The sequence below is a fragment of the Leisingera sp. S232 genome, assembly GCF_049800895.1.
Classification (GTDB): Bacteria; Pseudomonadota; Alphaproteobacteria; order Rhodobacterales; family Rhodobacteraceae; genus Leisingera.
On the sequence record NZ_JBNAFX010000002.1, the window covers coordinates 1 to 56441 of the forward strand.

Genomic DNA, 56441 nt, shown 5'->3' on the forward strand with positions numbered 1-56441 from the left:
CCGGCGGCCAGCCAGATCTTCGTGCTTGCCGGAACCGGGATCACGAAGCCAGCTTCCGGATCAGTGCGGCGAGCGCAACGGGATCAAAGCCGCCCTGAACCTTCAGGCGGTGGCCGTTGGCAAGCTCCACCTCTATCTGCGCCTCGGCATCCGGCGGGGCTGAAGCAGGCTCAGCATCCAGAACTTCGACCGGCAGGAACCGGGTGACGGGTTCTTCTTCAGTCTCGGCCGCGAACCGTGGTTCCTTCAGCCAGTTGAAGACCTGGTTCGCGTTCACATCGTAGCGCCGTGCAACCTGCGCAACCGATACACCAGTCCCCCGCGTCTGCGCGCAAACCATACGCTTCTCGTCTTCAGACCAAGTCCGCCGCCTGCGCCGCTTCGACATGTTCCACTCCGATAATGTCCATTTGTTCGTTAATGGACATTATCCATCACTAACGACGGTCGTCAGTGCGGGCAGCCCTGACGGTTACAGCACCGCTTACCCTTGAGCACTTTCAGTCGTTTGACTTCAGACACTCCCATGCTGCCACATATCAAGCGCCGCTTGTGGAACGCGTCATCGCTTAGGCCCTGCTCCCGGCAGCACTCCTTGGTCCCTTTGCCAGCTTGGCGCTCCTGTGGGATGCCCAATGATCTGCACTGCGCTGAACTGGCTTAGCGGACCACAAATTCTGCATGCAGGGCTCCGGCCGCCTTCAAGCTCTTGAGAATGTCAATCATGTCCCGCGGCGACACCCCCAAGGCGTTCAACCCTGCGACGACTTCGGAAAGCGACGTGGTTTCTGGGACTTCCGCTAGTTGAATGCCTTCCTCTTCCTCTATGGCAGCACCTGTGCGGGGCACGACTACGGATTCTCCGTCAGAGAACGGGTTGGGCTGAACAACCAGCGGCATTTCCTCGATCCGCAAAGTCAAATTGCCCTGAGCAACAGCTACGCGGGAGATCCGCACATCACTGCCCATGACAATCGTGCCGGACCGCTGATCCACAACAACACGTGCCTTTCTCTGAGGCTCGACAAGGATGTTTTCAATCCGCCCCACCGCATGGGCAGTCGAGCGAGTATTGGTACGGCGGATGTCTACTTCAACCGTGCCGGAATCACGCATCAGCGCTACGTTGCCGCCGAATTCGTCGTTGATCGCACGCTCGATCCGCCCAGCAGTTGTGAAGTCAGGTTCCCGCAGCGCCAACCGCATCGAGTTGAGTGACGAAAGGTCAAAATCAATTTCCCGCTCAACCCGCGCACCGGAAGGAATCACCCCAGCTGTTGGCACCCCTTGGGTAACGACCGCGGCTTCGCCTTCGGCTACCGCACCGCCGGCTAAGATTGTACCCTGAGACACTGCATAGATCTGTCCGTCTGCTGCATTCAGTGGGGTCATGATCAGCGTGCCTCCTAAAAGGCTTTTGGAATCGCCGATCGCAGACACGGTCACATCAATCGTGCTGCCAACCCGGGCGAACGGCGGCAATGTCGCAGTCACAAAGACCGCTGCGACATTCTTCGGCCGGAACTGCTCTCCCGTCACGTTGACGCCGAGACGCTCCAAGATGTTGGTCATGATTTCTTCGGTAAAGGGCGAGTTTCGCAACCCGTCACCGGTACCATCAAGACCGACAACCAGACCATATCCGACAAGGTCATTGCCGCGAACCCCGTCAAATTCTACCAAATCCTTCAGGCGGATGGTATTTGCCTGCACAATTGCAGGCGTCAAAGACAGGCATACGATGAGGAAACGAAGAATTCTGATCATTAGATGTACTGCAGCAAGGAAAGCTGCGAACTCCGCGAGGTGATTGTATAGATGCCTTCAAGCTGTGTCTGTGCTTCCTGAAGCCGGGTGTAAGTCTCATAAGGATCGGCGGAAACCAGGTTGTTCTTGACGATGCTCAGGCTGGTTTTCGAAGCTTCGTTGCGGGTGCTGATTGCATCCAGGCGCCCTTCGATAAAGCCGACATCGGCCTGCACTTTGATCAAACGGTCTTCACTGACGGACAGCTCGTTGCTGGCCTCTGCAACCAATTCGATCTTTACATCTTCAGCCAGACCCAAGCTGGGTTCATCAGCCAGCGCCGTAATGACATAGCTTTGCAGCGTGTGTTTGAGACTGGGGTCATCGGCTTGAATACCCAAAGAGACTTGTTCGCCCTCACCCACTGTCACCGGCTGCAAGGCTGTGGCCGAGCCCTGGTACATCACCGTGTCAAAGCCTGTCGGATCATCGAACCAGTCTTTCACCGCCTGGACGATGTCGCCACTTGTTGTCAGTCCAGACACTTCGGTGAGGATCGCGGTCATGAGTGTACCGGAATCATTTAGCGGTTTTGTGTCCGTAGCGGTGCCAGCAAAAATCGTCCTCCCGCCTACCGAAGTGTTCAACAAATTGATGGCGCTCGCCATTCTTTGTTTGGCTTGGCTGCCAAACTGTTCAGCATTGTCTTCGTCGATTGCTGGCGACAATTTTAGAATATCATTGCGCAATGCCTGCACCTGGTCCTGAACCTTTTCAAGACTGCCCTGCATTGTGGTTGCGAACAGCTGCACTTCGCTGTTGGTCACCATGTAACTGTCAAGCCGGTTCAAATTGCTTTCCAGATCAGCCAGGTAGGTAAAGTCTCCGCCCAACCTATCAGTCAGGTTGGAGGATTTTCCTGTAGCAAATTCTTCGGACAGTGTGGTGACGTTCTCCTTCAAGTCTGCATTGCGGCTGCGGAGAAAGAGGTGCTGCGCCATATCACCATAAGAATTAACAATCATACGTCAGATCCCCAAAAGTGTTTCCATAAGCTCATCGACAACGGAGATAACCCGAGCGTTGGCGGCATAGTATTTCTCCACCAGCATCAGGTTCTGAAGTTCGGCGTCGGTATCCACTCCAAGCGCCAGTTCAGCCTGGCTCAGTTCATTGAAACTGGTGGCCGCAAAGGCAGAGCCGCGTGCAGCAGTTTCGTTGTCTTGGGCAAAGCGTGACAGCAAATTTGCACTTAGAGTGCTTGCCGTAAGGTCCGAAGTGCCAAGACCAACGGACGTCACTGTACGCGTCGTATTCAGTGCATCCGAGTAGGCCTGCAGCAAGCTTGAGTCGCCTGGATCACCCGGCGCAGCGACATAAAGACCGTCGCGGAACCGCCACGTTTCCGCGCTGCCGGTTAAGGACACAAGACTGTTCAGTTCAATCCGGTTGGAGATACCGACCGTGTTGGCAGCATCAAAAAAGCCACCGTCGTCGGTAAATATGCCGGCATCGGTCACACCGATCGAGGCATCCAGCGCGGGGTCCTGAAACCGTTCGATAAGATCGCGGGCCATTGCGTCCAGATCTTCCTGAGCTTCCACAGCAGTAACGTCGCGGATCTCAAACTGCGCAGTCAGCGCGCCGCCGCGCAAGGGGCCATCCGGTCCCGTGTCAATCACCCTGCCGTCGACCTCCAAGCCGGAAATCATGCCGTTTCCAAGCGTCATATGCGGCATGATATCCCGTGACGGGCTGAAGCTCAGCTCGGCGGCCTTACCGTCAAGCAGCATCACGCCGCCAACAGAATACAATGTCACTTGCCCATTGTCGCGCCGGACTACATTGACCGGAATGATTTCGTTCACTTGGTCAATCAGCTGGTCCCGCTGATCCTGCATCGAGACAGCATCCATGCCGCCAGCTTCAACCACCATGATGCGTGCATTCAGCTTCTCAATTTCTTTCAAAGCCTGGTTCACGGTGTCAACATGGCTGTTGATCGCGCTGTCAGCGCTTACCCTCAGGTCGCGCAGCCCTTCCGCTGTACGTGAAATCGTGTCCGCCAATGTTTCCGCTCTGACCGATAAGTCATTCAGCCGAGGCTGTGAATCCGGCCGCGAAACAACTTCGATCAGTGAAGATTCAAACTCCGAAAGCTGCGATGCCAGGGACATATCATCATCCACGGTACCAACTAAATCCGACATCCGGTTAAAGAAGTCAGCTTTAACCTTGGCTGCACCAAATTCAGCTTCGGCAACCCTGCGATTGGAAATCACCACCGGATCGTTCAGGCGCTGGACACTCCCGACCCGGACGCCAGGAACACCGGCACCCGGACTGTTCAGATCCAGAACCCTGCGCGAATAGCCTGGTGTCAGGGCGTTAGCGAGGTTTTCGGAAACGATTTGCGAAGACCGGCTAGCCGCGGTCAGACCGCTCATCGCACTGTTGAGGGCGGAATAGAGGGACATTTTCAGCCTGCTTTCATGAAGCCAAGGTCAGGGAGTCATCAAGCGCTTTAGCGCTTGATGTTGGTGGTTTCCTGCAACATTTCGTCAACCGTCTGGATGACTTTGGCATTGGAAGAATAGGCTCTCTGTGTCTGGATCATATCCGTCAACTCGGTGGCCACATCCACGGCAGATTCTTCCTGTGCATACCCCAGAATCTCCCCTGTTGGCCCGTCTCCGGCATCCCACAAGTAGACGTCACCGGACTCATCCGTTGGCAGATATGTCTGTGAATCCAAAGCCCGCATGCCGTTCACATTGGACACATCCGCAAGCGGCACCCTGTAAATCACACGCTGATCGCCTGAGTCATATTCTGCAATGACTTCACCGGTTTCATTCACCTCAACAGACACAAACGATCCCACAGCATTGCCGTCCTTGACCGTAGTGCCCGGAACAAAGTCATCGCCAAGCTGGCTCATGCCGGATTGCTCGCCTATGACGCCGACGTTGATTTCGATCGGTCCGCCAGCCACATTGATAGTCACCGAACCCGCGGTAGGATCATAGGCGCCACCGGTGGTTGTCGCCACGCTTTGCAGGGTGCCTGCGGTGGAAGCCGCGTCATCAAAAGTCAGAGTGTAGTCACCAATAACCGTAGTTCCGGTGGCGGAATCTACAATCTCCATCTGCCACTCATTCGTGCCGGAGGTTGCAGGCAAAACTGCAACGGTAGGCGTGTAGGTAATGGTCAACTGTTCAGACCGGCCCATGTTGTCGTAATACTGGACAACCTGCTCAACCGGTGTGCCAGTTGCCCCAACATCCGTCGCAGATGCCGGAAGGTTTGCCGTCAGGCTGATATCAGTCGTCGGGGCTGCCGACAAACGATTCAAATCGATCCGGATCGGCTCAAGTGAACTACTGGTATCGCGTGCGACATCCGGGAAAGTGCCATCAGCATTTGCCGGCCAGCCCATCAGGACCAGACCGGATTCCGTGGACAAATACCCGTTTGAATCTGTGCGGAACGACCCCGTCGTCGTCAGCATCATCGAAGGGCTACCGCCTGCTTCGACTTCAGTCCGGGAAGCAACCGGAAGCATACCGCGGCCGCGCACAGCGAGGTCAGTAGCATTGTTGGTTGAAACCAGCGGGCCACGTTCATCAATCAAGCGGACATTTGTGGCGCGCACACCACCCGCCGAATAGGTACCGCCGGAGCCGGACAATACCATGGAATGGAAATCCGTCTGTACCCGCTTATACCCGCGGGTTGAGGAATTAGCGATATTGTCGGAAATGGAAGCCAACCGGCTAGCGTTGGCGCTCAATCCTGAAACGCCCGCGTTCAGCGACGAAGAAATGGTCATAGCACGCCTTTCTGCTGCATCTAATCATTCTGGATGCAACAGCTAGCGCAGGAGCGATTAACGGGCGGCTAACAGATAAAATATGACTTATCTGCCAGACGCCGGATTGCTTGTTTTCAGCATGTTACTCGCGCAAAAAGATGATTTCGATCCGGTCATTGCGGGCTGCCATCGGATTTCCGGCGACCAGCTTGCGGTCTGCATGGCCAGTTACCCGGTCGACACGGGCCGCCGCCAAGCCCCCCGATTCGAGCAGCTGCCGAGTTTCATCGGCACGGTCATGGGAGAGTTCCCAAACCGGGTTCTTTGCAAGCACCACGGGATGCGACCTGATATGGCCACCGACAGCAATGTTATTGGTGACGCCTTGGGACACGCGCGCAATCATTCTGACCAGATCCCGGAACAAAGCTGTCGGTTCTGCCAGCCCTTCTTCGAACAAAGGTGCATCATCGCTTGCAAACAGCTCAATGATCAGGCCTTCGTCCGTGACACGGGTCACGATGTGGCGCGCCATCACGGTAGAGACCATGCTCTCCCCTCCGCGCCCCGACAGTTCTTCCTCGATGGCGCGGAATTTGTCGTCTTCCTGCTCGCGTTTTTCGTCGGATTCCACACCGGTATCACCCTGCGCCTTTTGTGCGTCTGCCGGATTTACATCCGTTGCACCGGTGCCGGATTGTGGCTGGATGTCTTCAGTAAACATACTGTCTCCCTGAAACGCACCATTGCCGCCACCGGAAACCCGGCTCAACGGAATCGACGGCGAGAAATAATCCGCCAGCCCTTTACGTTGCTTTTCCGTCGTCGCGTTCAGAAGCCACATCAGCATAAAGAAGGCCATCATCGCGGTCACGAAGTCAGCATAAGCCACCTTCCATGCACCACCGTGATGGCCATCGCCACCACCTGATTTTTTCTTCTTGATGATAATGGGCGCCACATTGCTTTGTGCGCTCATATCCACCACCATAATTTTCACCCACCTCTGGAATAGCAGGTGGCGCGTTAAACTAAGTTTAACAGTTAAACTTGCCGGCAGTTCCCGTGAGCTGCCGCAAGACCGGCCTACGGCTGAAAACCATGCATGTCCGACCCTCCCCTGCCTCAGCTGCAGGGAAATCAGCGCAGGTTGTTCAAGAGCAACCTGTCGCTGCTGTGTCCCAGTTAAAATTGGGCCAACAAAACAGATGGGCCACTAAAAGGAGAACATCATGCTAACCCGCAGAGCCGCACTGATGGGGGCAGCCGGCGTAGCAGCGCTGCCAGTACTTGCCAAAGCCGCCAAAGCTGAGAGCACAACGGTTCACGAAACCGCCGCGCCGGTGGATCTGTCCAGCCTGCAGCGCATCAAACGCGATCTGGTCGCCCCGCCCTTTGTACATGCGCACGAACAGGTAGCGCCGGGTGCCCCCAAGATCATCGAATTCGAAATGAAAATCGTCGAAAAGGAAATCGAAGTCGACCAGGACGCCTATCTGCAGGGCATGACATTTGACGGCTCCATACCTGGCCCAATGATGGTGGTCCATGAGGGCGACTATGTCGAGCTGACACTGATAAACCCCCCGGAAAACATGCTGCAGCACAACATCGACTTCCATGCTGCAACCGGCGCCTTGGGGGGCGGCGCCCTGACCTTGGTGAACCCCGGTGAAAAAACCGTGCTTCGTTTCAAGGCCACCCGCCCCGGCACCTTCGTTTATCACTGTGCACCGGGGGGGCCCATGATCCCCTGGCACGTGGCCTCAGGTATGGCTGGCACCATCATGGTTCTGCCGCGCGATGGGCTTAAGGATCACAACGGCGAACAGGTTCTTTATGACCGTGTCTACTATATCGGTGAAAATGAGTTCTACATTCCGAAAGACGAAAACGGAGACTATATCCGTTATGAGGACGTCGGCGAAAGCTATCCTGATACGCTGGAAATCATGAATGGCCTGATCCCCACCCATGTCGTGTTTAACGGCGCGGTCGGCGCGCTGACCGGCGAAAACGCCCTGACAGCAAAACAGGGCGAGAAAGTGCTGTTTGTGCACAGTCAGGCCAACCGCGACAGTCGTCCGCATCTGATTGGAGGCCATGGTGACCTGGTCTGGGAAGCCGGAAAGTTCAACAATGTACCTGACCGCGATCTGGAAACCTGGTTCATCCGGGGCGGCTCTGCCGGAGCCGCACTGTACGAATTCCTGCAGCCAGGTGTTTATGCGTATGTGAACCACAACCTGATCGAAGCCGTGAACCTTGGCGCAACCGCGCATGTGGTGGTCGAAGGCGAATGGAACAACGACCTGATGGAACAAGTCGTCGCCCCGACCGAGTACTCCGGATCCTGACTTGCGGCCGGAGGCCAAGCTGAACTGGGCGGCTGCAGGATACGCGGCCGTCCCCTTTTTGCAGTGAAGGGGTGCTGACATGAAAACGGAGCTGATTGTCGCCGGTCTGGTCGCCATCCTTGGCATCCCTGGCCTCTGGCTCTCAACTGTCAGGGACCCGGCGCCACTGGCCGAAACTGTTTTCATCGCCGCAGACACCATCGCCTACCGTCCGATTGGAAACTTCCACCAAAACGGCAAAAGCGCGGTGCCACCGGAACAGCAACGCGATGTAGCCGCCTTTGAGATTATGAAACACCAGGTCTCCGGTGCAGAATACGCTGCCTGCGTCACAGCAGGAGCCTGCAAAAAGGCAAGCCGTACCCCGGCTGAAGACAGCCAAGCACAAACCCATGTCAGCTGGCATGATGCAACTGCCTATGCTCAGTGGTACTCCAAAGTAACAAAAGCCAGTTGGCGGCTGCCGGACGAGGCAGAATGGCAGCTGGCTGCAGCGGAAGTCTTTGGCGACGAGGCCGTGGAAACGGAAAATGGCGACCCCGCACAACGCTGGCTGCAACAATACGCCCGTGGTGTTACGTTGCGCGGCCTGCCGGGGCCCACGCAAGCCCCCAGAAGCGACCCCGGCACGAACAGCAACGGGCTGACCGGCCTTGGCGGCAATATCTGGGAATGGACCAGCGGCTGCATGCAGAGCGGAGAGGTCAAAGAGACCGGCGACCTGATACTTGGCGACCCATATTGCAGCGCCCGAATTGCTGGCGGTCGCCATCGGGCAGTGGTTATTGACTTCATCCGCGACGCCAGCGTTGGTGGCTGCGCCGCTGGACTGCCGCCCGACTATCTGGGCTTCCGATTGGTGAAGGGCAGCTGACATTTCCGCCTGCCAAGCATTGCCTTGCCTAAGCCCTGGCTCGAAAAATTACAAACGGTGGATCGCTTGGGCTTTGTTGATGTGACCGCCCCGATGGCATTGAAGTGCCAAGGTGCGTTGGCAACGATCCACCAAGGTGAGCAGTCACATCATCAAGGCTATGGTCTGGTAAAAACTAGGGGAGCAGAGCATTGTGGTCTGTATTACCCATCACAAAATTGCCACTCCGCTCACCGCCCAAACCCATGACCAATCTTTCGGCAGGATACCCGGTGCCAACTGGAGAAACGCTAGAGCGCGGGCCCGCCAAGTTCCGCCACAGCATTTTCTGGGGCAGGGTGCGGATCCGGGCTTGTGGTGTCGCGGTGCAGGCGCGAACACAGGAAAATCAAGAGTGCCAGAATTGCTGCAATGGCAAGGTACACACCTGTGAACGAACCGGTCACCGATTTCCCCCAACCCGCCAGAAAGTTCCCCAGCATACTGCCCAGCCCGAGAAAGATGTTGCAGCCTGAGAATATCCCCACTCTGAGATTTTCCTTATAGGTCTTTGTCACATATGCGGGTACCAGCCCGAAGACGCCGTTGAAGGCGATACCGAACAGGAATGCGGCACAATGGACAAAGGCCAGGCCAGTCCCAAACAGCAGGCACAAGGCAGCTGTGAGGATCAGGATATACATCAGTGCCAGGGTTGCTCTGACCCCAATATGGTCGCCAATTGCGCCAACAGTGACGCCGCCAATCATACCCAGCAGCCCGATCAGCATCCAGGCCTGGCCTGCCACCTCAACTGAAAGACCCAACTCCGACTGCAAGAACAATGAGAAGTAGTTGAGAAACGGGATGCTCGAACAGCCAGACAGGAACATGATCGCCCAGACCAGCATCGGCCTCGCAGCAAGAACTTCTTTCAGAGAACCGCTCTGCACCAGCTGATCAGCGGTATCCGGGGCAGGGCTTGACGGCTGGCGTCGCAGCAGTCCGCTCCAAGCCATCAGTATCAGGCAGGCAATAGAGATCAAAAATGTCAGCGCAGCCGTGATTTCCCACAGGTCTCTCCAATGATGGCGGGTCAGAAAATAGGGAACCAGGAGTCCGTTCAGGAAGACGCCATAGTTGGTGCCGCTAGCAATCAAACCCAGCGCCTTGGCCCGATGGGCAAAGGGAATGGTTCTGCTAATCACGCTGACCATTGGCGTCCACGCGGAAGCGGTGCAGGCGCCCAGAACCACAAATATCATTGCGATGACTGCCAGGCTGTCGGCAAATGACAGCGCAAACAGTCCCGCCGCACAGAGAAACGCGGAAACGACAATGACAACTGCTGCACTCAAACGGGGAGCAAGCACGCCGCTCAGAAGAGCGGCGGCAAGGAACCCGATCTGCGAGACTGCGGTTATGGTTCCAACCGCGGTATAGTCAAAGCCGATTTCCGCCTTCATTTCGGCAACAACTGCGGGTAGCAGATACAGTCCGAAACCATAGGTGGCGCCGATCACGCAAGTGAACACGATCACGATCAGGACGGCCAAGACCCGGCCTGGGCCATGGTCTTCGGTTTTCTCAGCAGCCAGTGTCATTCTTTTGCGAACCTCAGGCGTGGGTCAGGCGGAACACCATGCGCGATGATCCAGCCTCGTAAGGGGTGAATTTGTAGTCGCGGTATACCGCAATGGCCCGTAGCCCTGCGGTGGCCGCCATCTGCTCAAACTCATCAAACGCGTATAGGGAAAGCGTGATCTTGGAGTTCCAGTTCCTGCTCAACCCGCCATTGTTCCAGCGTTCATAGTGGTAGTGGATATTGGCGGCGGCTTCGTCCACTGTCTGCACCCGCGCGCGCTTCAGCTTGCTGCCATCAGGCAGGCCCCGCGTCCATTCCGCTATCATCTCGCCCATCGGCAGCTCAGGATCAAAGTAATCCGGATGCACCGCCGGGTCTTCTGACGGATCCTTGGCAAACAGGCTGAGATCAATGATCAAAGTGCCGCCAGGGCTGAGGTGCGCCTTCATCGAGTGCAGCGCCTCGATCGCGCCCTCCTTATCCGGTATCAGCTGGAAAGCCTCCCGGGGCGAGAAAATGAGGTCGAACTGTCTGTTCAATCCGATACGGCGCATGTCAGCAACGCAAGCTTCGATATTGATGATGCCGTGTTCGGCCGCGCGACCACGCAGTCTTTCAACCATGCAGGGCTCAATATCGGCGGCCGTGTACGGCTTGCCTTCACCAGCCAGCACCAACGCATTCCGCCCGGTGCCGCAGGGTATTTCCAGCACGCTTTCCGCGCCCTCCGCGATCAGCGCTCTGTAAAAATCATGGTCCACCGCTTCGTCGTATTCGACCTCGTAATATATTGCCCGGTCGGAGTAATCGACGGAAAGAGTATCTGCTGTAATCATCTGTTTCAGTTCCGGTATTGATAGGTCTGTCAGCGGTTCTCGAGCGTGATATGCCTGAGAACTTCGGGGTGGACGCATTGATGGTTCCGCACGACACAGCCGGCGCGTGCTACCGGATCTTCCTCTCCGCCATAGATACCTTGGGCAAAGGCAAGCAAATTTCGCCACACATTATAGCTGGTGGCATGGGCAGCGGTGCGCGGCACCGATGCAGGCATCGCGTCAATCTTGCAATGCAGGACGCCATGCCGCTTATAGAATGGAGCTTCATAAGTCGTGAGCTTGTCAAAGCTCGGCATATAGCCCGACCCGTAACCGCAAGTCACATCGACAATGACCGAGCCCGGCTTCATTTCCTTGACAAGTTCCTCGGTCAGCATCGGCGGCGTGTCGTGGGTGGAAATCAGGATCGCGCCAACCACCACGTCGGCCGTCAGAACCTCGGCCCTGAGCGCCTCAGGGGTGTTGATCCGGCAATTGACATTGCCGGGCACACTGGCCTGAAACTGCCGGAGCCCTTCCCACCGGGTGCCGAACACCGTCACGTCAGCGCCCATGGCTGCTGCAAGCCGGGCCGCCGCCCCGCCGGCATTGCCGTAGCCGATCACCACAACCTTTGGTTTGGGCGCTCCCGGCGCACCACTCAGCAGTACGCCGCTACCGCCCATGTGGCTCTGCAGATGGTAGGCCGCAAGCTGGATGGCCAGTTTGCCGGAAATTTCATTGTCCGAGACAGGTACTGGAAAGGCGCCGTCCTGGGTCTGGAAGAACTCAAGAGCATAGGCCGCCATGCCGCTGGCCCTCATGGCTTCGGTCATGTCCAGGTTGCCTTCGGCATGCATGAAGCAGGCAAGGTGCATCCCTGGGCGGAAAAACCGGTACTCATCCGGACCTGGGGCTTTGTACTTCAGCACGACATCGGAGGAATGCCAGGCATCTTTGGTGCTCACGATTTCCGCACCAATATCCCGGTAAGCGTCATCCGGGTAGCCAGACAGCTGCCCAGCCCCGGTTTCGACAAAGATCTGATAACCGGCCTCTGTAAATTCGCATGCTTCCTTTGGCAGGAGAATGACACGCTTTTCGCCATTGCGGGTTTCTTTTAGAATCGAAACAGACTTACCCAGCATTTTTAAACGTTCCCCTGCGGTGTTCGGTGACTTCAACAGCTGCAGGGGTGAAGTCCTCCTTTAGGCTCTCGATGGCCAAATAGGGATCGACGTGGTTCCCACAGACGAAGATGTCCAGCGCGGCATAGCCGAGCTCCGGCCAGGAATGGATGGAGATGTGAGATTCGGACAACAGCACCACCCCGGTTACCCCCATGCCTTCTCCAAAATCATGGGTGTTCGACCCCAGTACCGTTGCACCGGTTTTTTTTGCGGCCAAAACCATTGCTTCCCGGACGGTTTCGGGGTCGGAAATGTTGTCTGCCCCCCAGAATTCGGCAATCAGATGTCGGCCCAAATAGCTAGGGGTCGTATGCGGCTCAAACTTGTTCAGTGCGTAATTCACGTAACTCAACCTCCCGTTAAGCGGGTAGTATGTGCAATAAAATCTCCTCTTATGTGGCATTTCCGACAGCAAAACACCCCTGCAGCGACAGGGGCGCGTATTCTGCAACCTAAAAGAGGTTTCGCCGTGCAAGTCAGGGCAAGAGAGCCGTCTTGTGAATTCGGTAGTTTAGCCGAGGGACATGAGCAGACCTGTCCTGCTGACTTACAAGACTGCGAACCGTCCCAACTGTTACCCTGCGTTGACGCTGCACGGCTCTCTGACAAGCTGGTTCGCCCCTTCGATACTCTGGAAGGCAAAGCCGTGGAAAACCGCAGCCGCGTGGCGACCATAATGCACTGCGCTTGGCATGCCCTGGACGGTGATCATAGGGTAAGCCCGCCTGCAAAAAGGGGACTCTGGGCTCAGATCGATTTGTGCAACTTGTATACTTACCGATCAATCCAACTCAATAATCTACGTAGTACGTTTGCTTTGACTGGTCGGCGCTCTTGGCTTGCGGACGCTTTCAACCTGCTGTCTCTTGTCGTTTAGGAAACCACAGTACGGGAGGCTCTAAACCCCCGGCGGCTCGGCGGGTGGCACAAAGCTCTCCATATCCTCTGCTTCCAGCACAGCCCGCAGGCCCTCTCGATAGGTCGGATAGAGCAGTTCCACGCCCAGCTCTTCCTTGATGCGGCGGTTGCGGACGCGTTTGTTCTCGCCGTAAAAACTGCGTGCCATCGGCGTCATGCCGGCCTCGTCAAAGGGTACCTCGGCCGGCACCGGCAGGCCTAGTAGTTCCGCCGCATGACCCAGCACATCCTGCGGCGGCGCCGGGTCGTCATCGCAGACGTTGTAAATCGCACCCGGTCGCGGCTGCGCGATGGAGGCCGCCAGCACCTGGGCAATGTCGTCCACATGAATACGCGAAAACACCTGCCCCGGCTTCACAATCCGCCGTGCCTTGCCCGCCATCAGCTTGGCAAAAGGGCCGCGACCGGGGCCATAGATGCCAGCCAGACGGAAAATATGCAGCGGCAGGCCGGCAACTGCCTGCCATTGCGCCTCTGCCAAGGCGCGCCAGTCGCCGCGTTCGCTGGAAGGGGCGACTGTGTCCGCCTCATCCACCCAGCCACCATCACGATGGCCATAGACCGCTGTAGTCGACAGGTAGCCGACCCATTCCAGACCTTGTGCTGAGCTGATTGCCCCCCCTATGGCAGACAATACAGGGTCTCCCTGCGCATTTGGTCCGATGGAATTCAGGATATGCGTCACACCTTCAAGCGGCACCTGCTGCCCCGGCCAGGTGATCATCTCCACACCTTCGGCTGTAACCGGCTCACGCGAGGTGCCGATGACGCGCCAGCCCTCAGCCAGCAGCTGCGGCGCAAGCGCCCGGGCGGTATAGCCAAATCCAAGACAAAGCAGCGTTTTCCTCATGGCCCCTAGATGCGTTGGCGGCGCCTGCGGTGCAAGGGTTGATTCGAATCCTCTTCCGCCTTTTCATGGCGCCCATGCACACACAGAAACCGGGACTTTCAGACGCCTACGCCCTGCAGACGCCCTCGGATTCGAAACGGCTCTATGCAGGCTGGGCCAGCTCATATGATCAGAATTTTGCCGCCGAGCAGGACTACCTTCTGCCCGGTTTGACAGCCAAGGCTTTTGCCGCCGCCGGAGGCATTGGACCCGTGCTCGACGTCGGCGCCGGGACCGGTTTATGTGGCTCTGCACTGCGAGAACTGGGCATCAGCCCTATTGATGCCACCGACATCAGCCCCGAGATGCTGGCCGAGGCCCTGCGCAAAGATGCCTATCGCGATGTGATCGAGGCGGATCTTCTGGAAGGTATTCCTGTGCCTCGCGGCACCTACCGCGGCGTGATTTCTTCCGGCACGTTCACCCATGGCCATGTAGGCCCCGGGGTTTTGCCCGCTCTTTTGCAGGCGGCAGCGCCGGAAGCCCAGTTTGCCGTCTCGGTAAATGCAAGACACTACGAAGAAGCAGGCTTTGCTGAAGCCTTCGACCGGCTGTTGCGCGGGCAGTGGATCAAGGATTTCACCTTGCCGGAGCTGCGTATTTACGGGCCGCGCGCCACAGGGCGTCACAAGAACGACACGGCCCTGATTGCCTTGTTCCGGAAGGTTTGAGAGCACATTCGCCGTGCGCAGCACGGCGCCTGGCCCAACTGTGCGGGGACATCTTCAGATGTTCCCGAAACAGGCGGGAGCTCCCGCGTCTTTGGGCGGCATCTGCGATGCCACCCGCAGCCTTGGGCCCGGCAGCGCGCCTGAAGGCGCGCTGCCTCAGCGCCCTTTCCAGACCGGGTCGCGCTTTTCAGCAAAGGCGCGGGCGCCTTCCAGATTATCCTCGGAACCATAGAGCACATCCACCGTCTTCAGCTGGCGCCGGGTGATGCGGTTCATGGCATCCTGAAACTTCGCGTCTTCAGCATCACGCACGATCTCTTTTATCGCCGCGTAAACCAGCGGCGGGCCAGAGGCCAAAAGGCGCGCCAGTTCCCAGGCGCGGTCCATAAGCTTGCCCGCTGCCACGATCTCATTGACCAGCCCCCAGCGGTTGGCCTCTTCGGCATCGAACCAGCGGCCGGTGAGCAACAGCTCCATGGCGATGTGATAGGGGATGCGTTTGGGCAGCTTCACACTGGCCGCATCGGCAACGGTGCCGGACCGGATTTCCGGCAGCGCAAATGTCGCATGGTCTGCCGCAATGATCATATCCGCCGACAAGGCCAATTCCAGCCCGCCGCCGCAGGCAATGCCGTTCACCGCGGCAATCACCGGCTTGTTCATGCCGCGCAGCTCCTGCAGCCCGCCAAACCCGCCAACGCCATAGTAGCCGTCCACGGCATCGCCATCCGCTGCCGCCTTCAGATCCCATCCGGGGCAGAAAAACTTCTCTCCACCGCCAGTCAGGATCGCCACCCGCAGTTCCGGATCGTCCCGGAATTCGCGGAAAACCTCCCCCATCACCCTGCTGGTCGCAAGATCGATCGCATTGGCCTTGGGCCGGTCCAACGTGACTTCCAGAATGGCACCATCGCGGCGGGTTTTTACGGGGCTTTCACTCATGTCGTCTCCTCCTGGCATGTGGCATGCCGTTTCGTTTCAGGGCCGAAGCCTCAGTATCTCCGGCGCATCAGCGCATCTGCTGCCACCGCATCAGACGGAGTGCACAGAAGCGGGTTGATCTCGATCTCCTCCAACCCCGCTGCATTCTCTATCACATAGGCCTCAACCGCGCGGATTGCGCGCAGGATCGCCTCGCGATCAGCAGCAGGCGCACCGCGATAGCCGTCCAGCAGTTTGGCCACACGCAACGATTTCAGTGCTGTTTCAACCTCAGCATCCGAAGCCGGCAACAGGAAGGACGCGCTGTCCTCCATCAGTTCGGTCAAAGTACCGCCCGCGGCCAGAGTCATGACAAAGCCATGCGCCGGGTCCTTGACCACACCGATCAGCAGCTCGGCCACGGCGCCGGTCACCATTTCCTCCACCAAAAACCGCGAGGCAGGCATATTGAAAGCGGCGTCGCTGACCTCCTGGCCGGACTTCAAGTTCAGCACAACGGCCCCCGCTTCGGTCTTATGGGCCACGCCCTCGCCCTTCAGCACCACCGGAAAACCGACATCTACAGCCACCGCACGGGCATTGGTGGCCGAAGCCGCGCGTTTGAAGCGCGGCACGCGCAGGCCGAATTCTGACAACTGGAATTTGGCCTCCGCTTCCGGCACCAGATCCGGTTCCACAATTGGGGTTGGCAGCAACAAGGATGCCGGTGCATCCGGCAGCGGCATGCTGGCGGCCTCACAAGCGGCAATTGCCTCGCTGAGACCCGCAAAGGGCACCACACCTGCCGCCATCAGCCGCGCGGCAACATCTTCCGGCAGCAATTCCGGCAGGGTTGCCACCAGTCCGACATTGGCGCCGGTGCTCTGATGCGAGCAGATGGCGGCCTGAATGGCGCATTCCCAGTCCGAGGCATCACAGCGATCATCACGTGGAAAATCAGCAATCAGCATTGTCATTGCCAGCTGCGGATCCATCATCGCCGAAAACGCCCTGGTCATCGCCTCGCTGTCGCGCCAGATATAGGTGTGATAGTCGAGCGGATTTGCCAGCGCCACCATCGGTCCCAATGCATCCCGCAGATCACTTTTCTGCCGCTCGTTCAGCGGGGGGAATTCAACGTTGTGCGCATGACCGGTATCTGCGGCCAAGCTTGCCTCTCCTCCTGAACAGCTGATGGTGGCAATACGGTTCGACGGAAGCCGTCCCGTCACATGCAGCAGTTTCAGCGTCTCCAGAAAGGACGGCAAATCATCCAGGCGCGGAATGCCAAAGCGTGAGAGCAATGCCCCGGCGCCCGCGTCGCCACCTGCAAGCGAAGCGGTATGAGACACAGTTGCAGCTTGAGCTTCGGCTGATTTGCCGACTTTCAGCGCAATGATCGGCTTGCCCAGTTCACGCGCCCGCGCTGCCAGTGCTTCAAAGGCGCGCAGATCGCCGAAGCCCTCGATATGCAGGCCCAGCGCCGTGACGCGCTCGTCTTCCAGCAGCGCCTCGCCAATGGCGGCAATGCCCGACTGCGCCTGATTGCCGGCAGTTACCACATAAGCCACTGGCAGGCCGCGCTTCTGCATTGTCAGGTTGATCGCGATATTGGAGCTTTGAGTGACCAGCGCCACGCCTTTTTCCGCCCGGGCGCCACCATGCTGGTCTGGCCACAGCAGCGCGCCATCCAGATAGTTGATGAAGCCATAACAGTTGGGGCCAAGGAAGGGCATTTCACCTGCCGCCTCCAGCAGCTGCGCCTGCAGGTCTGCGCCCTCGGCATCCTCAGCGGCGGCTTCCAGAAAACCAGAAGCAAAGCACACAGCACCGCCAGCACCACGCGCCGACAGCTGCCGCACCACCTCGATGGTGACAAAACGATTCACCCCGATAAAGGCAGCATCCGGTGCGTCTGGCAAGCTGTCCACATCCGTGAAGGCGGACAAGCCTGCGACCTCAACTGCTTTGGGGTGGACGGGCCAGATTGTGCCCTCGAACCCCATTTTCCGGCATTGCTCGATCACCAGGCGGCACCATGTGCCGCCGCCGATCACAGCAATGTTCTTCGGGCGGAAGAGACGGGATAGGTCGCGTGTCATTCTTTAGCGGTTCCGCTGTTTGAGAGTTCGGGAGCCTCCGGCGGGGATATTTTCAGCCAGAAGAAGGGTAAGAGTTCATTAACCAGAATCGGCAACTTTGTTTGCGCGGTACAGGCGGGGACGCCGATGACCGCGCCAGGAGAAGGCCCCCGGTTGCGGCGCTGCCCTCCGGGGGCTGGATCTGATCTCAATCTTCTTCTGGCCTTAAAATATCCTCGCCGAAGGCGAAACATGGCGTTCGGTTTCAAGATGTCGGCCGGTCGAGATGGCCTAGATTCAAGTCCGGGTCAATCCGGTCACGCACGCGGGTTTTCAGCTCTTTCACGTCAGGAAAGCCGCCGTCCCGTTTGCGTTCCCAAATCAGCTCCTTGTCTACATGGATCTCAAAGACCCCGCCCAGATCTCCGGGAACCAGTGTCACCCCGCCCAAGGCGCCCTGGAAAGTCTGCAGCAGTTCCTGCGCCATCCAGCCTGCCCTCAGCAGCCAGTTGCAGCCGGTGCAGTAGGTAATGGTAACGGTGGGTTTCTCTGGGGCGGTCCCGGAGTGGGTCATGGATCAGCCTCCGACGGCGCGCAGCATCTCGCGGCTGATGATGTGCCGCTGGATTTCACTGGTGCCTTCCCAGATACGTTCGACCCGCGCGTCGCGCCAGATGCGTTCAAGCGGCAGCTCGTCCATCAGGCCCATGCCGCCGTGGATCTGGATCGCCTCATCAGCCACCATCGCCAGCATCTCTGTGGCCTTCAGCTTGGCCATCGACATATCGGCCTCGGTGACGGTGCCCTGGTCGAATTTCCAGCCCGCCTCCCAGGTCAAGAGGTTCGCTGCCTTCAGCTCCAGCGCCATATCGGCCAGTTTGAAGGAGATGCCCTGGAACTTGCCGATCTGCTGACCGAACTGCTTGCGCTCTGCCGCGTAGCTGAGTGAGTGTTCCAGCGCCCGTTCCGCGCGGCCCAGACAGGTGGCTGCGACCTGTAGGCGGGTGGCGCCCAGCCAGGTATTGGCAACCTCAAAGCCCTTGTCGACCTCACCCAGAATAGCCGAGGATGGCAGGCGGCAGTCGTCGAACTCCAGCACCGCGTTGGTATAGCCACGGTGGCTGACGTTGCCGTAACCGTCGCGGACCTCGAAACCCGGCGTCCCCTTGTCGACAAAAAAGGCGGTGATCTTTTTCTTTGGCCCACGCGGGGTGTCCTCAACGCCGGTGGCCATGAAGCAGATGGCAAAATCGGCGATGTCGGCGTGGCTGATGAAATGCTTGGTACCATTCAGGATCCAGTCATCGCCGTCCTGACGCGCGGTGGCCTTCATGCCGCGCAGGTCCGAGCCCGCATCCGGCTCGGTCATCGCCAGACAATCCCATTTCTCGCCCTTCATGCAAGGGAACAGGTATTTTTCCTTCTGCTCCTCGGTGCCTGCCAGCAGAATGTTCGAAGGCCGTGCAACGCCGGTCCAGTGCAGCGCGTAATTGGCGCGGCCCAGCTCCTTTTCATACATCAGCCAGGTCAGGGTATCGAGACCGGCACCGCCCACCTCCTCGGGCATGTTGGCGGCATAAAGGCCAGCCTCCATCGCCTTCTTCTGCACATCGCGGATCACATCCATGTCCAGATGGCCGGTGCGCTCAATCTCCGCCTCATGCGGATACAGCTCCTTCTCCACAAAGGCACGGGTGGTCTCAACGATCATCGACTGTTCTTCGGTCATACCGAACTGCATGGCGGTCTTCCTTCGGCAAATCTGTTGCCAATCAGAATAGGCGCCTTGTGCCCCCTCATCATGCAAAGATAGAAGAAATCATGCACAATTGGGAAAAAGATAACGCTGCAGCGCGGCAAACAGATGTGCTGCTGTTTGATGCCTTCTCGGCCCATTGCCTGGCCAACACTGTCGAGCCGCTGCGGGCTGCCAACACATTCGCCGGGCGGCAGGTCTATGCCTGGCGGTTCCTGACGCTGGACGGCGAACCGGCTGTATCGTCGTCTGGCATGGAAGTGCGGGCGCATGGGCGGCTGGCGGACTGCAGCGGGGATCTGCTGATTGCGATGCCGTCTTATGACTTTTTGCGCCACACCACAGTGGCCACCGCGCGGGCGCTGAAATCAGCCTCCCGCCGCTATAATGTGCTGGCAGGCTTTGACACCGGTGCCTGGCTGCTGGCGCAGGCCGGGTTGCTGGACGGGCGACAGGCGACGATCCACTGGGAGGAACTCAACCGATTTACCGAGACCTTCCCGCAGGTGCAGGCCGAACGCGCGCGGCAGGTCTGGGACGGCGACCGTATCACCTGCACCGGTGCGCTGGCGGCCTTTGACACCATGATGAAACTGATTGGTGAACAACACGGCGCCGCTCTGCGGCTGGAGGTCGCCACCCTGTTCATGGCGCCTGACGCGACCGAAACCCAGGACCCGATACTGGTGCATGGCAAATCCGTCGCCCGCGCGGTTGCGGTGATGCAGGCCAACCTGGAGACCCCTCTGCCCATTGCTGCGGTGGCACGTCAGGCGGGCCGCAGCCAAAAGGATCTGGAGGTCCGGATGAAGGCGGAACTCAGTGCCACGCCACAAGCCGTTTACCGGCGGTTGCGGCTGATACAGGCCAGAAAGCTCGTGTTAGAGACAGTTCTGAGTGTATCTGAAATTGCCCTGCGCTGCGGCTATGACGACCCCAGCGCCCTCACCCGCGCCTTCAAAGCAGAGTTTGGAGCCACACCGCGTGCCTTGCGCAGCAGCTAGCCCTGCTTGGCCGTCATCCATTGGTTCAGCCGCCACAGCCCCCAGGCCAGCGGGATCGCTGCCAGCCCGCCGATTACATAGGCCAGCGGTTCAGCCGCGAAGGTTTCGAACATCTGCGTGTAGCCGTGGATCGCAGCAAAAGTCAGCGCCGCATTGAATAGACCGCGCTGATGCCGCTGCGCAGCCCAGAAGATCACCACTGCCAGTATGGCGGCCCAAAGCACGGAATAGACACCTTCGGAGATGAACAGCGCGCTGTCGCGGAAGGCATCGCGCGCCGCGGAATACGTCTCCCAGTCCTTATACCCGTCTCTGTAACGGCCCGGCCCCCAGACGGTTTCTCCCACCACATCGCCCCACAGCGACCCAACAAGCGCGCAGAGATTGGCCACCACAAAGCCCAGGGTTGCCAAGATACGCAGGTGCCGGGCGTCACGTTCAACCAGGCGGGAGGCGCCCCAGACACAGAGCACGATCAGCAGCACCATCTGCAGGATCGTCAGCGTCGATTCCGGCGAATAGAACACATAGGCCGCGTGGAAATAGCTGGTGCCGGTCTCCATCATCTGCGCAAAGGGGGCAATCGCCAGGGCAGTGACAAAGCGCACGTCCACCAGCCAGCCGACTGCTGCCAGCGCGGCGGCATAATACAGCAGCGCAAGGTTCCGCAGCGGCGAGCCGATTTCATACTGCTGCAACAGCAGTTCCATCCCCGCCAGATGCATCGCAAGCCCCATCAGCAGGATCGCCCCCAGCACAAATCCCGCGGACCAGGCGCCGTGCCGCCAGCGCCAGGCGCAGATCAGCGCCACCAGCGCGCCGACGGGCAGCATCACCCAGCCGGCAATGTCTTCATATTTGTCCGCCAGTTCGATCGAGGCACCGCCCATCAGCATGCCAGCCCCGATCAGCGTGGCTGAATTGCCGAACATCCGCAGCGTCTCGCTACCGCGCGCCAGAACGGCCAGCCCGCCGCCCAGCATCAGGATACCGGTCACCGCCACCGCCAGCGGATCCGCCAGCCAAAAAATGAACCCGGCAGTGGCCGCGATGATCCCGAAACACAGGATCGCATTCACCGCCAGCGAAACCATCACTTCGCGTGAACGCGCCTCTATCCTGCGGGCCTGATCCGCAGTCAGCACCCCCTCCTCAACCAAAGCAGTTGTGTCGGCAATGGCGTGCATCAGCGGTCCCTCTCGGCATCAAAGTTGTCGGCCAGCATGGACTGGCCATCAAACAGAGGAAAGGGGAGGAATTCCCTGCCCTTACCCCTTGGGTTGGCTCGGCACCCAGGCATATCCGTTTTCACACAAGATATAGGCCTCGCGCAGGCCATGCGGCTTGTCGGTGGGGGCTGAAGGATCGTGAAGCCTGCGGCCTCTGCCCGTGCTACGGCGTCATCTGGATCGGCGTCATAGAGCCGGATTTCAATCCCTGCGCCGCGTGGCGGGTTCTCCGGCAACAGCCCCAGCAACAGATTTTCCACATAAGTACCGTCCCTGTGCAGCTGAAACAGCTGACTACCGTAGGAGACGATAGCAAAGTCCCACGTGGCCTGATGACCCTTCATGGCGAAAACAGTCTCTAAAAAGGTGATTTCAGCAAGAACATCGCGCACCAGCAAGTTGATTCCGATCCCGCGCAGAGAACGACCAAAGCTGTCTGCGTCCACAGTCTGGTAGTCCATGCCAATTCCTCCGCAAAAGAAACTCTTGCAACCTGTCGCTGAAACCCACGCGGCCACAAAACAAAATGCGTCAACCTTCGGCGCATTTCCACCGCCTACATACAGCTTTGATGGCAAAGCCGGCAATCCGCTTGCCTTCCCGCCCGCAATCGGAACAATTGGATTATGTCAGAAAACATTTTTCCGAGCTGGCCCGACTCCGCCCCGAAACTTATTGATGTTGCTGCCGGCCGCGCCCCTGCGGACGTGGTGATCCGGCAGGGGATCTGGGTCAATGTTCACACCCGCGAGCAGCTGCCCGCCCATGATATTGCCATTGTGGCCGGGCGCATCGCCTACGTCGGGCCTGATGCCTCTTATTGCACCGGCCCAGACACGCAGATCATCGAGGCCAAGGGCCGCTACATGATCCCCGGCCTGTGCGACGCACATATGCATATTGAGAGCGGCATGCTGACGCCCGCGGAATTTGCCCGCGCGGTGATCCCGCATGGCACCACTTCGATGTTCACAGACCCGCATGAGATCGCCAATGTGCTGGGTCTGGACGGCGTGCGCTATATGCATGATGAGGCGCTGATGCAGCCGGTCAATATATTCACCCAGATGCCCAGCTGCGCGCCGTCGGCGCCGGGTCTGGAAACCACCGGCCATGAAATCACCCCCGAAGATGTGGCGGAGGCGATGGAATGGCCCGGCATCATCGGGCTGGGCGAGATGATGAACTTCCCCGGTGTTGCAGGTGCCGACCCCAAGATGCTGGCCGAAATTGCCGCGACCCAACGGGCGGGAAAAACCGTAGGTGGCCATTACGCCTCCCCTGATTTGGGTCCGGATTTCGCTGCCTATGTGGCCGGCGGCCCGGCAGACGATCACGAGGGCACCTGCGAAGCCGACGCCATCGCCCGGGTGCGCCAGGGGATGCGCTCGATGATGCGGCTGGGCTCTGCCTGGTACGATATCGAAAGCCAGATCACTGCCGTCACTGAAAAAGGTCTGGACCCACGCAGTTTCATTCTGTGCACCGATGATTGCCACTCTGGCACACTGGTCAATGACGGCCATATGAACCGGGTGGTGCGCCATGCCATCGCCTGCGGCTGTGATCCGGTGGTTGCCTTGCAGATGGCGACCATCAACACCGCCACCCATTTCGGGCTGGAGCGCGAGATCGGCTCGATCACCCCCGGACGGCGCGCTGATGTGATCCTGACCTCCGACCTGCGTGAACTGCCAATCGAGGTGGTTATTGCCCGTGGCCGGATCGTGGCAGAATCAGGCTCTATCAAGGTGGATTGCCCGCATTTTGACTGGCCCGCCAGTGCCCGTGGCACGGTGCATCTGGGGAAAGAACTGACAGCCAAGAACTTTGAGCTGGCCGCGCCCGAGGGCGCCAATGTGGTCACCGCAAATGTGATTGGCGTGGTCGAAAATCAGGCACCGACCAAGGCACTGCAGGCTGAACTGCCGGTGCAGGACGGACTGGTCGAGGGTACAAGTGAGGTCTGCCAAATTGCCCTGGTCGAACGCCACCGCGGCACTGGCGGCGTCACCAATGCCTTTGTCTCAGGCTTTGGCTATACCGGTAAAATGGCCATGGCCTCCACCGTGGCACATGACAGCCACCATATGATCGTGGTCGGCACCGACCGCGAACAGATGGCGCTGGCAGCCAACCGCCTGGCCGAAGTCGGCGGCGGCGTCACCCTGTTCTGCGAGGGCGCGGAGCAGGCGCTGGTCGAACTGCCAATTGCTGGCCTGATGTCCGACAGCCCCGCCACAGATGTCGCCGCCAAAGCCGAACAGCTGGGCGGGGCAATGCAGGCCAGCGGCTGCAGTCTGAACAACGCTTATATGCAGCATTCGCTTTTGGCACTGGTCGTGATCCCGGAACTCAGGATTTCCGACCTGGGCCTTGTCGATGTCCGTACCTTTCAGAAAATTCCGGTGATTGAGGCCGCGCAATGATAACAACAAAACACCCGGGGCACCCGGCCGACGAAGTTTTCAATGATGCCACCAAGGCAGTGGAGCGGCTGGAACTGCTTTATAATCAGGCGACTGGTTTTCTCTGTGATGAATTTGTTCGGGCAATGGCGGACGGCGCCCCGGGCAACCAGCGCATCCGGGCCTATTACCCGGAAATCCGCTTCTCCACCTCCAGTTTTGCGCAGGTGGACAGCCGTCTCAGCTTTGGCCATGTGTCATCGCCCGGCACCTATGCCACCACGGTGACGCGGCCCGATCTGTTCCGGAATTACCTGATTCAGCAAATCTCCCTGTTGATACGCAACCACGGCCAGCCAGTGACCATTGCGGTCTCGGACACGCCGATACCGGTTCATTTTGCGGTGGCCTCTCGGCCCGACCTGAGCGTGCCTCAGGATGGTGCTGCAGGCTTCACTCTGCGCGATGTTTTCGACGTTCCGGACCTGTCCACAACCAACGACGACATCGTCAATGGCACCTACCAATCCGCCAACGGCACCGGCCCGCTCGCGTTGTTCACAGCCCAGCGCATCGACTATTCTCTGGCCCGGCTCAACCATTACACCGCAACCAGTGCCGAACATTTCCAGAACCACGTTCTGTTCACGAACTACCAGTTTTACGTGGCAGAGTTCGAAGCCTATGCCCGTGCGCAGCTGGCTGATCCGACGAGCGGCTACACCGGTTTTGTCAGCACCGGCGACCACGTGATCACCGATCCGGCGGCTGAGATCCCGGACGTCAGCAAGCTGCCGCAAATGCCCACCTATCACCTGAAGCGGGCAGACGGGAGCGGCATCACCCTGGTCAACATCGGTGTCGGCCCGTCCAACGCCAAAACTGCCACCGACCACATCGCAGTTCTGCGTCCGCACGCCTGGCTGATGGTCGGCCATTGCGCCGGTCTGCGCAACACCCAGGCGCTTGGGGATTTCGTGCTAGCGCATGGCTATCTGCGGGACGATCATGTGCTGGATGATGACCTGCCGGTCTGGACCCCGATCCCGGCGCTGGCGGAAATCCAGGTCGCACTGGAGGAAGCCGTCGCAGAGATCACCGAATATGAAGGCTTCGACCTCAAGCGGATCATGCGCACCGGCACCGTCGCCACCATCGACAACCGCAACTGGGAGCTGCGCGACCAGTCCGGCCCGGTGCAACGCCTAAGCCAGTCCCGCGCTGTGGCGCTAGATATGGAAAGCGCCACCATCGCTGCCAATGGCTACCGCTTCCGGGTCCCCTACGGCACGCTGCTGTGTGTTTCGGACAAGCCACTGCACGGAGAATTAAAGCTGCCGGGCATGGCATCAGACTTCTACCGGACACAGGTTGCGCGGCATCTGCAAATCGGCATAAGAGCCATGGAACGCCTGCGTGGCATGCCATTGGAGCGCCTGCACAGCCGGAAATTGCGCTCATTCGACGAAACAGCCTTCCTCTAAGGCCGGTTTTCGCGAATTTCCTAGAAAAAATGCCCCTTTTTGCCTGCTCTGCGCACTCAAGAAGTTGTGTTATGCCACAACATAACGATAATGTCCCGCAATGAGGCCCCACAGTTCGGGCAGTTTAAGGAGACGAAGAATGTCCAAACCGATGACCAAAACCCAGCTTGTTGCCGCTCTGGCCGAAGAAATGGGCAGCGACAAGAAAGTCGCAGGCTCCGCTCTGGAAGCGGTCTGTTCGCTGATCACCCGCGAAGTGTCGGGTGGCGGTGCTGTGACTTTGCCGGGCGTCGGCAAGATCTACTGCCGCGAGCGCCCCGAGCGCGAAGTGCGCAACCCGGCCACCGGTGAGAAGTTCACCAAAGAAGCCGACAAGGTGGTGAAAATGACCATCGCCAAAGCGCTGAAAGACAGCGTGAACGGTTGATCCCGGACATATTCCGGATGGTTTCAGGGCTGCCCTCTGCGGGCGGCCCTTTTCTTTTGCCCCGCAAGCCCGGCCAACAGTTCGCCCGCCAGCGCAACGAACCAGATTGCTTGCACTCATCCAGCAATTCCCCGAAGCTCTGCCGCGGGAGAAAGGATTTCACGATGGATGCGCGCGCAATCGCCATGGGGCTTGCCTTTGCCCTGATGTGGTCTTCTGCCTTTACCTCAGCCCGGATCATCGTCCAGGACGCCTCGCCGCTGTTCTCGCTGGCGGTCCGGTTCCTGATCTCCGGCCTGATCGGCGTCGCTATTGCGCGCGCCATGGGTCAGACTTGGCGACTGACACCGGGGCAATGGCGTGCCACGGTGATTTTCGGCCTCTGCCAGAATGCGCTCTATCTCGGCCTCAACTTCGTTGCCATGCAATGGATCGAGGCCTCTCTCGCCGCCATCATCGCCTCCACCATGCCGCTCCTGGTGGCGCTGGTCGGCTGGATGCTGTTTGGCGAACGGTTGCGGCCCCTGGGCTACGCTGGGCTGGCAGCGGGCGTTCTGGGTGTCGGGATGATCATGGGCACACGCCTCAGCGCCGGGGTGGACATGCTTGGCGTCGGTCTTTGCGTGATCGGCGTGCTTGCTCTGACCACTGCAACGCTTGCCCTGCGCGGTGCAACGTCAGGCGGCAACTTCATGATGGTCGTCGGCCTTCAGATGCTGGTAGGCTCTGCCATTCTGTTTGCCGCCGCACCGCTGACAGAGGAGATATTCGTCATCCCCACCTGGCGTCTGGCTGCGGCGTTCGCCTACACCACCATCGTGCCGGGACTGATGGCCACCTTCATCTGGGTGCTGCTCCTGAACCGCATCGGTGCGGTGCGCGCCGCCACCTTTCACTTCCTGAACCCGGTGTTCGGCGTAGCGGTTGCCAGTGTCCTGCTGGGCGAAAAGCTGGGGCCGCTCGATCTTTTGGGCGTGGCCATCGTCACTGGCGGCATTCTCGCCGTGCAGCTGGCCCGCCAGACCGGAAACCCGCAGACCAAGCCCTCCCGCGCGGCAAGTCCGGGCTAACGCCCGCCCCTGCCCCTTGGGCCCGGCGCCGCTGCCGCGGCGCGGCCCCGTTGCAACCCGTCGCGTTAAGAGCGTAACCTGCGTTTCAACGACTTAGCAGGAGGACGCGGCATGAGCGCGCAACTGACCCAAGTGCTGGCAGCCATTGACGCCGCCAATGCCAAGGACCCCGCACAGGAAGACGGCCAGCCCGCCGCGCTGATCTACGGGCAGCGGATGAGCGCGGAACAGGAACGCCTGTACCCGGACGCATCGGAGCCACTGCAGATCGCTGCCCGTGGTCAGCATGTGGAACGCTGGAAGCTGGAGCGCAGCACCTACCCCGAAGGCCGCACCGGCTATCTTGCCTGGCGCAAGGCCGAGGCGGAGCACCATGCCGAAGTCGTCACCCAGCTGATGCAGAAAGCAGGTTACAGCGCTGCAGACACTGACGCCGCCGCCCGCATGCTGCGCAAGGAAGGCATCAAACGGGATGACCAGGTGCAGGCGCTGGAAGACATCATCTGCTTTGTCTTCCTGAAATGGTACTTTGCCCCCTTCGCCGCCAAACACCCAGGCGACAAGGTCCAGCGCATCGTCGAAAAGACCGCCCGCAAAATGTCCGCTGACGCCCGCGCCCGGGTGCTGCGAGAATTCGATCTGCCCGGCGATCTGGCCAGCGCCTTTACCGCCTGACCGGCCCCCGTTACACGGCTTTGCGAGCCGCCTGTAACAAGATTTGCATTTTCACACCCAGACCCCATGTTCTGCAGCACATACGAACAGGCGGGAGGACATCATGACCAAATACTTCAAAAACCCGGACGCCATTGCCGCCCTTTCAGAAGAAGAATTCTACGTCACTCAGAATTCCGGCACCGAACGCCCCGGCACCGGCAAGCTGCTCTCCAACAAGGAACCGGGCATCTACGTCGACATCGTTTCGGACGAGCCGCTGTTTGCCTCCTCCGACAAATATGAATCCGGCTGCGGCTGGCCCAGTTTCACCAAGCCAATTGAGCCCGCGCATATCCAGGAACTGGAAGATCGCGCCCTCGGCATGATCCGCACCGAGGTCCGTTCGACCCATGGCGACAGCCATCTGGGCCATGTGTTCCCGGACGGACCGACGGACCGCGGCGGCCTGCGCTACTGCATCAACTCCGCCTCCCTGCGCTTTGTGCATCTGGACGACATGGAGGCCGAAGGCTATGGCGCCTACATCAACCAAGTGGAGGTCGTGAAATGAGCAGCACCGAACGCGCCGTCCTGGCAGGCGGCTGTTTCTGGGGCATGCAGGAGCTGATCCGCAAACGCCCCGGCATCATCAGCACCCGCGTCGGCTACACCGGCGGCGATGTGCCCAATGCCACCTACAAGAATCACGGCACCCATGCCGAAGGGATCGAGATCATTTTTGACCCTGCCACCACGACCTTTCGGGAACAGCTGGAGTTCTTCTTCCAGATCCACGATCCGACCACGCCGAACCGTCAGGGCAACGACCTCGGCGCCAGCTACCGATCGGCGATCTACTACGCAGACGAGACCCAGAAACAGGTGGCCCTCGACACCATCGCCGATGTCGACGCCTCTGGGCTCTGGCCCGGCAAGGTGATCACCGAACTGGAGCCGGTTGGCGATTTCTGGGAAGCCGAGCCCGAGCATCAGGATTATCTGCAACGCCTTCCCAATGGCTACACCTGCCATTTCGCGCGCCCCGATTGGGTGCTGCCAAAACGCGACGCCGCCACAGAATAGGCTCTAACCAAGCTGTTTTCAGCCCCGCCCTCAGACGGGGCTTTACATTTCCAGCGCAATTCAAACCCCGGCGCTTCTTTCTGGTCAGAAATACCCCCGCCGGAGGCCGCGGGTTCTCGTAGAGAACCCGCTTGCCTGAAACACGGTCAATCGTGCGCCACTCGTGGCCGCCCGCTGGCTTCCACCGTCAGCGTGCCTTCCACAAAGACCTCCCGCGATTCCACCTGCGCTGTGCGGATATCCCTCTCCACATGCACGTGGATATCCTCGGCACCGGCGTCTTCCGCCGCGCCGCGCGCCCCATCCGTCAGCGCTACCTCCAGCGCCGCCAGAGCCTCGTCTGGGTCCTGGTAATCCTTCGGCCCACTCTCCAGATGCACTCGGTATTTGCCCTCAGACGGAGAGGTCACAGTGCCGCTGCGCCGCATGGTCACACGCCCCACCACCGCGCCGATGGCATTGGCAACACCTGCATGCTCCGGCAGGATCATGTTGCAATGCAGCCGCGCACCCACCGCAGGGTAGTAACTGGGGGCGGAGGCACCCAATCCCACCACATCCACATTCAACGATGCATCCAGCGACAGCAGTCCACGGTGCTTGACCAGCCCCCTCTGCAGCAGCACATGCCGTGCCAGCTGATCGGCCGGCAAACCGAAATCCTCGACCTCTTCCGCAAAAACAGACTCTAACAGGGTCAAAGCGGTCTGCTCCGTCAGCTGATCAATGATCATCTGCGCCAGTATTTCTGCATCTCTGGCCGCCATATCGCCGCTGCCCACCCGGCGACGAGCAAACAGCGTCAGCGCCTTTTCTGCCGCCTCCCGGTCCCAGGCATCAACCCGGCCCAACACGTGGCTGGCGTCCGACGGCGTCACCCCCGAAACCTGTACCAGCCCGCGGTCCACCAGCCGGTTCAGCGAACCATGCTCCATCCGGGTACGCAGGATCTGCCCCAAGGGATGCACCTGCATTCCGATCCGCGCCAGCAGCCCGGCGTCGCGCTCGCTCAGGCCCGCCACCGGCACACCCGGCACAGCCCGTACAAAGCGCCCGTCAAATTCGCCTACCGTCGAATTGCGTAGCTGTTCATCCAGTGCCGCATGCACCAACTCTGGCGAGTCGGCGGCAATCAGCGACACTGGCACCACCCGTCGCGGCCCCAATGTCAGCCCGCCAGAAAGCCCGCTGGTGTTCAGATGCACCTGACTATCACCGCCCAAACCGGTGGTGCGCATTGCCACCGCCTCAACCATGGTGCGAAATGCACCGACCCGCGCGCCCGCGGGATCAATCGCTGGCTTGCCGTCCTTGATCAGCGCCACATCCGTCGTGGTGCCGCCAATGTCGCTGACCAGCGCATGATCTGCCCCGGTCATCCAGCGCGCGCCCACGATCGAAGCCGCAGGCCCTGAAAGAATCGTCTCAATCGGCCGCTCCCGCGCCTGCTCACCGCTCATCAGCGCACCGTCGCCGCGCACCACCATCATCGGCGCCTCGATCCCCAGGTCGCGCAGAGTGTCCTGCGCCCGGCCGATCAATCGGTCGATCATGCCGATCAACCGCGCATTCAGCACCGCTGTCACCGCCCGCTTGGGTCCATTCAGCTTGGCTGACAGCTGGTGCGAGCAGGTGGCCGGCGCGCCGGTCATCTCGTGAATGATCCGGGCGGCCTCCACCTCATGCGCCGGATTGCGGGTGGCAAAAACACTGGCCACCGCAAAACCCGTTACCCCCTGCCCTTCGGTGCGCAGGAACATCTCCAGCGCTTCCGTGTCCAAGGGCGTGGCTTCACTGCCGGCATGGGTGTGGCCACCGGCAATCACCAGTGCAGGATCGCCCTTCAGCGCATCCTGCAGCCCGTGCCGGTCCAGATCCGCCTCATTGAAACCGATATAGATCAGTGCCACTCGGCCGCCTTGCCCCTCGACCAGCGCATTAGTGGCCAAAGTGGTGGAAAGTGCCGCCAGCGAAACCTGCTGTGGCTGCACCCCGGACTGATCCAGCACCGCCCGGATTGCCCCACCAACGCCAATCGCCAGATCCTGACGTGTGGTCAGCGACTTGGCAGAGGCAATCACCTCCTTCTCGTCGCGGATCAGCACCGCATCCGTATAGGTTCCGCCCGTGTCCACACCCAGCAGCAACGCCATGCCCATCCCCTTCAAAGTCTGTTCGCCGGACCGGGTGTAACGCCTATTTGCGGCCCGTCCATCCTGTTTGCGTCACCAAAGCCGTTGAACCGCCCATCGCGCCGCATCCGCCACCGCCGGATCGGGATCTTCCGTCAGCCCCTGCGCCACTTCCCGCAGGTCCGGCAGGCCAGAATTGCCAATGGCGTACAGCACATTGCGCACAAGGCGGGCGCGCCCGATGCGCTTGATCGGCGAGCCGGAAAACTTCTCCCGGAATGCCCCATCATCCAGCACCGCAAGCTCCGCCAGCTTCGGCGCCTTCAACTCCTCCCGCGCGGCATAACGCATGTCGCTGGCCGCCACCGCAAACTTGTTCCAGGGGCAGGCAGCCAGACAGTCGTCGCAGCCGTAGATCCGGTTTCCCAGCTTGCTACGCAGCTTCTCTTCCACAGGTCCCTTGTGCTCAATCGTTAGGTAGGAAATGCAACGCCGCGCATCAACCTGATAAGGCGCCGGAAAAGCATCGGTCGGGCAGCTGTCCAGACAGGCCCGACAAGAGCCGCAACGGTCCCTCTCTGACTTATCCGCTGGCAACTCCAACGTGGTAAAAACCGACCCTAAAAAGGCCCAATTCCCCCAATCCCTGCTCACCAGATTGCTATGCTTGCCCTGCCAGCCCAGTCCAGCTGCCTGGCCCAAAGCCTTCTCTGGCACCGGCGCGGTATCGACAAAGACCTTCACCTCACAATCCTCACCGGCCGCGGCAATCAGCCAGCGCGCCAGCCGCTTCAGCCGCTTCTTGACCAGATCATGGTAATCCTTGTTGCGGGCATAGACCGACACAGCGCCGCGGTCCGCCTGCCCCACCACCGTCATCGGATCCTCGTCCGGCGTGTAGCTCTCGGCCAGCATGATCACCGAGCGCGCCTCGGGCCACAACAGCGCCGGATCACCCCGCCAATGGCTGCGCTCCTCCATCCAGCTCATCTGCCCGTGATAACCCGCCTCCAGAAATGCCTGCAGCCGTCCAGGCACCTGCGGCACATCCCACGGCCGACAGACCCGGCAAGAGACAAACCCCTCCGCCAGCGCCTGCGCCACCAGTTTCTCCTTGATGCCGGACCCGTCTTTCATCTTTGCCTAAATACTCCGGGGGAGCGGCCTGCAGGGCCGCGGGGGCAGCGCCCCATTGCCCGGTTGATATCAGAAATCCAGATCAGTGTAATGCGGCGGTGGACGGAACCCCGGCACCTGATCAGCCAGAATCGAGCGGAAGGCAGGCCGCGACTTGATCTTGGCGTACCAGTCCTTGACCACCGCCGAACGGTTCCAATCCACATCCGAGATATAATCCAGCGCCGACAGATGCGCTGCGGCGGCGAAATCTGCCAGTGTCATCATGTCCCCAGCCAGCCAGCGCCGGTGGTCCAAAAGCCAGGCCATATAGTCCAGATGGTACTTGATCGCCTTTGCCCCGGCCTTGACGTTGCGGCTGTCGGGATAGCCCTCGCCGGTGATCTTCTTGTTCACCCGTTCGTAAAGCAGCTTGGAAGTCACCTCATGGTGGAATTTGTCGTCAAACCAGCTGACCAGCCGGCGCACCTCGAATCGGGCCGCGGCATCCTTGGGCATCAGGGGCGGCTCAGGCCGGGTTTCCTCCAGATATTCGCAAATCGCAGCGCTTTCGGCCATCATCTGCCCGTCCAGCCGGATCACCGGCACCTTGGCGGCCGGGTTGCGGCGCAGGAAATCCGGATCCTGCTCCCAATAGCGCTCCTCGACCAGCTCAACCTCGATTTTCTTTTCCGCCAGCGACAGCCGCACCTTGCGGCAGTAGGGGGACAGAGGAACGTGGTATAGGCGCGCCATGGCTACAGAAAGTCTCCAGAAAACTTACAATGGTTGCCCCAGCAATGCCTTGACGGAAGCAAAGATTCAATCCTCGAAACAGGCCGCCCGCCCGTCTGCGCGGATGGTGGCCGCCCCATCTGCGATCTGGGCTGCCCGGCGCTGCAGAAATTTGCTGGGTCTGCGCGCCGAACGCTCCTTGGGGTTGGGCAGCACAGCTGCAATCAGTGCCGCCTGCCGCCCAGTCAGCTCATCCGGACCGACCCCGAAATACTTGCGCGCCGCAGCCTCGGCGCCGAAAACGCCCTCATCCATTTCAGCCACGTTCAAGTAGACCTCCAGAATGCGCCGCTTGCTCCAGGTAATCTCCACCAACGGGGTCAGCAGGGTTTCCAGCAGCTTGCGCGGCCAGCTGCGGCCCTGCCACAGGAACACATTCTTTACCACCTGCTGCGAAATGGTTGACCCGCCACGAGCGCCCCCGGCAGCAATCGCGGCCTGAATGGCACGGGCATCGAACCCCCAATGGCGGCAGAATTGCGCATCCTCCGCCGCCACTACTGAGCGCGCCACCACTGGGGCCATCTCGTCCAGCGGCACCCACATCCGGTCCACTTCACCCAATCGGCGCTGTTCGGCCCAGATGGTGTGGGTGATGGGCGGGTTCACCACCGAATACAAAAGAACAAGAAACAGGAACAGCGCCGCAACCGTCAGCACTGCCCGCAGCACCCAGCGCCGCAGCCAGCGCAGCGGCTGAAATCTCAGCGTCGCTGTCTTCTTGCTGCTCTTGGTTTTCTTCTTTTTTGCAACTGCCTTTGCCATGCCCCTCTATAGGACAGCAGCCCCCCGGGAACCAACCGCCAAAAGAAAAACCCCGCAAGCATTTGCCTGCGGGGCGTGTTCACAAGTCTCTAGGCTGGCTTATTCTGCCGGAACAGCTTCCTGTTCCTGCAGCACCGGATGCGGCAGTTTGCCAAGCATCTCCTTTGGGCAGACCTGCAGGAAGTTCGCCTTCTCAACATCCCAGTTCTGCAGGATATCCGCAGCTTTGCGGCTGCCGGTCTCGTTCAGATGGCGAGCAATCAGACCTTTCAGCTCCGCTTCCCAATGGGCCACGGTGACCGGACAGGTCACCAGTGATTCCATGTTCATCACGGTTTCAGCCTTGCGTTCTGGATCATAAAGATAGGCCATGCCGCCGGTCATACCGGCGCCAAAGTTGGCGCCAATCGACCCCAGGATCACCGCAACACCACCGGTCATATACTCGCAGCCATTGGAACCGCAGCCCTCGATCACCACCGATGCACCCGAGTTGCGGACCGCAAAACGTTCGCCCGCACGGCCGGCCGCAAACAGGTAGCCGTCGGTCGCACCATACAGGACCGTATTGCCGATAATGGTGTTCTCGGATGCCATCAACGGGCTGACCTGCGGCGGCCGCACCACGATGGTGCCGCCCGACAGGCCTTTGCCGACATAATCGTTGGCATCGCCTGACACTTCCAGTTTCAAACCCGGTGCGGCAAAGGCGCCCAGCGCCTGACCGGCTGAGCCCTGCAGCTTCACCGTCAGGTGATCCGACTGGAAGGAATTCCGCATGCCAAAGTTGCGCACAATATGGCTCGAGGTGCGAGTGCCAACCGTGCGGTGGGTGTTCTGGACCGCATAGGACAGCTGCATTTTCTCGCCATCCTGCAGGAAGCGGGCCGCGTCGCGCACGATCTCTGCATCCAGCGTGTCCGGCACCTCATTGCGGCCCTTTTCGCGATCATAGACAATATCCGCTGCGCCATCGACGGTGATCAGCAACGGGTTGAGATCCAGATCATCCAGATGCGCAGAGCCGCGCGACACCTGCGCCAGAAGATCGGCGCGCCCAATAACCTCGTCCAGCGACCGCGCACCAATGGAGGCAAGGATTTCCCGCACCTCCTGGGCATAGAAAGTGATCAGGTTCACCACCTTGTCAGCATTGCCGGTGAACTTGCCGCGCAGCGCTTCGTCCTGGGTGCAAACGCCAACCGGGCAGGTGTTGGACTGGCACTGGCGCACCATGATGCAGCCCATGGCGATCAGCGCCGCGGTGCCAATGCCGTATTCCTCGGCACCCAGCATCGCAGCCATGACAATATCGCGCCCAGTGCGCAGACCACCATCGGTCCGCAGCGTCACCCGGTCGCGCAGGTTGTTCATCGCCAGCACCTGATGCGCCTCGGTCAGGCCCATCTCCCACGGCAGGCCCGCATATTTGATCGATGTCGCAGGCGAAGCCCCGGTACCGCCATTGTGGCCTGAGATCAGGATGATGTCGGCCTTTGCTTTGGCCACGCCCGCGGCAATGGTACCAACGCCGGAGGACGCCACCAGCTTCACCGTCACCTTGCAGCGCGGGTTGATCTGTTTCAGGTCATAGATCAACTGCGCCAGATCTTCGATCGAGTAGATATCGTGGTGCGGCGGCGGCGAGATCAGGGTCACACCCTTGGTCGAGTGGCGCAGACGGGCAATCAGGTCGGTGACCTTCATCCCCGGCAGCTGGCCCCCCTCTCCGGGCTTGGCGCCCTGGGCCACCTTGATTTCCAGCTCTTCACACTGGTTCAGGTATTCCGCGGTCACACCGAAACGGCCCGATGCCACTTGCTTGATCTTCGCAGAGGGGTTGTCGCCGTTGGGTTCCGGCACGAAATGCGCCGGGTCTTCACCGCCCTCGCCCGAGTCCGACTTGGCGCCGATCCGGTTCATTGCCACGTTCAGGGTCTTGTGCGCCTCGGGGCTCAGGGCGCCCAGCGACATGCCCGGGGTCACAAACCGCTTGCGGATCGAGGTGATCGATTCCACTTCCTCAATTGGCACGGCATCACCCAGCGGCTTGATATGCAGCAGATCGCGCAGATGGATCGGCGGGTTCGATTGCATCTTGGCAGAATATTGCTTCCACAGCTCAAATGAGGCTCTGTTGCAGGCCATTTGCATCATATGCATGCTGGTGGCCTCCCAGGCGTGGGTCTCACCCGACTTGCGCGCCTTGTAGAAACCACCGATCGGCAGCACGTTTTCCGCGGTGTTCCAAGCCTTGGCGTGGATTTCCTCCGCCTTGGTCTGAATCCCGGTCACACCGATCCCGGAAATACGAGAGGTCATGCCAGGGAAATATTCCGCACACATGGCGCGGGACAGCCCCACCGCCTCAAAATTCAACCCGCCGCGATAGGAAGACACCACCGAAATTCCCATCTTGGCCATGATCTTGAGCAGACCCTGATCAATGGCTTCACGGTAGCGCGCGACGTTTTCGGTCAAAGTTCCGTCCAGCAGGCCGCGCTCAATGCGGTCAGCCAGCGAATCCTCGGCCAGATAGGCGTTCACCACAGTGGCGCCGCAGCCGATCAGCACGGCAAAGTAATGCGGGTCGATACATTCAGCGGAGCGGACATTCAGCGAGCAGAAGGTGCGCAGCCCCTTACGGGTCAAATGCGAATGCACGGCAGAGGTCGCCAGAATCATCGGCATCGCCACTTTGCCTGCCCCAGAGCGCTGGTCGGTCAGCGCGATATGGCCGGCACCGGAGCGCACGGCTTCCTCGGCTTCGGCCCGCACCCGCGCCAGCGCCGCGCTCAGGCTGCCCTGACCAGGTTCAAAGGTACAGTCGATCTCGGCCAATGGCGCATTCATCTGCCCCATCAGCATGTCCCATTGGGTGTTGCCGACAAAGGGGCTTTCCAGCACCAGGATCTCGGTCTGGCTGCTGTCTTCGTCCAGCACGTTCTTCAGGTTGCCGAACCGGGTCTTCAGCGACATCACCCGGAATTCGCGCAGGCTGTCGATTGGCGGGTTGGTCACCTGAGAAAAGTTCTGGCGGAAGAAATGGCTCAGCGGGCGGTACATTTTGGACAGGACCGCCGACGGGGTGTCGTCCCCCATCGAGGCCAGCGATTCCTTGCCGTCCTCAGCCATCGGCGCCAGAATCTGCTCCAGTTCCTCGACGGTATAACCTGCGGCCACCTGGCGACGACGCAGTTCCTCGCCGCTGAACAAGGACTGTTCGGTGGCACTGGCCAGAGTGGTATCCAGATCGTTGATCCGCTTGACCCAGTCACCAAAAGGCAGCGCCTTGGCCAGCTTGTTCTTGATTTTGGTGTCGTTGTACAGTTTGCCCTTCTTCATATCGACAGCCAGCATCTGACCCGGGCCCAGCGCTCCCTTTTCGACCACGGTGGCCTCGTCGATCGGCACCATGCCGGCCTCGGATCCGGCAATCACCAGCCCGTCGCCAGTCACCACATAACGCATCGGGCGCAGACCGTTGCGGTCCAGCCCCGCGCAGACCCAGCGGCCGTCGGTCATGGCCAGCGCCGCAGGACCATCCCAGGGTTCCATCACCGAGTTGCAGTAGGAATACATGTCGCGCCAGGCCTGCGGCAGCTCTACCGCCTGCTTGGACCAGCTTTCCGGCACCAGCATGGTTTTTGCCATCGGGGCCGAACGGCCCGCGCGCACCAGAACTTCGAACACACCGTCCAGCGCAGCCGAGTCCGACGCACCCCCTGGCACGATCGGCTTGATATCCTCGGCATGGTCGCCAAAGGTCGCGCTCGCCATGCGGATTTCATGGCTTTTCATCCAGTTCAGGTTGCCCTTCAGCGTGTTGATCTCGCCGTTATGGGCCAGCATTCGGAACGGCTGCGCCAGCCACCACTGCGGGAAAGTGTTGGTGGAGTAACGCTGGTGATAGATCGCAAAGGCGGACTCAAAGCGATCATCCATCAGGTCCGGGTAGAACACAGCCACCTGTTCTGCCAGCATCATCCCTTTGTAGATGATCGAGCGGCAGGACAGAGATGCGATATACAGGCCTGAAATGGCGGCTGCATTGGCCGCCTTTTCAACCCGGCGGCGGATCACATAAAGTTCCCGCTCAAAGGTTTCCTCGTCCACGCCTTTGGCGTTGGAAATCAGGATCTGCTCGATCTCAGGCCGGGTCGCATTGGCCTTTTCACCCAGACAGGTCACATCCACCGGCACATGGCGCCAGCCATAGATGGAATAGCCCATGCGCAGCACTTCGGTTTCGACTATGGTCCGGCAGCTTTCCTGGGCGCCGAAATCCGTGCGCGGCAGGAACACCTGACCCACTGCCATCAGCTCATCCTGACGCGGTTCGTGGCCGGTACGGCGGATCTGATCATAAAAGAACGGAACCGGGATCTGCACATGGATGCCTGCGCCGTCGCCGGTCATGCCGTCGGCATCCACCGCGCCGCGGTGCCAGATCGCCTTCAGCGCGTCAATGCCGGCCTCAACCACCTTGCGGCTGGCATTGCCGTCAATTGAGACCACAAGACCCACACCACAGGAAGAGTGCTCTTCCGCCTCGGAGTACAGGCCGTTCTCAGCCATCCATTTGCGCTTGGCTTCCTCGGCCCGCACCCAATCGGCATCATATTTGGTCATTGGCTGGTTCCTTCTACGGAGGGGGCAAACATCTCGATCACGTCAGCGCCGGTCAGTTTTCGGCTGTCGCAGTCGAACGCATAGCCCGCTGGCTTTTTGTCGATGTAAAGTTCCAGGCGCAACTCGTTGCCGCCTGCGTTTTCAAACAGGCCCGCCGACATCTGCGTCTGGCCCTTATGTTCTCCTGCGGTCATCCGGTACCACAGCGCCGATCCGCATTTTCCGCAAAACGCGCGCTCCGCCCAGCCCGAGGACTCATAGGTCTGCACTGGCCCAAGTGCCGCATAACCGCTGGCAGCCTGAAAGCTGAGGTATGGGCCACTGGCCCACCGCTGGCACATTTCGCAATGGCAGGCGGAAATAGACGCGCGCGCAGGCGTGGCGGTGACCGTCACCGCGCCGCATATGCATTGTCCCTGCAATTCGCTCATATCCATTGTCCTTCTGCTGGCTGGGTCAGCAATGCTGACCTTGCTGCGGAGTTTTTCGCTGCTCCGCCGGCGCACAGAGGCTGCACAGGCGGCGTACGGACGGTACTGCCTTATTCTGCGGCCACCGCGGCCTTGGCGTTGAATTTCTCCAGGATCGCCTCGGCACAGTCGCGGCCGTCCTTGATCGCCCAGACCACCAGCGAGGCGCCGCGCACGATGTCGCCCACCGCATAGACACCGTCCAACTCAGTGGCGCCAGTTTTGAACGCAGTCTTGACGGTTCCCCAGCGGGTCACCGGCAGCTCCGGCTGGTTCCACAGGGTCGGCAGCTCCTCCGGCTCAAAGCCCAGCGCCTTGATCACCAGATCCGCCTCTTCCACATAATCCGCGCCTTCAATCACTTCCGGCGCCTGACGGCCCGAGGCATCCGGCTGGCCCAGGCGCATCTTCTGCACCATCACGCCGGACACTTTGCCGCCCTCGTCCGTAAAGCCCTTGGGCGCCGACAGCCATTCAAAGATCACGCCTTCTTCCTCGGCGTTCTGTGTCTCGCGCTGGGAACCCGGCATGTTGGCGCGGTCGCGGCGGTACAGGCATTTCACGCTGGTCGCGCCCTGTCGGATCGAAGTGCGCACACAGTCCATCGCCGTATCACCGCCGCCAATCACCACAACCTTCTTGCCTTCGGCATTCAGATCACCGCTGTCGAATTCGGCAACATCATCGCCAAAGCTTTTCTTGTTAGAGGCACACAGGAAGTCGATTGCCTTGACGATACCTTCGGACCCGCTGCCCGGCATGGCCAGATCACGCGATTTGTAAACGCCGGTGGCAATGATCACCGCGTCATGCTTGCCGCGGATTTCTTCGAACGAGATGTCCTCGCCAACGTTGCAGTTCAGCACAAAGCTGACGCCACCGTCAGCCAGCAGCTTGTTGCGGCGCTCAACCACGTCCTTTTCCAGCTTGAAGCTGGGGATGCCGTACATCAGCAACCCACCGGCGCGGTCGTAACGGTCATAAACGGTGACCTGCACGCCGGCCTTGCGCAGCATGTCCGCCGCCGCCAGACCGCCGGGGCCTGCGCCGATAACGCCAACACTCTCGCTGCGTTCGGTCAGCGGAGCTGCCGGTTTCACCCAGCCGTTTTCCCAGGCGGTGTCGGTGATGTATTTTTCAACCGAACCAATGGTCACTGTGCCGTGGCCAGACTGTTCAATCACGCAGTTGCCTTCGCACAGGCGATCCTGCGGGCAGATACGGCCACAGATTTCCGGGAAAGTATTGGTGGCCTGACTGGTGGCATAAGCCTCTTCCAGACGACCGGTTGCAGTCAGACGCAGCCAATCAGGAATGTTGTTGTGCAGCGGGCAGTGGCTCTGGCAGTAGGGCACACCGCACTGGCTGCAGCGGCTGGCTTGCTCTGCGGCCTTGGCGGCAGCGTACTCTGCGTAGATCTCATTGAAGTCTTCTTTGCGTACACTCGCGTCACGCTTTTGGGGCATGTCGCGTTCGATCTGCACGAATTTCAGCATCGGTTGCTTGGCCACGGGCTGGACTCCATCGTTTGTCTGGCTGCGCTGGCACCTCTTCAGGCGCTGGTACGCTTTACGTCAATATTGCTGACCCATTTTGCCAGCACTTGATTTCTGATACCGTGTTTCGTGGAAATGTACAGGATTTTTAGGTCCATGTCGGACCTTAATAACCGCTTCCCAAACGAGAGACGGGATTTATACAGAGTCGCGACAGTTTACGGCCCATCCGCGGCCAGCAAAGGATGATTTCAGCATGCCGATTTTCCAGCTGATCCTGATTGCATTGATCCAAGGCATCACCGAATTTTTGCCTGTTTCCTCCTCTGGCCACCTGATTCTGTTGCCAGGACTCACAGGGCTGGAGGACCAGGGCCAGGTCATTGATGTGGCGGTGCATGTGGGCACATTGGCAGCGGTGATGATCTACTTCTGGGGCGATGTCCGCGATGGCCTTGCCGGTCTCCCCCGCGCCTTGACCGGGCGCATGGACACGCCGGGTTCGCGGCTCGCCATGGGTCTGATTGTGGCGACCATCCCCACAGTTCTGTTTGGCGCAGTGCTGCATTTCACTGGGCTCAGCCATGCGCTGCGCTCGATAACCGTCATCGGCTGGACCATGCTGGGATTCGGATTGGTGCTATACTGGGCCGATCAGAAAGGTGCAGAGGCCAAAAAGGCAGAGGACTGGGGCCTGCGCGACGCGCTGGTCATGGGGCTGTGGCAGATGCTGGCGCTGATCCCCGGCACCTCACGCTCTGGCATCACCATCACCGGCGCCCGGCAACTGGGCTACACCCGCGCGGATGGCGCCCGTATTGCCATGCTGATGTCTATCCCGACCATCATCGCCTCTGGCGTGCTGCTGGGGGCGGAAGTTGCACTGGAGGCCAACACCGCCCTGCTGCGCGACGCAGGTATTGCAGCGGTTCTGGCAATGCTGTCCGCCCTGGCGGCCCTCAGCCTGATGATGAGGCTGCTGCGTTCCGTCAGCTTCACGCCTTATGTGGTCTACAGAGTGTTCCTGGGCGTGATCCTGCTTACCATTGCCTACAGCAGTTGATCCCGAAAAGACAAAGCGCGGTGGCAACCACCGCGCTTTCGACCATCGGAAAAGCGATCCCGATCAGACACCATTCTTACGGAGATTGCGCGCCGAACTGGTCATTTCGTCGTACTGGCCCGACGGACGGAACTTCCACAAGTAATCCGGCAGCACAGAGCCAACCGTCACCGGCTCGATGCCGAGATCCGCAAAGCCCTTGGCGCCCTCAGACGCCACGTTGTCCGACTTCAGGCTTTTCAGCTGATCGCGGGTCAGCATCTTATTCTCAATCAGCTGGAAGCTGGCGAATTGCAGCACGTCGAAACCAAAGGCCACCAGCTTGGCGATAAACCCCGGCAGCGACAGGATGACACGGCGGCGGTGGATCACCTCAAGCATCTGCGCCATCAGCGCGCGGAAGGTTTTGACCTCCGGACCGCCCAGCTCATAAATGCCAGCCTCTGCCTCACTCACGGCCGCTTTGACCGCAGCCTTGGCAACATCATCGGCAAACACCGGCTGGAACTTCGTGCTGCCTGCCGCAATCGGCAGGACCGGTGACAGGCGGGTCATGCCGGCAAAACGGTTGAAGAAACCGTCCTCTGCTCCGAAAATCACTGACGGGCGCAGGATCACCGCAGCAGGGAAATGCTGCTGCACGGAGGCCTCACCCGCGGCCTTGGTGCGAGAATACTCACTGTCTGCCTCTGGATCAGCGCCAATGGCCGAGACATGCACCAGGCTGGCCACACCCAGATCAGCGGCGATGCGGGCGATCCGGCCTGCACCCTCTGCATGGATGGCGCCAAACGTGTTTTTGCCCAGCTCATTCAGAACACCAACGCAGTTGACCACCGCATCCGCCCCCTGCATCACCGATGCGACCGACACGTCGTCGCGGATGTTGCAGAAAACCGGCTCCACCTGGCCCGGCACGCCGTAAGGCTTCACATGCATGGCTTCGTTGGGACGGCGTACGGCAACCCGTACCCGCCAGCCTTCCTTGGCCATGCGCCGCGCGATGTAGCGGCCCACAAAACCGGATCCGCCATAGATCGTGACCAGTTTGGACATCTTTTGGCTCCTGAATTTAGCTGCATCTAGCTGTATCGTCGCAACGGGTGTCGGACAAGGCGCAATTGGCCGCTGCAACGGTCCAAGCGGCCTGCCCGCATCAGTTTTTCACCCTGAAGTCCGCCGCGACGCAATCTTGCCCCAAAAAACCTGAAGAATCCGTTTGACGCCCCAAAAGAAGCTGCTTATACGCCGGTCCCACGACACCTGCCCAGGTGGCGGAATTGGTAGACGCGCTAGCTTCAGGTGCTAGTGTCCGTATGGACGTGGAGGTTCGAGTCCTCTCCTGGGCACCATCCCCCTTTTTTTATTCAAGACAATGCCGTGGAAATATGGCTGCGGATCTGTGCCTGCAGGTATTTCCCAACGCTGTCAGAAATGAAAACGGCAGGCGATGCCTGCCGTTCCCAAAATGTCTATCGCTAAGCCTGCAGCAGAACGCCGTCAGTTGGCAGCTTTGAGCTGATCCTGCGGTTCCTCTGCTGCATCTTCTGCAGCTTCCACGATCTCAGCATCTTCAACCGGATCCGAGGTCCTGTCCTCCATTGCGCCGGTGATCAGCGGCAGCATATGGGCGGCAGCGGTACTGGCGACTTCCGGAGTTTCCGGCCGCGTCCAAGACAACGTGTCAAAGCTGGCGCAATGTTCGCAGACCGGCGCCCAATCCGCATGGATGTGGTTGCAGTTGCCGCAGACCCACTGCGGCCCGCGCGGTGCCGTAATCGCCTTGGCCAGCCAGCCCTGCACCACTTTGTCATCAGCTCCTTCGCCACGTTCAATCGCCGCCATCAGCGTCAGCGCACGGGCATCCGGTGCCCGTTCCGCCAGGTCATTCAGCCAGCGGCGGGCTTCGGGAAAATCCTCGGCGACGATGTTCAGTTCAGCCATCACCAGACGGGTTTCATCATCCAGCGGCTTAAGGCGGGCCAGCTGCTCAAACCGTTTGACGCGTCCAGCTGCGGTTTCCTCCGGTTCAATTTCGGCGAACGCATGGGCCAGATCGGGATGTGGCTGGCTTTCCCAGGTTTTCTTCAGCAGCCGCGCCGCCGGGCGTTTCTTGCCCTGGGCGATATAGGCACGGGCCGCCATGGCAGCGGCAGGCACCAGATCCGGTGACAGGCGGTTGGCCTCGATCGCCTGCTCGCGCTGCTCAACCGTTGCACCCTCATCCAGAATACCTTTGGAGGCCGATAGTGCCAACACCGCGTCACGCCGCTTGAACACATCACGCGGCAGGGTTCCAGTTTTGAGCTTGGTCGACAGGGTTTTTCGGGCGCCTGCCCAATCCTCTGCCTGAGCCTGCAGGCGCAGCAGCGTATCCTGCACCTCTTGGTGCTTGGGCCGCAGCGCCAGAGCCTTTTCCGCCAGCTGACGGGCAGTGTCGGTGTCCCCCTCGGACAGCTTCTGTTTCATGATCCCGCGCACGCCGACAAAACGGGTCGGCTGGTTCGCTAGAAGACGCTTATACGCCTCTGCTGCCTTGTGGGTGTCGCCGCTCATCTCAGCTGCCTGAGCCACCAAAAGGTCAGTCAGCTCCGGCTTTTGCAGGTATTTCTCCGCCCGCGCCGCCTTGGCCAGCGCCAGGCGCCCCTCGCCCGAGGCCAGCGCCATCAGCCCGTCAGACAGGGCCTGAAAGCCCTTACGCTCGCGCCCCTTGTCCCAGTAGCGCGACAGGGCTGTCTCATCGCCGTTCAGGAAATGTAGTGTGGCAACCAGCAGCGACAGAAGCTTAAGGAACAGCCAGACACCCACGACCAGCACAGTCAGCGCAAGAACCGATTGCAGCGCACCAAGCGTGTATTCCGTGCCGGCAACGGTGATCTGCACTCCGCCCGCGGTTTCCATCAGGAGACCGGCGCCAAATGCAAGAAGTGCAATGATTGCGACGAATACGAGAATCTTCAACAACGACCAGAGCATGGCGGCTTCCTTATTTGGCTTGCAGGCTGTGAGCCAGTTCAGCGGCAGCCGTCACAGCAGCCACCCGCGCATTTGCCGCAGCTTCCCAATCGGAAAGAGCAGCACGGGCCGCTTCAGGCAAAACAGACAATTCGTTCAAGGCGTCCTGCAGCTTGCCGACGGACACTGCGGCCTCGGCCCGAGACAATACCGCATCCGGGCTATCGCCCTCTTGTGGTGTCACCGAGCGCGCGCCCAGATGCCGGTTCACATAGTCCAGCAGGCCGCCGCTTCCCTTGGATTCTTCGCGGGCAGCAGCCAGCGCGTCCCGCGCGGCCGGGGCAAAGCCATCACGCAGAGCTGAAATACTGGCGACACCGCCATCGGCCAGACCGGACAGGGCTGCGGGCACTTCCACGCCCAGGCGCAACAGCGTCTGAATATTGGCTGCATAGCTGTTGCCGCTGTCCAAGGCGGACCGCAGTTGCGCCAGCTGGGTCTGCGCACTGGCAACCCGGGCCGCCTCAGCACTGGCAGCATCCATCGCCTGAGCCTCAGTCAGCATCTGTTCGACTTCCAAACGCTGCACCGCAAGACTGTCCTGCAATTTGGCCAGTTCCGCTTCAAACGCCGCCACCACCTCGGGAGAGGCCCCCTCCAGCGGCCGGGTTTCCAATGCGGACATGCGGGCCGCCAGCGCATCCAGATCCGCACGCAAAGCTGCGTCCGGGGCCTGGGCGGACTTCAACGGTTCAATTTCGGCGGTCAATGCATCAATACGGGTGGTCAGCTGCGCAAGATCAGATGCCTGATTGGCCTCAATCTGCTGTTGGAGCCCCTTTAGGTCCGACTGGCCAGATTCCAAAGCTGCCAATTTCGCGCTGTTCTCCTGCACTGACGGCGGCAGACTGCTGCTAAGCCAACCGCTCTGGCCCGCCACAAAGCCGACGGCGGCGGCAACAAAACCGCCCAGAACTGCAGCGCCGAAGCCGCCGCGTTTTTCCACAACGCGCTCAATTTCCTGAGGAGCATCCGCCAGGGCATCCGGTTCGCCGGAATATGTTTCGAAGGACGTTCCCTCGGTCTCGGTCTCGGTCTCGGTCTCGGTCTCGGTCTCGGAAACCGAGGATTCTACCGTCTCAGAGTCGTCAACAGAATCAACGCCGGTTTCATCCGCCAAATCCTGTTCAGCAGTCTCGGTCGTGTCCTCAACCGGCATGGGATCGCCGGGGCCGGGTTCAATCACGTCTTCCGGATTTTTCTTGTCAGCCACGCTGGCCTCCCCCTCGATTCCTAAAATACATTCCTGCGAACACGCTGGACACTACTCTGCGCGCCAGTCACCCTCAAGCCGGGACAGCTGCGCTGCGGCATCAAGGACAGCCTCTGTCATTGCTGCTGCATCCGGCGCCTTACTTACGCGCAACGCCTTGCAATTCAATCCTGACAGCGGCTCTGCCACTGCCGGGCTCAGCGCAATCAGATGCAAATGCGAAGCATCCCCGCACAGATTGGCAAAATGGCGCGCGGTTCTGGGTGAGAACAGTGGCACAATCACATCATTTTGCGCAGAAAGCACGGCCTGCGCCTCCTCCGTTAGCGGCAGAAGCACCTGATCATACACGATTTGCGCGCGGCAAGGGATACCTGCGCTGCTCAGCCGCGCTGCTATTTCGCCGCGGGTAAAGGCACCGCGCAAATGTAAAAGCTGTCCCTGTGGCGGCTGTTTCTGCAGTGCTACGATCAGCGTCTCTGCTGTTTCTCCAAGACACTTCGCCTGCCAGCCCGCCTTTGCGGCAGCCTGCGACGTGCGCTGCCCAACACAAAAGGCAGGCAGCCGTGTTACAGTTTCACGTGAAGCGGCATCAACACCATTGAGCGAAGTAAAAATCACGCCCTTCACGCCTTGCAATTCGATAGGCCCCGTCACTGGCCGGATCTCCATCAAAGGCGCATAGATGATTTGCAGCCCGGCGCGCGCAGCCGCAGGAAGGCCGTCGGCAAACCGTTCTGCCCCCGCCAGCGGGCGTGTCATCAGCAAAGGCACCATGGACCGGCTCCTGGGATTGTTTGCACCCCGCTTCGGTGGTAGCCCCGGCAGCAGTTTGATGCAACGGTAAGGCCATGACAAAGACCCTGACCATTCTGGGGCTGGAGAGCAGCTGCGACGACACCGCCGCCGCCGTAGTGCGGCAGACCGAAGGCGTACAGCCCGAGGTCTTGTCTTCGGTTGTGTTCGGCCAGACTGAGCTGCACAGCGCCTTTGGCGGCGTGGTGCCGGAAATCGCTGCCCGCGCTCATGCTGAAAAACTGGATATCTGCGTGCGTGATGCGCTGGCCGAGGCCGGGCTGGCGCTGAAGGACATGGATGCGGTTGCCGTAACGGCCGGTCCCGGCCTGATCGGCGGTGTGATGTCTGGCGTTATGTGTGCCAAAGGGATTGCAGCTGCCACCGGCCTGCCGCTGGTCGGTGTCAACCATCTGGCGGGCCATGCGCTGACCCCGCGGCTGACCGACAGCATAGCCTATCCCTATCTGATGCTGCTGGTGTCTGGCGGCCACTGCCAGTATTTGCTGGTGCGCGGCCCTGAAGATTTCACCCGGCTGGGCGGCACCATTGACGACGCCCCCGGCGAAGCCTTTGACAAAACCGCCCGTCTGCTGGGCCTGCCGCAGCCCGGGGGGCCATCTGTGCAGGCCGAGGCAGAACTCGGCGACCCCAAGCACTTTCGCTTTCCACGCCCCTTGCTGGACCGACCGGATTGCAACCTGTCGTTTTCCGGGCTGAAAACCGCATTGATGCGGATGCGGGATCAAATCGCTGCGGAAAAAGGCGGGCTGACCCGTCAGGACCGCGCCAATCTCTGTGCCGGATTTCAGGCTGCCATTGTGGACACGCTGGCCGAAAAGACCCGCCGCGCAATCCGCCTTTACCTGGCAGAGCAGCCTGCGCAACCAACTGTCGCCGTGGCAGGCGGTGTTGCAGCAAATACCGCTATTCGAGCCGCATTAGAGACGGTCTGCGCCGAGGCGGGCGCCGCTTTTACCGCGCCGCCGCTGCGGCTGTGCACCGACAACGCCGCGATGATCGCCTATGCAGGGCTTGAGCGGTTCAAGGCCGGTGCGCGCGACGGGCTGGACCTGACTGCCCGCCCGCGCTGGCCGCTGGACCAGAGCAGCCCGGCATTGATCGGATCCGGCCGCAAGGGAGCCAAGGCATGAGCATTTCAGTACTGGGATCGGGTGCCTTTGGCACCGCTTTGGCGATATCCCTGGCCGGTAACGGGCCGGTCACCCTATGGGCGCGCAATGCGATAAAGGCCCAGTCGATGCAGGACAGCCGTCGCAACGGCACCCGACTGCCTGGTGTGGTGCTGCCGGAGACTCTGACGATCTCTGCAGATATTGCGCAAGCCTGCACATCTGACGTGCTGCTGCTGGCCGTGCCGATGCAGACTTTGCGCGGGGTGCTGGAAGACCATCAGGCGCATCTGACCGGCAAAACCCTTGTTGCCTGCTGCAAGGGAATTGAGCTGGACTCTGGGCTTGGCCCTGTCACTGTCATCCGCGAAGTCATACCCGAAGCGTCGGCTGCATTGCTGACCGGACCAAGCTTTGCTGCCGATATCGCCCGTGGCCTGCCCACTGCGCTGACGCTGGCCTGCAGCGATGCGGGACATTGCGAACAGCTTCAGGAACAGCTGACCACCGCCAACTTGCGGCTCTACCGCACAACCGACACCATTGGCGCGGAAGTTGGCGGGGCATTGAAGAATGTGATGGCAATTGCTTGCGGCGCAGTGATTGGTGCCGGGCTGGGTGACAGTGCCCGCGCTGCATTGATGACCCGCGGCTATGCCGAGATGCAGCGCATGGCGCTGGCAAGCGGCGCTAAGGCGGAAACCCTGGCCGGGCTTTCTGGGTTCGGCGATCTGGCATTGACTTGTACCTCGGATCTGTCCCGCAACTACCGGCTGGGCCTGTCCGTCGGCCGGGGAGAGACGTTTGACCCAAGCATCACGGTGGAAGGCGCCGCCACCGCACGGGCCGTCGCAGAACAGGCGCAGAGGATGGGTCTGGATATGCCAGTCACGCTCACAGTAACCAATTTGATAGATCAGCGCTTGACGATCAGTGAAGCAGTGGCACATTTGCTTAAAAGACCACTAAAAGAGGAATAAAATGCTGATCGCATTGATAGCTCGCGACAAAGCCGGCGCCCTGCAGACCCGTCTCGACAACCGCGACGCGCATCTGGCCTATATTAACGACACCGGTGTTGTGGCACAGGCCGGCCCGCTGTTGGACCAGAATGGCAATATGGTCGGCTCTTTGGTTATTCTGGACGTTGAAGACATGGCAGCGGGCCAAGCCTGGGCGGACAACGACCCCTATAACAAGGCTGGCCTATTTGAAGCTGTCGAACTGATCACCTGGAAGAAGGTCATCGGCTGATGCGCTACTGGCTGTTCAAATCCGAACCCTCCACCTGGAGCTGGAATAACCAGGTCTCCAAAGGCGAGACGGGTGAGGAATGGGACGGCGTGCGCAACTACCAGGCGCGCAACTTCATGCGCGACATGAAAATCGGCGACCGCGGATTTTTCTATCACTCTCAAAAAGAAAAATCCGTGGTCGGCATCATCGAGATCTGCGCCGAGGCGCATCCTGACAGCACCACCGAGGACACACGCTGGGAATGCGTGGATATCAAGGCGGTGCGCCCATTTGCCAAAGCCGTGAGCCTGGATCAGATCAAAACTGATCCGCGGCTGGAGGATATGGTGCTGGTCAAGAACTCCCGCCTGTCGGTACAGCCGGTGAGCGACGCCGAATGGGCCGCCATCTGCGCGCTGGGAGAGACAGATCCGGGCTGACCTGGCAATCTCCGCCCAAGTGGCCGAAATTGTTGAGGAGAGCGTCATGGAATTTTTGAGTGTATTTGCAGCAGCTGCGACGGCTTTTGTTTTGGGCGCTGTGTATTATGGCGCTCTGGCAAAGCCCTGGGTTAAGGCTTCGGGTATCGAATGCGACGAGACCGGCAAGCCGAAAGGCGGTCAAAGCCCGGCGATCTTTGCCATGGCCTTTGTCTTGCAGCTGATTGTGGTCGGTATGATGCGCCACGTGTTCACCCTGTCCGGAATTGAAACGCTGATGGCCGGGCTGGTCGGCGGCGCGGGTATTGGCCTGTTTTTCATCAGCCCCTGGATCGCCCTGAACAACATGTACGGAATGCGACCGGTCAAACTGACACTGATTGACGGTGGATACGCCACTGTGGCCTGCGCTGCTGCGGGCCTGGTTATGGCTCTGTTTTGAGGAAGCAGGCCGCTGAATTGAAAAAGGGAAGGACCTGAGGACATTCAGGACCTTCCCTTCCACCCCGCGTGCTCCACTATCCACCACACGCGTTTGAAAATCTGGTACCTGGCCGTCCTGGCCGGTTTCTTATGTGTAGCCCTTTTGGACACGATTCCGCAAATCAATAACCCTGACAATGCGAGCTAAATCAGCGACGCTGAAAACCGATGCTCACGGCAACCGGTTTCACTGCGGGAACAGTAAGGCCTCTTGACAGATTGCGACTCTATTTAGCGTAATTGTTAATTATAGATATCACCGGTCAGGAAAGGCACGTCATGCCCGATGTGCGCCGCCTTTCTGGATGGCTGGCGCGGGCAGGTGTCCCATCTTCAGGCCCGCATGGCGATTGCCGTTGTCGCGCAATCCTCGCCGGAACGGCTGGCGGCGCTGCAGGCGGAAAAGAACTGGCAGGAGCTGCCGCTCTACTCTGCCGAAGGCACCCGCTACCAGCAGGACTATCTGGGTGAAAACGACGAGGGGGCGCAATTGCCGATGCTGCATGTCTTTACCCAGTCAGATGACGGCATCCGGCATTTCTGGGGATCAGAGATGCTGTTTGAGCCCAGCCCCTGGCAGCCGCGTCATGTCGATGCGCTGTGGCCGATGTGGAACCTGTTCGACCTTACTCCCGATGGGCGTGGTGATCACATGCCCGGTCAGCGCTGACCCGCTCAACCACATAAAAAAGCGCCGCCGGATTGCTCCAGCGGCGCTGATCTTTGGCAAGTACTGCCGCTTAGTAGCGGTAGTGTTCCGGCTTGAACGGGCCTTCCGGCTTGACGCCGATGTAGGCGGCCTGTTCGGCGCTCAGCTCAGTCAGTTTAACGCCGATGCGGCCCAGGTGCAGGCGAGCGACTTTTTCGTCCAGATGCTTGGGCAGGATGTAGACGTCGTTTTCATAGTGATCGCCGCGGGTCCACAGTTCGATCTGTGCCAGCACCTGGTTGGTGAAAGAGGCCGACATCACAAACGACGGGTGGCCAGTGGCGTTGCCAAGGTTCAAGAGGCGGCCTTCGGACAACAGGATCAGACGGCTGCCCGAGGGCATCTCGATCATGTCCACCTGATCTTTGATGTTGGTCCACTTGTGGTTCTTCAGCGCGGCGACTTGGATTTCGTTGTCGAAATGGCCGATGTTGCCGACGATGGCCATGTCCTTCATCTCGCGCATATGCTCGATGCGGATCACGTCCTTGTTGCCGGTGGTGGTGATGAAGACGTCGGCGGTGGCGACTTCATCTTCCAGCAGGGTGACCTCAAAGCCGTCCATGGCGGCCTGCAGGGCGCAGATCGGGTCGGCCTCAGTCACTTTGACACGGGCGCCGGCGCCGCGCAGCGAAGCTGCTGAGCCTTTGCCCACATCGCCGTAACCGCAGACCACGGCAACCTTGCCGGCCAGCATGGTGTCAGTGGCGCGGCGGATGCCGTCGACCAGCGATTCCTTACAGCCGTATTTGTTGTCGAACTTGGACTTGGTGACCGAGTCGTTCACGTTGATTGCCGGGAACGGCAGCTGGCCGTTTTTCTGCAGCTCATACAGGCGGTGAACGCCGGTGGTGGTCTCCTCGGACACGCCCAGGATCGCATCGCGGGTCTTGGTGAACCAGCCAGGGGAGGCTTCCATGCGCTTGAGGATCTGCGCCTTGATAACGGCTTCTTCCTCGGACTGCGGCACCGGAATGATATCCTCGCCTGCTTCGGCGCGGGCGCCCAGCAGCACATAGAGGGTGGCGTCGCCGCCATCGTCCAAGATCAGGTTGGCGCCCTCAGGGAACATGAAGGATTTATCGAGGTAATCCCAATGCTCCTCCAGGGTCTGGCCCTTGATCGCAAAGACCGGAATGCCGGCCTCGGCAATTGCCGCTGCGGCATGGTCCTGGGTCGAGAAGATGTTGCAGGATGCCCAGCGCACATCTGCGCCCAGCGCCACCAGCGTTTCGATCAGAACCGCAGTCTGAATAGTCATGTGCAGCGAGCCGACGATGCGCGCGCCTTTCAGCGGTTTGCTGTCGCCGTATTCCTTGCGCAATGCCATCAGGCCCGGCATTTCTGTTTCAGCGATATCCAGCTCTTTGCGGCCAAAGCCTGCCAGCGCGATGTCCTTGACGATATAATCCCCGGCCATAGTCTGCTCCATTCCGGTTACGAGTACACTTGATGCAGGGCCTAGCATTGCAATAGTTTATATTCAACGAAGATACCCGAGACCGGAGCCGAGGGCTCAGGCATTTCATCACTCGCCAGGTAGAAGAAAGAGCCTGCAATGCAGGCAAAGTCAGCTTGGCGTGCCTGGTTCCGGCGCTTTATCTGCTATCTGGAAAAAGGACGATCCGGTTGCAACAACGCAACTGATCCCGTTTGCATGAGTGACCAAAACCGTAAAAGTACCGGTTTCGTCAGATGACCAAACTTCTATCATTGTCGCTTCAGCCCGGCTTTTCTGCAGACCGCCGGCCGTAAGCCGTTCGGAGTAGCCGCTTTCCAGTCTTTGCGTCATAACCTCGCGGTTACCGCAGCTGGCTGCCAAGGCTGGCGGCGCTGTCGCAGCCATGCCGAACAACAGGGAAAGACCTAGTAAACGCTTGAACATGACAAACTCCTTTCTGTTGCGTGTCTGTTCGCAAAAGGGGTTTGCCGCAGGGAGGGGGCGGTGCCCCTTGTGTACCTATGATATTGGGGCTGACGGCAGGGTTTTCAAACGCACGCGGTATAAACTGCCCGTTTTAATCTGTGTTCGCGCAAACAGGTTTTGATCCGGGGAACATTGCTCTGCTCACCTTCAGAGGGTAGTCAAATACCCGAGTACAGCGACAGGACACCCCCATGCCCGCGAAACCTGCCCGGGCCTGGCAGCGTATGCTGTCCGGCCGCCGCCTGGATCTTCTGGACCCAACGCCAATGGACATAGAGATTGAGGATATTGCCCATGGGCTGGCATTTGTGGCGCGGTGGAACGGGCAGACACGCGGGGATTTCGCCTATTCGGTGGCAGAGCATTCACTGCTGGTCGAGGACATCTTTAGCCGGATGCAGCCCAGAGCACCCGTCAAATGGCGGCTGGCGGCGCTGCTGCATGATGCGCCGGAATATGTGATCGGCGATATGATTTCACCAGTGAAGGCTGCGGTCGGGCCGGGATACGAGGATCTGGATCAGCGGCTGACTGCGGCCATTCATCTGCGGTTCGGTCTGCCTGCCGCCCTGCCCAAGACCGTCAAGGCGCAGATCAAGCGCGCCGACAAGGTCAGCGCCTGGATGGAAGCGGTGCAGATCGCCGGGTTCTCAAAAGCAGAAGCCAGCAAATTCTTTGGCCGTCTGAATGCGGAGATTGCCGAAGGCCTGCAGATCCGCCTGCGCCCGCCGGTAGACGTGCGGCAGGATTTCATTGCCCGGCACCAGGCGCTGTTGCAGCAGATGTAGCCGACAACGGGTTCCTTCCGGCCGGGGGCTGCCCTGCCGGTGTGCACTTATTGTCCTGCTGCCTGTCCTGCGAAAAAATGTCGGTAAGTTGAGGATGGCGGCGCCGCCATGGGGCGGAGGCGGGACGGGAGGGTCGCTCCCGCACGCGAACGTCGTCTGTGCGTGCCCGTGCCAATGGGCCCTGTTCCATGATGCCGGGGGTGTCAGGCCCGGCGATGACCGCGATCACTTGGGACTATGCCCCAGGCCGCTTAAAATCGCGTGAGGCCACCGTGCGCAGGCAGCGCAACACCCTGTCGGCGCCGCAGGGATCACGGCGCCTGCTGTGGAACGCTCAGCGCGGGCTGCGCTTGGCCAGAATCCGCTGCAGGGTACGGCGGTGCATGTTCAGCCGCCGCGCCGTTTCCGAGACATTGCGGTCGCACAGCTCATAGATCCGCTGGATATGCTCCCAGCGCACCCGGTCGGCGCTCATCGGGTTTTCCGGCGGCGGCGGCAATTCATCGCCAGTGGACAACAGAGCGTTCATGATGTCACTGGCATCGGCCGGTTTGGACAGGTAATCGGTCGCGCCGATTTTGACCGCCGCCACCGCTGTGGCAATCGCCCCATACCCTGTCAGGACCACAACCCGGCTGTCCGGGCGCTTTTCTCGCAGCACCTCGACCACATCCAGGCCGTTGCCATCCTCAAGCCGCAGATCAACCACCGCATAGGCCGGCGGGCGGGCGGTTGCGATAGCACTGCCTCCAGCTACAGAGCCCGCGGTTTCCACTTCAAAGCCGCGTTTTTCCATAGCCTTGGCCAGGCGCCGCAGAAACGGCTCGTCATCATCGACGAGCAACATTGTCTTGTCGGGTCCAATTTCCTGCATAACAGTTTCGGCCATGCCCGGTCCTCCGCGCAGCTTTATTTATTCATGCAAGAATATGACCGGGCAGGGGAAAAGGTCAAACAGCTATCCTGCTTCAACTTTTTTCAACGAAACAGGCGGTTTTCTCTGCCATCTGCTCGGCTGTTTCATCGCGGCGGAAGAACTCTACGAAGCCTTCCTCAGGCAGCACGAGATAGGAGAATGTAGAGTGATCTACGAGATAGTAATCCTCATCCCCGTCGTTCTTCTTGAAGTAGGTTTTGTAGGCCTTGCTGGCGGTCTTCACCTGCTCCAGAGAGCCTGTCAGCCCAATCATCTTTTCATGCAGGTTGGCAGCGAAATCCCCAACGGCTTCAGGCGTATCGCGGTCCGGGTCGATGGAAATGAACACTGGTGTTGCACTGATTCCGCGCTCTGCCAGAACGTCAATCGAATCTGCGTTGCGAGCTGCATCCATAGGGCAGACATCCGGGCAGAAGGTGTAGCCGAAATAAACGATGGAGGGCTCGGTGATCACGTCCTTGTCGGTGACAGTCTCCCCCTTCGCATTCACCAGCTCGAACGGTCCGCCGATAGTGTCTGCTCCGCCTGCAATCTGGCTGCTGCGGCACTGCGCGAATTTGTCACCCCCACCGCCCCCGCGGGTCATGAACCAGGCGCCACCCACCAGGGCAGCGACAAAAACAGCAGCTAGAAGAGCATAAAGGCGGGTCATGGGATCACACTTTTCATCAGGGAAGGGTTGTTGATCGTTTGCGGCGCCAGACCTATCAAGAATTACAGCCGATGCAACTGACGCACGGCGTCACATCTGCGGGAGCACCGAAGCCGAATGAGCGATCGCCTTTTCATGCTGCAAAGCAGCCACGATCACAGCCATTGGGTCCGGTTGCGGACACTGATCCTGCTGCGCTGGGTGGCAATTGCCGGGCAAATCTCAGCGATCGCGGTGGCGCAGCACCGGTTCAATCTGCAGCTGGAGCTTGGGCTGTGCTATCTGGCAATCGGGATTTCCGCCGCCGGCAACCTGATTGCCATCTTTGCGTTTCCGGAAAACAAACGCCTCAGCGAGTTCGAAAACTTCCTGATGGTTCTGTTCGATCTGCTGCAACTGGCCTTTCTGGTCTATCTGACCGGCGGGCTGAACAATCCCTTTGCGTTGCTTGTGCTGGGACCGGTGACAATTTCCGCAGCGGTGATGGGTTTGCGTTCGACCCTCATCATCGGGGCGACCGCTATTATCCTGGTTACCCTTATGGCCGAGTTCCACCTGCCACTGCGGACCGAGCAGGGGTTTGTCCTGCGCATCCCGGATGTGTTCATTTTCGGCAACTGGATCGCAATCGTCATCGCAATTCTGTTTATCGGTGCCTATTCCTTCAAGGTCAGCAACGAGATGAGACTGATGTCAGATGCGCTGAGCGCCACCCAGCTGGCGTTGTCGCGCGAGCAGAAGCTGACCGACCTGGGCGGTGTGGTCGCGGCGGCAGCGCATGAGCTGGGAACGCCGCTGGCCACCATCAAGCTGACCAGTGCTGAACTGATCGAAGAACTGGAGGACCGGCCGGAGCTGCGCGAAGATGCTGCCCTGATCCGCGAGCAGGCCGACCGTTGCCGGGATATCCTGCGCGCCATGGGCCGGGCCGGCAACGACGACCTGCACTTGCGACAGGCACCATTTTCAACACTTGTGACAGAAGCGGCTGAACCGCATATGAACCGGGGCAAGGCTGTTCTGTATCATGAGGAACCGTTGGAAGGCGGAGATTACCAGCAGCCTACGGTCCTGCGGAAACCGGAAATCATCCACGGGCTGCGCAATCTGGTGCAGAATGCGGTCGATTTCTCCAAATCCGCGGTCTGGATCGATGCCGCCTGGGACAACGAACGGATCGTTCTCAGAATCAGCGATGACGGACTGGGGTTTCCACCGCATCTGCTGGGCCGTATCGGCGACCCTTTCGTGCGCCGCCGCCGCGGCGAAAGCGAGCTGAAGCAGCGCCCCGGATACGAAGGCATGGGCCTTGGCTTGTTTATCGCCAAGACTCTGCTGCAACGTACCGGCGCGCAGCTGAGGTTTGCCAATGGGTCTGACCCTCACCAGACCCTTATCCCAGGAATCAAACGGCAAGGCGCCATCATCGAAGTTGTCTGGCCGCGCATCAAGATCGACGCAATGGCAACAGGAGGGCCTGTGACAGGGAAAAATATACCGTTAGAAATTTAACTATTCACTTTTAGGAAACCAATTAAACTTCATTTAACCATTTTTAGGGAACCATGCTGTAAAACGAGAGCTGAACTAGGCAGGAAAACATGCAGAATTTCGCGTCGATCGAATTGTTTGTACTGGCTGCACTGTGCGCCGCCACAGCCGCAGCCGCGGTCTGGTGGCTGT

At 60.0% G+C, this 56441-nt stretch carries 52 protein-coding genes, 1 tRNA gene and 1 pseudogene (1 of these 54 running past the window's edge); 22 read left to right on the plus strand and 32 right to left on the minus strand.

The genetic code is table 11. The features are described 5' to 3' along the window. Nucleotides 1-40: 40 nt before the first annotated feature. The 6 genes from tnpA to ACP151_RS01570 all read right to left on the minus strand — a co-directional run bounded on the left by tnpA (nt 41) and on the right by ACP151_RS01570 (nt 6539). A complete protein-coding gene (tnpA, locus tag ACP151_RS01545; RefSeq protein ID WP_424977075.1) occupies nt 41-388 on the minus strand; it encodes an IS66-like element accessory protein TnpA in 348 nt (115 codons plus the stop codon). Between the two features lie 272 nt (nt 389-660). Then, a complete protein-coding gene (locus tag ACP151_RS01550) occupies nt 661-1767 on the minus strand; it encodes a flagellar basal body P-ring protein FlgI (RefSeq protein ID WP_424977076.1) in 1107 nt (368 codons plus the stop codon). Then, a complete protein-coding gene (locus tag ACP151_RS01555) occupies nt 1767-2771 on the minus strand; it encodes a flagellin (protein WP_424977077.1) in 1005 nt (334 codons plus the stop codon). The genes ACP151_RS01550 and ACP151_RS01555 overlap by 1 nt, the downstream gene beginning before the upstream one ends. A gap of 3 nt (nt 2772-2774) precedes the next feature. Further along, a complete protein-coding gene (gene flgK / locus ACP151_RS01560; RefSeq protein WP_424977078.1) occupies nt 2775-4223 on the minus strand; it encodes a flagellar hook-associated protein FlgK in 1449 nt (482 codons plus the stop codon). A 47-nt stretch (nt 4224-4270) separates the two neighbouring features. Then, nucleotides 4271-5578: a flagellar hook protein FlgE gene (locus ACP151_RS01565; protein WP_424977079.1), complete on the minus strand. Its 1308-nt coding sequence runs from the start codon at nt 5576-5578 to the stop codon at nt 4271-4273. 124 nt (nt 5579-5702) lie between these two features. Then, on the minus strand, nt 5703-6539 hold the full coding sequence (locus ACP151_RS01570; RefSeq protein ID WP_424977080.1) for a flagellar motor protein MotB: 837 nt from the start codon (nt 6537-6539) through the stop codon (nt 5703-5705). Between the two features lie 253 nt (nt 6540-6792). Between ACP151_RS01570 and nirK the strand changes: the two genes are divergently transcribed. Together nirK and ACP151_RS01580 are read left to right on the plus strand one after the other, a co-directional pair. Beyond that, nucleotides 6793-7917: a copper-containing nitrite reductase gene (gene nirK, locus ACP151_RS01575; protein ID WP_424977081.1), complete on the plus strand. Its 1125-nt coding sequence runs from the start codon at nt 6793-6795 to the stop codon at nt 7915-7917. A 79-nt stretch (nt 7918-7996) separates the two neighbouring features. Then, nucleotides 7997-8791, plus strand: coding sequence for an SUMF1/EgtB/PvdO family nonheme iron enzyme (locus ACP151_RS01580; protein ID WP_424977082.1), 795 nt, complete (start codon nt 7997-7999; stop codon nt 8789-8791). 290 nt (nt 8792-9081) lie between these two features. On the opposite strand, the gene ACP151_RS01585 is transcribed toward ACP151_RS01580, so the two are convergent. From ACP151_RS01585 to ACP151_RS01605, 5 genes are all read right to left on the minus strand, one after another. After that, complete coding sequence (locus ACP151_RS01585; protein ID WP_424977083.1) at nt 9082-10374, minus strand: MFS transporter; 1293 nt, start codon at nt 10372-10374, stop codon at nt 9082-9084. A gap of 13 nt (nt 10375-10387) precedes the next feature. Then, the gene (locus ACP151_RS01590) at nt 10388-11191 is read right to left on the minus strand and encodes a class I SAM-dependent methyltransferase (protein WP_424977084.1); all 804 of its coding nucleotides are present in this window, start codon (nt 11189-11191) and stop codon (nt 10388-10390) included. Nucleotides 11192-11220: 29 nt separating this feature from the next. Continuing rightward, nucleotides 11221-12321, minus strand: a complete 1101-nt coding sequence (locus ACP151_RS01595) for an NAD(P)-dependent oxidoreductase (RefSeq protein WP_424977085.1) — start codon at nt 12319-12321, stop codon at nt 11221-11223. Continuing rightward, the gene (speD, locus tag ACP151_RS01600; RefSeq protein ID WP_424977086.1) at nt 12311-12706 is read right to left on the minus strand and encodes an adenosylmethionine decarboxylase; all 396 of its coding nucleotides are present in this window, start codon (nt 12704-12706) and stop codon (nt 12311-12313) included. The genes ACP151_RS01595 and speD overlap by 11 nt, the downstream gene beginning before the upstream one ends. 555 nt (nt 12707-13261) lie before the next feature. After that, nucleotides 13262-14131 carry an SDR family oxidoreductase gene (locus tag ACP151_RS01605; protein ID WP_424977087.1) on the minus strand — a complete coding sequence of 290 codons (870 nt, stop codon included), beginning with the start codon at nt 14129-14131 and terminating at the stop codon, nt 13262-13264. 74 nt (nt 14132-14205) lie between these two features. Here ACP151_RS01605 and ACP151_RS01610 point away from each other — a divergent pair, with 74 nt between their 5' ends. Then, complete coding sequence (locus ACP151_RS01610; protein ID WP_424977088.1) at nt 14206-14841, plus strand: class I SAM-dependent DNA methyltransferase; 636 nt, start codon at nt 14206-14208, stop codon at nt 14839-14841. A 156-nt stretch (nt 14842-14997) separates the two neighbouring features. Here ACP151_RS01610 and ACP151_RS01615 read toward each other — a convergent pair whose 3' ends face one another. From ACP151_RS01615 to ACP151_RS01630, 4 genes are all read right to left on the minus strand, one after another. Further along, the gene (locus tag ACP151_RS01615) at nt 14998-15783 is read right to left on the minus strand and encodes a carnitinyl-CoA dehydratase (RefSeq protein ID WP_424977089.1); all 786 of its coding nucleotides are present in this window, start codon (nt 15781-15783) and stop codon (nt 14998-15000) included. Between the two features lie 50 nt (nt 15784-15833). Continuing rightward, complete coding sequence (locus tag ACP151_RS01620; protein WP_424977090.1) at nt 15834-17864, minus strand: acetate--CoA ligase family protein; 2031 nt, start codon at nt 17862-17864, stop codon at nt 15834-15836. Nucleotides 17865-18108: 244 nt separating this feature from the next. Then, nucleotides 18109-18417 (minus strand): SelT/SelW/SelH family protein, encoded by a 309-nt coding sequence (locus ACP151_RS01625; protein ID WP_424977091.1) that lies wholly within the window; start codon nt 18415-18417, stop codon nt 18109-18111. Nucleotides 18418-18420: 3 nt separating this feature from the next. Further along, nucleotides 18421-19584 (minus strand): acyl-CoA dehydrogenase family protein, encoded by a 1164-nt coding sequence (locus ACP151_RS01630; RefSeq protein ID WP_424977092.1) that lies wholly within the window; start codon nt 19582-19584, stop codon nt 18421-18423. A gap of 80 nt (nt 19585-19664) precedes the next feature. On the opposite strand from ACP151_RS01630, the gene ACP151_RS01635 reads away from it, so the two are divergent. Next, nucleotides 19665-20603 carry a GlxA family transcriptional regulator gene (locus ACP151_RS01635; RefSeq protein ID WP_424977093.1) on the plus strand — a complete coding sequence of 313 codons (939 nt, stop codon included), beginning with the start codon at nt 19665-19667 and terminating at the stop codon, nt 20601-20603. On the opposite strand, the gene ACP151_RS01640 is transcribed toward ACP151_RS01635, so the two are convergent. Continuing rightward, nucleotides 20600-21790 (minus strand): hypothetical protein, encoded by a 1191-nt coding sequence (locus ACP151_RS01640; protein WP_424977094.1) that lies wholly within the window; start codon nt 21788-21790, stop codon nt 20600-20602. The two genes, ACP151_RS01635 and ACP151_RS01640, sit on opposite strands and share 4 nt — an antisense overlap. Before the next feature lie 81 nt (nt 21791-21871). Beyond that, nucleotides 21872-22293: pseudogene (locus ACP151_RS01645) on the minus strand (VOC family protein). A 165-nt stretch (nt 22294-22458) separates the two neighbouring features. Between ACP151_RS01645 and ade the strand changes: the two are divergent. From ade to msrA, 7 genes are all read left to right on the plus strand, one after another. Further along, nucleotides 22459-24261 carry an adenine deaminase gene (gene ade, locus ACP151_RS01650; protein WP_424977095.1) on the plus strand — a complete coding sequence of 601 codons (1803 nt, stop codon included), beginning with the start codon at nt 22459-22461 and terminating at the stop codon, nt 24259-24261. Beyond that, nucleotides 24258-25724, plus strand: a complete 1467-nt coding sequence (locus tag ACP151_RS01655; protein WP_424977096.1) for an AMP nucleosidase — start codon at nt 24258-24260, stop codon at nt 25722-25724. Before ade ends, ACP151_RS01655 begins: the two co-directional genes overlap by 4 nt. A gap of 139 nt (nt 25725-25863) precedes the next feature. Beyond that, nucleotides 25864-26151 carry an HU family DNA-binding protein gene (locus ACP151_RS01660; RefSeq protein WP_019297532.1) on the plus strand — a complete coding sequence of 96 codons (288 nt, stop codon included), beginning with the start codon at nt 25864-25866 and terminating at the stop codon, nt 26149-26151. 164 nt (nt 26152-26315) lie between these two features. Then, on the plus strand, nt 26316-27221 hold the full coding sequence (locus ACP151_RS01665; protein WP_424977097.1) for a DMT family transporter: 906 nt from the start codon (nt 26316-26318) through the stop codon (nt 27219-27221). Between the two features lie 111 nt (nt 27222-27332). Then, a complete protein-coding gene (locus ACP151_RS01670; RefSeq protein WP_424977098.1) occupies nt 27333-27896 on the plus strand; it encodes a DUF4202 domain-containing protein in 564 nt (187 codons plus the stop codon). 103 nt (nt 27897-27999) lie between these two features. Beyond that, nucleotides 28000-28449: a peptide-methionine (R)-S-oxide reductase MsrB gene (gene msrB, locus ACP151_RS01675; RefSeq protein WP_424977099.1), complete on the plus strand. Its 450-nt coding sequence runs from the start codon at nt 28000-28002 to the stop codon at nt 28447-28449. Next, nucleotides 28446-28961: a peptide-methionine (S)-S-oxide reductase MsrA gene (msrA, locus tag ACP151_RS01680; RefSeq protein ID WP_424977100.1), complete on the plus strand. Its 516-nt coding sequence runs from the start codon at nt 28446-28448 to the stop codon at nt 28959-28961. The genes msrB and msrA overlap by 4 nt, the downstream gene beginning before the upstream one ends. 146 nt (nt 28962-29107) lie before the next feature. Here the strand turns inward: msrA and ACP151_RS01685 are convergent, their stop codons facing one another. The 7 genes from ACP151_RS01685 to ACP151_RS01715 form a co-directional block, all read right to left on the minus strand. Next, the gene (locus tag ACP151_RS01685) at nt 29108-31114 is read right to left on the minus strand and encodes a hydantoinase/oxoprolinase N-terminal domain-containing protein (protein WP_424977101.1); all 2007 of its coding nucleotides are present in this window, start codon (nt 31112-31114) and stop codon (nt 29108-29110) included. 72 nt (nt 31115-31186) lie between these two features. Beyond that, a complete protein-coding gene (gene queG / locus ACP151_RS01690; RefSeq protein WP_424977102.1) occupies nt 31187-32230 on the minus strand; it encodes a tRNA epoxyqueuosine(34) reductase QueG in 1044 nt (347 codons plus the stop codon). Between the two features lie 69 nt (nt 32231-32299). Then, on the minus strand, nt 32300-32965 hold the full coding sequence (locus tag ACP151_RS01695) for a glutathione S-transferase family protein (protein WP_424977103.1): 666 nt from the start codon (nt 32963-32965) through the stop codon (nt 32300-32302). A 66-nt stretch (nt 32966-33031) separates the two neighbouring features. Continuing rightward, on the minus strand, nt 33032-33769 hold the full coding sequence (mtgA, locus tag ACP151_RS01700; protein ID WP_424977104.1) for a monofunctional biosynthetic peptidoglycan transglycosylase: 738 nt from the start codon (nt 33767-33769) through the stop codon (nt 33032-33034). Between the two features lie 99 nt (nt 33770-33868). Then, nucleotides 33869-38401 (minus strand): glutamate synthase large subunit, encoded by a 4533-nt coding sequence (gene gltB / locus ACP151_RS01705; RefSeq protein WP_424977105.1) that lies wholly within the window; start codon nt 38399-38401, stop codon nt 33869-33871. Then, entirely contained in the window at nt 38398-38832 is a 435-nt protein-coding gene (locus ACP151_RS01710) for a GFA family protein (protein WP_424977106.1), read from the minus strand. The genes gltB and ACP151_RS01710 overlap by 4 nt, the downstream gene beginning before the upstream one ends. Before the next feature lie 110 nt (nt 38833-38942). Further along, the gene (locus ACP151_RS01715) at nt 38943-40382 is read right to left on the minus strand and encodes an NAD(P)-dependent oxidoreductase (RefSeq protein WP_424977107.1); all 1440 of its coding nucleotides are present in this window, start codon (nt 40380-40382) and stop codon (nt 38943-38945) included. Between the two features lie 241 nt (nt 40383-40623). Here ACP151_RS01715 and ACP151_RS01720 point away from each other — a divergent pair, with 241 nt between their 5' ends. Next, on the plus strand, nt 40624-41430 hold the full coding sequence (locus ACP151_RS01720; protein ID WP_424977108.1) for an undecaprenyl-diphosphate phosphatase: 807 nt from the start codon (nt 40624-40626) through the stop codon (nt 41428-41430). A gap of 63 nt (nt 41431-41493) precedes the next feature. On the opposite strand, the gene ACP151_RS01725 is transcribed toward ACP151_RS01720, so the two are convergent. Further along, nucleotides 41494-42486 carry a complex I NDUFA9 subunit family protein gene (locus ACP151_RS01725; RefSeq protein WP_424977109.1) on the minus strand — a complete coding sequence of 331 codons (993 nt, stop codon included), beginning with the start codon at nt 42484-42486 and terminating at the stop codon, nt 41494-41496. Nucleotides 42487-42695: 209 nt separating this feature from the next. Here ACP151_RS01725 and ACP151_RS01730 point away from each other — a divergent pair. Further along, nucleotides 42696-42782 (plus strand) — tRNA-Leu (locus ACP151_RS01730). Between the two features lie 148 nt (nt 42783-42930). Here the strand turns inward: ACP151_RS01730 and ACP151_RS01735 are convergent. The 3 genes from ACP151_RS01735 to ACP151_RS01745 are packed head-to-tail and all read right to left on the minus strand — an operon-like array spanning nt 42931 to nt 46435. Further along, entirely contained in the window at nt 42931-44406 is a 1476-nt protein-coding gene (locus tag ACP151_RS01735) for a heme biosynthesis protein HemY (protein WP_424977110.1), read from the minus strand. Between the two features lie 10 nt (nt 44407-44416). Beyond that, complete coding sequence (locus ACP151_RS01740; RefSeq protein WP_424977112.1) at nt 44417-45658, minus strand: hypothetical protein; 1242 nt, start codon at nt 45656-45658, stop codon at nt 44417-44419. A 51-nt stretch (nt 45659-45709) separates the two neighbouring features. Beyond that, a complete protein-coding gene (locus ACP151_RS01745; protein ID WP_424977113.1) occupies nt 45710-46435 on the minus strand; it encodes a uroporphyrinogen-III synthase in 726 nt (241 codons plus the stop codon). Between the two features lie 74 nt (nt 46436-46509). On the opposite strand from ACP151_RS01745, the gene tsaD reads away from it, so the two are divergent. From tsaD to ACP151_RS01775, 6 genes are all read left to right on the plus strand, one after another. Beyond that, the gene (gene tsaD / locus ACP151_RS01750; RefSeq protein ID WP_424977114.1) at nt 46510-47607 is read left to right on the plus strand and encodes a tRNA (adenosine(37)-N6)-threonylcarbamoyltransferase complex transferase subunit TsaD; all 1098 of its coding nucleotides are present in this window, start codon (nt 46510-46512) and stop codon (nt 47605-47607) included. After that, nucleotides 47604-48566: an NAD(P)H-dependent glycerol-3-phosphate dehydrogenase gene (locus ACP151_RS01755; RefSeq protein ID WP_424977115.1), complete on the plus strand. Its 963-nt coding sequence runs from the start codon at nt 47604-47606 to the stop codon at nt 48564-48566. Before tsaD ends, ACP151_RS01755 begins: the two co-directional genes overlap by 4 nt. Nucleotide 48567: 1 nt before the next feature. Further along, nucleotides 48568-48840, plus strand: a complete 273-nt coding sequence (locus ACP151_RS01760; protein WP_424977116.1) for a YciI family protein — start codon at nt 48568-48570, stop codon at nt 48838-48840. Further along, nucleotides 48840-49262, plus strand: coding sequence for an EVE domain-containing protein (locus tag ACP151_RS01765; RefSeq protein ID WP_424977117.1), 423 nt, complete (start codon nt 48840-48842; stop codon nt 49260-49262). The genes ACP151_RS01760 and ACP151_RS01765 overlap by 1 nt, the downstream gene beginning before the upstream one ends. Nucleotides 49263-49308: 46 nt before the next feature. Then, complete coding sequence (locus tag ACP151_RS01770) at nt 49309-49704, plus strand: DUF1761 domain-containing protein (RefSeq protein WP_424977118.1); 396 nt, start codon at nt 49309-49311, stop codon at nt 49702-49704. A gap of 327 nt (nt 49705-50031) precedes the next feature. Then, the gene (locus ACP151_RS01775; RefSeq protein ID WP_424977119.1) at nt 50032-50415 is read left to right on the plus strand and encodes a DUF899 family protein; all 384 of its coding nucleotides are present in this window, start codon (nt 50032-50034) and stop codon (nt 50413-50415) included. 70 nt (nt 50416-50485) lie between these two features. Here ACP151_RS01775 and ahcY read toward each other — a convergent pair whose 3' ends face one another. Together ahcY and ACP151_RS01785 are read right to left on the minus strand one after the other, a co-directional pair. Beyond that, nucleotides 50486-51874, minus strand: a complete 1389-nt coding sequence (gene ahcY / locus ACP151_RS01780) for an adenosylhomocysteinase (protein WP_424977120.1) — start codon at nt 51872-51874, stop codon at nt 50486-50488. Between the two features lie 150 nt (nt 51875-52024). Then, nucleotides 52025-52339: a hypothetical protein gene (locus tag ACP151_RS01785; RefSeq protein WP_424977121.1), complete on the minus strand. Its 315-nt coding sequence runs from the start codon at nt 52337-52339 to the stop codon at nt 52025-52027. 233 nt (nt 52340-52572) lie between these two features. Between ACP151_RS01785 and ACP151_RS01790 the strand changes: the two genes are divergently transcribed. After that, nucleotides 52573-53169 carry an HD domain-containing protein gene (locus ACP151_RS01790; protein WP_424977122.1) on the plus strand — a complete coding sequence of 199 codons (597 nt, stop codon included), beginning with the start codon at nt 52573-52575 and terminating at the stop codon, nt 53167-53169. 334 nt (nt 53170-53503) lie between these two features. Here ACP151_RS01790 and ACP151_RS01795 read toward each other — a convergent pair whose 3' ends face one another. Both ACP151_RS01795 and ACP151_RS01800 read right to left on the minus strand, forming a co-directional pair. Next, entirely contained in the window at nt 53504-54058 is a 555-nt protein-coding gene (locus ACP151_RS01795; protein ID WP_424977123.1) for an ActR/PrrA/RegA family redox response regulator transcription factor, read from the minus strand. 79 nt (nt 54059-54137) lie between these two features. After that, the gene (locus tag ACP151_RS01800; protein WP_424977124.1) at nt 54138-54758 is read right to left on the minus strand and encodes an SCO family protein; all 621 of its coding nucleotides are present in this window, start codon (nt 54756-54758) and stop codon (nt 54138-54140) included. A 117-nt stretch (nt 54759-54875) separates the two neighbouring features. Between ACP151_RS01800 and regB the strand changes: the two genes are divergently transcribed. Both regB and ACP151_RS01810 read left to right on the plus strand, forming a co-directional pair. Then, nucleotides 54876-56270 (plus strand): sensor histidine kinase RegB, encoded by a 1395-nt coding sequence (gene regB / locus ACP151_RS01805; RefSeq protein ID WP_424977126.1) that lies wholly within the window; start codon nt 54876-54878, stop codon nt 56268-56270. Nucleotides 56271-56359: 89 nt separating this feature from the next. Further along, nucleotides 56360-56441, plus strand: the start of a protein-coding gene (locus tag ACP151_RS01810; protein ID WP_424977127.1) for a PAS-domain containing protein. It continues 1466 nt past the right edge of the window; the window shows 82 of its 1548 coding nt (coding positions 1-82); its start codon is at nt 56360-56362; its stop codon lies beyond the right edge, outside the window.

Bases quoted from the DNA above. Each gene is read 5' to 3' on its own strand.
- ACP151_RS01735 (WP_424977110.1), bottom strand. From the start codon at position 44,406: ATGCTCTGGTCGTTGTTGAAGATTCTCGTATTCGTCGCAATCATTGCA.
- ade (WP_424977095.1), top strand. From the start codon at position 22,459: ATGTCAGAAAACATTTTTCCGAGCTGGCCCGACTCCGCCCCGAAACTT.
- tnpA (WP_424977075.1), bottom strand. From the start codon at position 388: ATGTCGAAGCGGCGCAGGCGGCGGACTTGGTCTGAAGACGAGAAGCGT.
- ACP151_RS01660 (WP_019297532.1), top strand. From the start codon at position 25,864: ATGTCCAAACCGATGACCAAAACCCAGCTTGTTGCCGCTCTGGCCGAA.
- queG (WP_424977102.1), bottom strand. From the start codon at position 32,230: ATGAAAGACGGGTCCGGCATCAAGGAGAAACTGGTGGCGCAGGCGCTG.
- ACP151_RS01695 (WP_424977103.1), bottom strand. From the start codon at position 32,965: ATGGCGCGCCTATACCACGTTCCTCTGTCCCCCTACTGCCGCAAGGTG.
- ACP151_RS01710 (WP_424977106.1), bottom strand. From the start codon at position 38,832: ATGAGCGAATTGCAGGGACAATGCATATGCGGCGCGGTGACGGTCACC.
- mtgA (WP_424977104.1), bottom strand. From the start codon at position 33,769: ATGGCAAAGGCAGTTGCAAAAAAGAAGAAAACCAAGAGCAGCAAGAAG.
- ahcY (WP_424977120.1), bottom strand. From the start codon at position 51,874: ATGGCCGGGGATTATATCGTCAAGGACATCGCGCTGGCAGGCTTTGGC.
- ACP151_RS01565 (WP_424977079.1), bottom strand. From the start codon at position 5,578: ATGACCATTTCTTCGTCGCTGAACGCGGGCGTTTCAGGATTGAGCGCC.
- tsaD (WP_424977114.1), top strand. From the start codon at position 46,510: ATGACAAAGACCCTGACCATTCTGGGGCTGGAGAGCAGCTGCGACGAC.
- ACP151_RS01655 (WP_424977096.1), top strand. From the start codon at position 24,258: ATGATAACAACAAAACACCCGGGGCACCCGGCCGACGAAGTTTTCAAT.
- ACP151_RS01745 (WP_424977113.1), bottom strand. From the start codon at position 46,435: ATGGTGCCTTTGCTGATGACACGCCCGCTGGCGGGGGCAGAACGGTTT.
- ACP151_RS01640 (WP_424977094.1), bottom strand. From the start codon at position 21,790: ATGCACGCCATTGCCGACACAACTGCTTTGGTTGAGGAGGGGGTGCTG.
- ACP151_RS01760 (WP_424977116.1), top strand. From the start codon at position 48,568: ATGCTGATCGCATTGATAGCTCGCGACAAAGCCGGCGCCCTGCAGACC.
- ACP151_RS01555 (WP_424977077.1), bottom strand. From the start codon at position 2,771: ATGATTGTTAATTCTTATGGTGATATGGCGCAGCACCTCTTTCTCCGC.
- ACP151_RS01665 (WP_424977097.1), top strand. From the start codon at position 26,316: ATGGATGCGCGCGCAATCGCCATGGGGCTTGCCTTTGCCCTGATGTGG.
- ACP151_RS01620 (WP_424977090.1), bottom strand. From the start codon at position 17,864: ATGACACGCGACCTATCCCGTCTCTTCCGCCCGAAGAACATTGCTGTG.
- ACP151_RS01630 (WP_424977092.1), bottom strand. From the start codon at position 19,584: ATGCAGTTCGGTATGACCGAAGAACAGTCGATGATCGTTGAGACCACC.
- ACP151_RS01795 (WP_424977123.1), bottom strand. From the start codon at position 54,058: ATGGCCGAAACTGTTATGCAGGAAATTGGACCCGACAAGACAATGTTG.
- gltB (WP_424977105.1), bottom strand. From the start codon at position 38,401: ATGACCAAATATGATGCCGATTGGGTGCGGGCCGAGGAAGCCAAGCGC.
- ACP151_RS01580 (WP_424977082.1), top strand. From the start codon at position 7,997: ATGAAAACGGAGCTGATTGTCGCCGGTCTGGTCGCCATCCTTGGCATC.
- ACP151_RS01605 (WP_424977087.1), bottom strand. From the start codon at position 14,131: ATGAGGAAAACGCTGCTTTGTCTTGGATTTGGCTATACCGCCCGGGCG.
- ACP151_RS01770 (WP_424977118.1), top strand. From the start codon at position 49,309: ATGGAATTTTTGAGTGTATTTGCAGCAGCTGCGACGGCTTTTGTTTTG.
- ACP151_RS01685 (WP_424977101.1), bottom strand. From the start codon at position 31,114: ATGGCGTTGCTGCTGGGTGTGGACACGGGCGGAACCTATACGGATGCG.
- ACP151_RS01765 (WP_424977117.1), top strand. From the start codon at position 48,840: ATGCGCTACTGGCTGTTCAAATCCGAACCCTCCACCTGGAGCTGGAAT.
- msrB (WP_424977099.1), top strand. From the start codon at position 28,000: ATGACCAAATACTTCAAAAACCCGGACGCCATTGCCGCCCTTTCAGAA.
- ACP151_RS01610 (WP_424977088.1), top strand. From the start codon at position 14,206: ATGCACACACAGAAACCGGGACTTTCAGACGCCTACGCCCTGCAGACG.
- ACP151_RS01550 (WP_424977076.1), bottom strand. From the start codon at position 1,767: ATGATCAGAATTCTTCGTTTCCTCATCGTATGCCTGTCTTTGACGCCT.
- ACP151_RS01625 (WP_424977091.1), bottom strand. From the start codon at position 18,417: ATGACCCACTCCGGGACCGCCCCAGAGAAACCCACCGTTACCATTACC.
- ACP151_RS01790 (WP_424977122.1), top strand. From the start codon at position 52,573: ATGCCCGCGAAACCTGCCCGGGCCTGGCAGCGTATGCTGTCCGGCCGC.
- ACP151_RS01570 (WP_424977080.1), bottom strand. From the start codon at position 6,539: ATGAGCGCACAAAGCAATGTGGCGCCCATTATCATCAAGAAGAAAAAA.
- ACP151_RS01595 (WP_424977085.1), bottom strand. From the start codon at position 12,321: ATGCTGGGTAAGTCTGTTTCGATTCTAAAAGAAACCCGCAATGGCGAA.
- ACP151_RS01800 (WP_424977124.1), bottom strand. From the start codon at position 54,758: ATGACCCGCCTTTATGCTCTTCTAGCTGCTGTTTTTGTCGCTGCCCTG.
- ACP151_RS01585 (WP_424977083.1), bottom strand. From the start codon at position 10,374: ATGACACTGGCTGCTGAGAAAACCGAAGACCATGGCCCAGGCCGGGTC.
- flgK (WP_424977078.1), bottom strand. From the start codon at position 4,223: ATGTCCCTCTATTCCGCCCTCAACAGTGCGATGAGCGGTCTGACCGCG.
- ACP151_RS01590 (WP_424977084.1), bottom strand. From the start codon at position 11,191: ATGATTACAGCAGATACTCTTTCCGTCGATTACTCCGACCGGGCAATA.
- ACP151_RS01755 (WP_424977115.1), top strand. From the start codon at position 47,604: ATGAGCATTTCAGTACTGGGATCGGGTGCCTTTGGCACCGCTTTGGCG.
- regB (WP_424977126.1), top strand. From the start codon at position 54,876: ATGAGCGATCGCCTTTTCATGCTGCAAAGCAGCCACGATCACAGCCAT.
- ACP151_RS01785 (WP_424977121.1), bottom strand. From the start codon at position 52,339: ATGTTCAAGCGTTTACTAGGTCTTTCCCTGTTGTTCGGCATGGCTGCG.
- ACP151_RS01670 (WP_424977098.1), top strand. From the start codon at position 27,333: ATGAGCGCGCAACTGACCCAAGTGCTGGCAGCCATTGACGCCGCCAAT.
- ACP151_RS01775 (WP_424977119.1), top strand. From the start codon at position 50,032: ATGTGCGCCGCCTTTCTGGATGGCTGGCGCGGGCAGGTGTCCCATCTT.
- ACP151_RS01635 (WP_424977093.1), top strand. From the start codon at position 19,665: ATGCACAATTGGGAAAAAGATAACGCTGCAGCGCGGCAAACAGATGTG.
- ACP151_RS01615 (WP_424977089.1), bottom strand. From the start codon at position 15,783: ATGAGTGAAAGCCCCGTAAAAACCCGCCGCGATGGTGCCATTCTGGAA.
- ACP151_RS01720 (WP_424977108.1), top strand. From the start codon at position 40,624: ATGCCGATTTTCCAGCTGATCCTGATTGCATTGATCCAAGGCATCACC.
- ACP151_RS01725 (WP_424977109.1), bottom strand. From the start codon at position 42,486: ATGTCCAAACTGGTCACGATCTATGGCGGATCCGGTTTTGTGGGCCGC.
- msrA (WP_424977100.1), top strand. From the start codon at position 28,446: ATGAGCAGCACCGAACGCGCCGTCCTGGCAGGCGGCTGTTTCTGGGGC.
- nirK (WP_424977081.1), top strand. From the start codon at position 6,793: ATGCTAACCCGCAGAGCCGCACTGATGGGGGCAGCCGGCGTAGCAGCG.